This is a genomic window from Paractinoplanes pyxinae, assembly GCF_026626335.1.
In the GTDB taxonomy this organism is placed as follows: Bacteria; Actinomycetota; Actinomycetes; order Mycobacteriales; family Micromonosporaceae; genus Actinoplanes; species Actinoplanes pyxinae.
Genome location: NZ_JAPNTZ010000016.1, coordinates 170,502 through 227,509, shown reverse-complemented (window position 1 = coordinate 227,509; position 57,008 = coordinate 170,502). Strand labels below are relative to the sequence as shown.

Genomic DNA, 57,008 nt, shown 5'->3' with positions numbered 1-57,008 from the left:
GCTGGTCGGCCGCGCCCGGTCTGTGCTCGTCGTGGATACCCCGATCCCCGGTGAATTCTCCGTCGCTGTCATCGGAGCGGGACACGGGGCCGCGGTCTGCGGCCGGGTGGGGCAACAGCCGCAGACGGTGTTTACCGAGGACCTGGCCACGGTCGCCGAGATCAGCCGAGCAATGTTGAGTCAGCTGCTATAGACGACCCTGTGCAGCTGGATTGCGGGCTGCCGCAAAACCCTCCCCCCACAATCCTGCGAACGTCCGATCTCAGTTAAACCATGGAGTATTTCTCTATCCTTCGAGTGCAGATGCACGTGCATGTGCTAGTGCTAGAGCGCGTGAAGGCCGATGCTTGCATGAGGAGAGAAGTGCCTCGTGACTCGGCTGCGGAGACACCATGGAGCAACGCAATCAACCTGAAACCCCGGTGTGGGTTCTCCCGGAGACGGACTACCTGTACGGGACCGGCGACCTTCACCTGTCCGTGGAGAGCGTGGATTGGGCCAAACCTCAGCTGCACAACGGCGAGACATGGTATGAGGTTCGTGGCGTCGAACTCACCGCCGACGGTCGCGTCGTTGGTCCCCGCCGAACCATGATCAGGGCCAGCCGCTTACGCCCGTGACATCCCGCCCATCGAGGCCTCGGCTCACCAGATGACCAGCTTGGACTTACGGCCCTTCGGGCGGCACGAACGCTCATAGCTGGACACAATTCGTGGTGTGTTGAGTTCGGTGCGCAGAGCGATCGTCGTACTGGCAGTGTCCGGTTGTGTCGCCCTGGTGGTCTGGATGTATCCGGACCCCCAGGCCTGGCACAACGCGGACAAGCGCGCGGACGTCGTCGGCGGTCTGGCCGGCGTGGCCACGCTCGCGCTGGCTTTGGTCGCCCGCTGGTCCCGGCGCGCCGCGCCGCCCGTAGGTGACGAGGCCGCACTCTCAGCCGCGGTCGAGTACCTGGCCCGTGAGACGTTGTCGGCATGGCGGGCCCAGGCACCACGGCATCGTTACGCCGAGCATCCGAGCCGCGGTACTCGCCGGGCTGGCGATGGCTTCGGCCGGTGGTCAGCGTCAACAGCAGCACTGCAGTGAGCAGGCCGAGCCGGTGAAGGTTCGTCATGCCCCGACCGTAGGCGGCATTTGATCGACGCGTGTCAGTCTATTGCGGGAGAGAGATCAAGCCGGCGCGGTGCGATCCACCGCGCCGGCTCGACCGTCGGTCAGGGTGCCCAAGGAGCCACGACGTTCCAGACGCTGTCGTTCGGGAACAGGCTGGGCGTGTTCCAGGCCGGGCCGCCCGAGCCCTGGGACCGCCAGACCTCGGCGTTGTAGTGCCGCATGTACGAGCCGGCGTAGTTGTACGACTCGAGCGCCACGCCGGAGCCGGTCAGGCCCTGCCTCGCGCACCAGGTGGCGTCGGCCCGGAACAGGGCGTCGGAGCCGGACCCGATGCGGATGCGGGAGTCGGAGTGCCGCAGGTAGTTGCCCGGCACGTTGACCGCCTCGAGCGAGTAGCAGGACGAGTCGGCCAGGCCCGGGCGCACCCAGAAGGTCGCGTCATTCTTGCTCAGGGCGTCACTGGAGGCGGTGACGGGGTCGGTGCGCAGCAGCGAGTTCTGGTGCCGCAGGTAGCGGCCGGGCACGTTCTGGGCCTGCAGCGAGATGCGGGTGTTCACCGCCAGGCCGACCCGGGGCAGTGGCGTCTGTCCGGCCGCGGCCAGCATGCCCTGGTGGGCCGCTCGCACCCGGGCTAGGTCCATCTTGGCCACTTGCCGGTCGTACGTGTAGAAGCCGTTGACCTCGCCCTCGAGATCCGTGATTTCGGTGTACACGGTGGCGCTGAGTGTGCCGTTGCGAATGAGCTGTGCCGCCGAGTTGGCCAGCTGCACGTAGCGGTCGGTGAGCGCGGCCGGCGAGCCGACCTGCTCGTACGCACCGAACTGGCCGTTCGGGCTGTACTGGTGACCGGGGGTCTGCAGGCTGGTGCCGCCGAACTCGCCCAGGGCCGACCAGCGGCTCGAGGTGGCCCGCGGCGCGTCCGGTCCGGTGTAGTGGTGATGGTCGAGCAGGTCGCCGTTGCCGGGGTCGCCCAGGGACTGGCAGCAGTTGTAGCCGCTGTGCACGTTCATGTAGCGGGTCGGGTCGTAAGCCTTGAGCTCGTTGCCGACGCGGGTGGTGGTAGCCAGGCTGGTCTCGCCCCAGCCTTCGTTGTACGGGGTGTAGAGCACGACCGCGGGCGAGAAGCGGTGCTCGTCGATGATCTCGCGGGCCTCGGTCTCCCACTGGGCTTGCTGGGCGGCGTTGGCGTTGATGCCGGCGTCGGCGGTCATCGACGGGACGTCCTGCCAGACCAGCAGGCCGAGGCGGTCGGCCCAGTAGTACCAGCGGGCGGGTTCGACCTTGATGTGTTTGCGGACCATGGTGAAGCCGAGGTCCTTGATCTTCTGCAGGTCGGAGGCGAGAGCAGCGTCGGTGGGCGCGGTGTAGAGGCCGTCCGGCCAGAAGCCCTGATCGAGCGGGCCGATGTGCGGCACGAACTGGCCGTTGAGGGTGGGCCGCCGGACGCCGTTGATGGTGGCCGTGCCGACCTCGCGCATGCCGAAGTAGTGCGTGGTCTGGTCGACGGTCGCGCCGGACGCGTTACGCAGCGACACGCGCAGGTTGTAGAGGAACGGGTCGCTGGGCGACCAGCGGCGCGCGTTGGGCACCGGCACCGAGAAGTCGGTGAAGCCGCCGGAGGCCGAACCGACGACGGTGGCGCCGTTCAGGGCCTCAGCGAACACGGAGTGGCCGCTGACGTTGCCGCGCGTGAAAACGCGTACCCGCAAGGTGTTGTTGGAAAGGTTGGGGTAGTAGTCGACGCTGTAGATGGAGCTGGTCGGCGTCGGTTCCATCCAGACGGTCTGCCAGATGCCGGACGACGGTGTGTAGAAGATGCCGGACGGGGTCGTGGTCTGTTTGCCGAGGGCCTGCACCATGCCGTTCTGCTCGGTGTCGGTCGGGTCCCAGACCTTCACTACCAGCTCGTTGGTGCCGCCGTTGAGGGCCGGGGTGATGTCGGCCTCGAACCGGTCGTAGCCGCCGCGGTGGGTGGCGACCTGCCGGCCGTTGACCCAGACGGTGCTCTCCCAGTCGACCGCGCCGAAGTGCAGCTGGATGCGGCGGCCGTTCCAGCCGGTCGGGACGGTGAACGTGCGGCGGTAGAACAGGTAGTGGCGGTTGTCGTCGGCCGGGCGCATCACGCCGGACAGGGCCGACTCGACCGGGTACGGCACGTTGACGCGCTCGGGCAGGTTGACGCCGAACTGCGGGGCGTCGTCGGTGGCCGACTGGCGCAGCTGCCACTCGCCGTTCAAGTTCTGCCAGTCGGGGCGGACCATCTGCGGACGCGGGTACTCCGGCAGCGGGTTGGCCGGGTTTACCTGACTGGTCCACGGTGTGGTCAGCGGCGGCGTCTTGATCGGGGCGGCCTGCGCGGGGGCGGCCGTCGCGACCAGACCGGACAGGACACAGAGGACGGCTGTCGTCATCGCGGTAGCGATGCGACCGGATCGGCGGCGGGGTGGATGGGGAAGGGGATGGCGGCTCGGGGACATGCGCCCTCCTTGGGCGTCCACGCACGCGGCCGGTCAGCTGACTGTTGCCGCGGCGTCACCAGCGGATGACAAGTGTCGATAGATTGACATCTATGAACGTGATGTCGCAATAGTTAAACCGAAACGAACATTCAATACAGACGTTTCGAACATGGTCGATCGTTGTGGCGGTCGTGCCACGCCCGCAGAAGCGCATTGCAGTTGCGAAAAAGGTTGCCAAGCCAAATCCGTGCCGGCCGGAGGTCTCCACGGTGATCTCGCCGACGCCGCTGTCCTTCGCGAACTTTCGCGCCTGAGCCTCGGCGCCCGGCTTCGCCGTCACGACGACTCCGTTTGTGGCCGGGTCGATGCACCAGGCCTGGATGGTTTCGCCGGCCCGGGCGCCGCGCTTGTCGAATTTCGCGCGGTCAGCCGCAAGAGTCCTCTCGCCGTGGGGGCCTCGGCGCCCTCGGCGCGGACCTGCTTCGCGGCCGCCTCGGTAGTGACGGCGACGATGAGGCGCTGCCCGCCCTTCTTGATCCAGGCGCCGCCGTACGCCGGGCCCAGCTTGGCCCTCAGGCGCTTCTGCAGAATCGGGCGGCGGCCTCGGTGCGCAGACGCTCGGCGATCTGGGCGTCGGTCAGCTTCAAGTCACGCCACATCGTCGCCGGCGACATCGAGCTCTCCGCCGACGCCATGGCTCGACTGGAAGCGGTACGGCGCCCGGAGGACGGTCCCTCTCGGTGATCGGCCGCGGCCGGCTTGCCGCCAGGCGTCAAACCGTCAGCCGCCGGTTGAGCCGCCAGGCACTGCGGCCGGCGTTCTTGGCCTCGTACATGGCCGCGTCGGCCTGGCGCAACAGCTCGGCCGGCCCGGTCCGGACGTCGTCGACGACGGCGACCCCGATGCTCGCGCCGACCTGAACGACGTGTCCTTCGATCACGACCGGCACCGCCACTGCCTGGACGAGCCGGTCGGCGAGCCGTGCGGCCTCAGACGCCGACCGTTCGGTGAGGATGACGAATTCGTCGCCGCCGAGCCGGCTCACCGTGGCGTCGCCGGCTTCCCGGGTCAGGCGGCCGGCGATCTCGCGCAGCAACTGGTCTCCGGGTTGGTGCCCGTACGTGTCGTTGACGGCCTTGAACCCGTCCAGGTCTACGAGCAGGGCCGCTGTTCTGGCGCCGGTGGTGGCGTACCGGCGGACGGCCCGCTCGGCGGCCTGGTTGAACGCCGCCCGGTTGGGCAGGCCGGTCAGCTCGTCATGAAAAGCCTGGTGCCACAGCCGATCGGTGAGGCTCCGGTTCTCCTCCAGCAGGCGGTGATTCTCCTGCAGCGCCGCGAACTGGCGGACGGTGACCAGGATGAGCAGCCCACCGAGGCGACCAGCACGCCCCAGCGACGCGCGTCCAGGACCGGCCCGATTGCGAACACCAGCAGTCCGAAGGCGGCAACCGACGCGGCGTACGGCAGCGCGCTGAACGGGCGGCGGACCCGGCCAGGCGACTGTGCCGTCCCAGAAGCCGTGATGCGGTATTGGAACAGTGCGCCGGTCAGTGACAACAGTTGCGCCGTGAGGAGCAGGACCGTGGGCGCCAGAGCGGCCACCCCGGGCCGGGCAGGCAGGGCGGTGGCGATCCCGGCCAGCAGCACGCAGGCCGCGAAGCAGATCGCCGTCGGCCGGGCCAGCAGCCGGGTTCCCACCAGCGCGACCCGCAGCACACCGAACCCGGCGACCAGCACCATGACCGGCAACGCCAGCGTCTCGGACAGAGACAACCAGCCACTGCCCGGCGACCACCGGTTGCCGACGGAGAAATACCAGATGAAGGAGGCGGCACCCAGCAGCACGATGCCCGCGTCCAAGCCGATTCGCACCTGTTGCGACCGGTTCCGCGTGGTTGTGGGGTAGCGGAACACCGCGTACAGAGTGAGCAGGCCCGCGATCGGATAGATCAGCTGAGCGCCGAACATCGGCACCTCACGGCCGCGGACGGCAGCCACCACCAGCCCGGTGAGATCAACCGCCATGCCGAGGGCGTACGCCGCGAGCGCCCGGGTCAGGCTCGCCCAGAACCGGGCCGTGGCCGGCGGCGCCCCTGGAAGCCGGGCGGTGCGGTGAAAGACAAGGGTCAGGGCGCTGACGAGGGCCAGATCGACCAGGACGACGAACGGGGCGGCCGCCGAGGCGGGCAGGGACGCGGCCGCGACGACCGCGGCCAGCGCGGACACCGTGGCGACAGCCAGCACAGCAGCACCAGTGCGCACGTGCCGCATACCCACCTCTTCCTCTACGGCTTTCTGCCGGTCGACCCTTCCGATCGGCTTCGCCGCGGAAGATCTGAACAGACGTGTGGGCGCGATCGTCCCCGCTCGTTCGCTGCGCTTGCTGCGCACCTGGATTGTGGGCTCAGCTTCGGCCTCCGGCGGCCGATGGTACGACCAGCCGCAGCTCGCGGTGCCCGGTCGATCCCGAGGGGGTGGCATGACGAGGCGTACGCCGGCCGATGCGGTCACCCTTCCGGATGTCGCCCCGGTGGCGGAGGTGGCGACGATCCTGCGGCACCGGCTCGTGACTCCGGTGTTCCAGCCCATCGTGGACCTCGCCACCGGCGCCGTGGTGGCAGCGGAGGCATTGGCCCGAGGGCCCGCCGGCACCCGGCTAGAACGCCCCGACGAGCTGTTCGCCGCCGCCAACGAGGCCGGGCAGCTCGGTCCGGTCGACATGCTCTGCGCCGAGCGGGCCCTGGAATGCGCGCTCGGCACGGCCGATCCGCCGCCCATGTTGTTCATCAACGCCGAACCGGCCGTGCTGGACCAGCCGCTGTCCCCGCGGATGCTGGAACTGCTGCTGAGCGGTCCGCCGTTCCGGATCGTTCTGGAGTACACCGAGCGAGCCCTCTCCACGGTCCCCGGAGCGCTGCTGCGCATCGCCGGGCACGCGCACCGGCTGGGCAACGCCATCGCCTTGGACGACGTCGGCGCCGACCCCATGTCCCTGGCCTTTCTGCCGTTCATCGAGCCCGATGTGATCAAGCTCGACATGCACCTGCTCCGTCGCCCGTCCGCGCCGGCCACTGCGCAGGTGGCGGCCGTGGTCGCGGCCACCGCGCGGCGTACCGGCGCGACGGTCATCGCTGAGGGCATCGAGACGGCCGCGGACATCGACGTCGCGCTGCGCCTGGGGGCAACCTGGGGACAGGGCTGGCACTTCGGCCGGCCGGGTCCGATCACCGCCCTGGGCCGGGCGCCGGTGGGCCGGACGCCGGCGGTGCGCGCCGCCCGGCCCGGCTTGCACCAGCCGGTCGGGAGCCCGTTCGAGGTTGCCGTGGCCACGAGGGGTTCGGCCGGTCTGGCCGGGGACGCGACGGTCGGGGCGGCCCTGGAGCGGATCAGCGCGGCCGTCGGCGGACAGGAACACGCTGTGGTGCTCGGCTCGTACTGCGTTCCGGGCGATGTGGAGCAGTGGCTGCCGCGCATCGAGCGGGTCACCCGCCAGGCGGTCTACACAGCCGTGCTGGGGCCGGACTGCGGCCGCCAGCCGTTCCCAGGCGAGAGCAGCCTGGTGGTGAGCACACCCGGCTATGCCGCGGCGCTGTGCCGGCGGCCGGGCGCCGGAGTGCTGTTCACCGAGGACCACGAGACGGTCGCGGCGGTCGGCCGGGTCCTGCTGCAACGGCTCTGACCCGGCGCCGGCCCGGGCGGCGAAGCCTAGGCGAAGGGGCCTGACGGCGGCGCCGTGCTGTTGCGGACGACCAGTTCGGTCGCCAGTTCGATGCGAGTGGACTCGAGGCGTTCGCCGTTGATGAGGCGCAACAGGGTGCGGGTGGCGGCCACCCCCATCTCGTGCAGCGGTTGTCGGACGGTGGTCAGTGGGGGAGCGGTCCACTCGGCGAAGTTGAGGCCGTCGAAGCCGACCACGCTGACGTCACCGGGGATGCTCAGGCCGGCTCGGCGCGCGGCCTCGTAGACTCCGGTGGCCTGCTGGTCGCTGCCGGCGAAGACGGCCGTGGGCCGCTCGGGCCGGCCGAGCAGTTCGCCGGCGGCGCGCAGGCCGCCGTCGTGCTGGAAGTTGCTGTAGCGCACCAAGCTTCGGTCGTACGGTTGCCCGAAGCTGTCCAGGGCGGCGCGATAGCCGGCGATGCGGGCCCGGGTGCACTGCAACTGCTCGGGACCGCCGATGGCCGCGATGCGGCGGTGCCCGAGCTGGATCAGGTGCTCGGTCGCGGCGTACCCGCCGGTGAAGTTGGTGGCCCCGATCGACGGGACGTCCGGGGGCGGCTGGCTCACCCCGTCGACGACCACGAACGGCAGGTTCCGGCGTCCGAGGTCGTCGCGTTGCTGGGCGGTGAGCTCGGAGAGCACAAGGATCGCGCCCGCCGAGCCGCGGGCCAGCAGCGACTCCAGCCAGCGGCGGGTCAGCGACTGCCGGTTGTGCACCGATGACACCACCAGGCTCAGCCCGGCCTCCTCGATGACCTCCTCGACACCGGTGAGGATCGACAGGCCCCAGACGCTGTCGAGCTGGTTGATCACCAGGTCGATCAGGTCGGTGCGGCGGCCGGGGCGGCGAGCGCCGCGTGGCCGCTGGTAGCCGCGGTCGGCCAGCAAGCGCTCGATCGTGCGCCGGGTGGACGGGGACACGTCGGTGTGCCCGTTGAGCACTTTGGACACCGTCGAGACGGCCACGTTCGCCTCGCGGGCGATCGCGGTGAGGGTGAGCTTGCCGGTGGACATCGTCTTGCCCCCGAGTTTCGAAAAGTGTTGCTCGATCGATGGCCATGCCATGTGATCGGCACCGTACACCGACTCATAACGACTCCGAAACCAGCGAAAGGTTTCGTAAAATGCAGCGTAGAACGTTCCTCTCCATGGCTACCGCCGCCGCGCTGACCGCCACCGTCACCGCCTGCGGCGGCAGCAGTGGCGCCGACGCCGAGGCCGGCGGCGACACAGCGAAGGTCCAGGTCTGGGCCCTCGAGGACGCCGCGGTCAACCCGATCGCCACCAGCAGCATCGAGGCCTTCAATGCGGCCTCCGGCCGCCAGGTCCAGCTCGTCACCTACGTCAACGACGCGTACAAGCAGAAGCTGCAGGTGTCGATGGGATCCCCGCAGGCGCCCGACGTCTTCTTCAACTGGGGCGGCGGCAACCTCGCCCAGTTCGTCGAGGCCGGCCAGGCCGAGCCGCTCGACGACCTGATCGCGAAGCACCCCGACCTGAGCAGCAAGTTCCTGCCCAGCGTGCTCGAGGTCGGCCAAGTCGACGGCAAGCAGTACGGCCTGCCGATGCTCGGCGTCCTGCCGGTCGTCCTGTTCGTCAACAAGGACGTCTTCGCCCGGGCCGCTGTGGAGCCACCGGCCACCCACGCCGAGCTGCTGACCGTGGTCGATGCGCTGAAGGCCAAGGGCATCACCCCGATCGCGCTGGCCGGCTCGCAGGGCTGGACCGAGCTGATGTGGCTGGAGTATCTGCTCGACCGCATCGGCGGCGCCGGCAAATTCCAGGCGATCGTCGCCGGCCAGGACGGGGCCTGGCAGGACCCGTCCGTGATCAAGTCGCTCGAGGAGATTCAGAACCTGGTGAAGCGAGGGGCGTTCGGCAGCAACTACGCCTCGGTCAACTACGACAACCAGGGCGCCTCGAAGCTGTTCGCCACCGGCAAGGCCGCCATGCACCTGATGGGCACGTGGGACTTCTCGCTGCAGCAGACGGCCAACCCGAAGCTGATCAAGGACGGCAAGCTGGGCTACGTGCCGTTCCCGGCGTACGAGGGTGGCGCCGGTGACCCCAAGGCGGTCGTGGGCAACCCGAGCAACTACTACTCGGTCACCGCGAACTCGACGCACAAGGACGTCGCCGAGCAGTTCCTGGCCGACTCGCTGACCTCGGACGCGTACATCAACGGGCTGATTGACGCGGGGCAGGTGCCGGCGGTCAAGGGCATCGAGGCGACCCTCAAGGCCAAGCCGAACGCCGAGTTCACCACCTTCACCTACGACCTGGTGGCCCAGGCGCCCACCTTCACCCAGTCCTGGGACCAGGCGCTGAGCCCGGCGGTGAGCGCCACGCTGCTGACCAACCTGCAGAAGGTGTTCCTCGACCAGATGGCGCCGGCCGAGTTCGCCGCCGCCATGGCCAAGGCCAAGTGACCACCGCCGCGCACAGGGCGCGGCCCGGATTCGTCTGGGCCGCGCCCGCGGTGCTCTACTTCGCCGCCCTCGGCATCCTGCCGGTCGGCGGTGTCGTCTACTTGAGCTTCACCCGCTGGAACGGGCTGGGCGATCCGCAGTGGATCGGCACCGCCAACTGGTCGGCGCTCGCCGGCGACCCGGAGATCGGCGGCAGCATCGGCCGGACCGTGCTGCTGACCGTTGTCTCGTGGCTGCTGCAGACACCGCTGGCGCTGCTCATCGGCGTGTGGGCGGCCGGGCCGCAGCGCAACCGGGCCGTGCTGTCGACGCTGTTCTTCCTGCCGCTGCTGCTGTCCTCGGCGGCGATCGCGCTGATGTTCGTGTCGCTGCTCGACCCGAACTTCGGGCTCGCGGCCGACTTCGGCCGGTATCTGGGGGCGCCGGACGGCAACTTCCTCGGTGACCCGGACAAGGCGCTGTATGTGATCGCCTCCGTCATCGCCTGGCAGTTCGTGCCTTTCCATACGCTGCTCTACCAGTCGGCGACCCGGCAGATCCCGGCGTCGCTGTACGAGGCGGCCGCGATCGACGGCGCGACGGGCGTACGGCAGTTCTTCGCCATCACGCTGCCGCAGCTGCGCAACACCATTGTCGCCTCGTCGGTGCTCATGCTGGTCGGCTCGCTCACCTACTTCGAGATGATCCTGCTGACAACCAAGGGCGGACCGGGCACGTCCACGCGTGTCCTGCCGCTGCACATGTATCTGAAGGGCTTCGACGGCTTCGAGATGGGATACGCCAGCGCGCTGGCGGTGCTGCTCGTGCTGGTCGGCACCCTGCTGTCGGTCGTGGTCGTGCGGCTCACCGGTTACCACCGGATGGCCAGCGACCGGGAAGGAGCCTGAGATGAGTGCCGACCTGGCGGTCCGCGCAACTGCGAAGCCGTCGCCGGCCCGGCGTGCTCGCCGTCGTCGCGGCCGGAACCTCCCGGCCGGGATCCTGTCCGCGATCTGGCTCGTCATTGTCGCGGTCCCGATCTACTACATCGTCGTCACCGGCTTCCGCAGCCAGGACGCCTACGTCGAGCAGGGCCCGCTCGACCTGCCGAGCAACCCGACGCTCGACAACTTCACCGCTCTGTTCGGCCTGGGATTCCCCACCTATCTCGGGAACAGTCTGCTGGTCACGGCGGGCACGGTGGCTCTGGTTCTGGCGCTGGCGTTGCCGGCCGCGTACGCGATCGTCCGTAACCCGAGCCGGAAGGTAAAGCTCAGCTTCTCCGTCTTCCTGCTCGGCCTGGCCGTGCCGGCGCAGGCGGTCATCGTGCCGATCTATCTGATCATCACCCGGCTCGAGCTGTACGACACGCTGCGCGCGGTCATCCTGCCCACTGCGGCGTTCTCGCTGCCGATCGCGATCGTCGTGCTCACCAGCACGCTGCGCGACATCCCGAACGAGCTGTACGAGGCCATGACCGTCGATGGCGCCGACTCCCGCCGGGTGTTCCGCACGCTGGTGCTGCCGCTGTCCCGGCCGGGGCTGGTCAGCGTCGGCATCTTCGTCGGGCTGAACGCCTGGAACGGCTTCCTGTTCCCGCTCGTGCTCACCCAGAGCGACGAGCGCCGGGTCATGACGCTCGGCCTGTGGAATTTCCAGAGCCAGTTCGGCACCAACGTCCCCGGCCTGATGGCCGCCGTGGTGCTGTCCACCCTGCCGGTGCTCGCCCTCTACCTGTTCGGCCGCCGCCACCTGCTCAGTGGCCTTGCCGCCGGCTTCGGCAAGTGAGGAGACCACTGATGACCGCGGGGACCATCCGCAACCCTGTCCTGCCTGGCTTCCACCCCGACCCGTCGATTCTGCGGGTCGGCGCCGACTTCTACATCGCCACCTCGACCTTCGAATGGCATCCGGGGGTGCGCCTGCACCACTCGCGCGACCTGGTGCACTGGCGGCCGATCGGCGGCGTGCTCACCGACCGGCTCGACCTCAGCGGCGTCCCGGACTCCGGCGGTGTCTGGGCGCCCTGCCTGTCGTACGCCGACGGCACGTTCCATCTCGTCTACACCGACGTGAAGTCGTACGCCGGCGGTTTCTGGGACACGCCGAACCACGTGGTCACCGCCGCGTCGATCGACGGACCGTGGAGCGATCCGGTGCCGCTGCACGCCCGCGGCTTCGACCCCTCGATGTTCCACGACGACGACGGCCGCAGCTGGCTGCTGTCGAACCGCACCGACTGGCGTCCCGGACGGCCGTGGGCCAACGGCATCATCGTCCAGGAGTACGACCGGCGCTCGCGGCGTCTGGTCGGTGAGCCGGTCGACCTGTACGCGGGCAGCGCCGCCGGGATGACCGAGGGCCCGCACCTCTACCGGCGCGACGGCTGGTACTACCTGGTCACCGCCGAGGGCGGCACCGAGTGGTTCCACCAGGTCACCGTGGCACGGTCGCGGAGCCTGCTCGGCCCGTACGAGACCGACCCGGAAACCCCGCTGCTCACCTCGGTGCACCGTCCCGACCTGCGGCTGCAGAAGGCCGGCCACGGCAGCCTGGTCGAGACCCCGGACGGCCGGTGGTACCTCGCGCACCTGGCCGCCCGTCCGCTCGGCCCGCGCGGCCGCTCGATCCTGGGCCGCGAAACCGCCCTGCAGCACATCACGTGGACCGGCGACGGCTGGCCCCGCATCGCCGGTGGTGTGCCGCACGATCTGGTCGACGGACCGCAGCTGCCGGCGTGCCCGTGGCCCGACGAGCCCGAGACCGACGACTTCACCGCCCCACAGCTGGGCCCGCACTGGAACACCCTGCGCCGGTCGGCCACGCCGGCCTGGATCAGCACCGGCGCCGGCCGGCTGCGGGTGCGCGGCGGCCGGTCGCCGGGCTCGCTGTCCGGCGTGAGCCTGGTCGGGCGGCGCGTCCAGCACGCGCAGGCCACCTTCGAGGCGACGGTCGGCTTCGCCCCGTCGGACTACCAGCAGATGGCCGGGATCACCGCCTACTACAACAGCCGCAACTGGTACTTCCTGCGGATCGGCTGGGACGAGGAGAGCGGCCCGGTGGTCGACGTGCTGGCCCGCGACCGCGGGCGGCTGACGATGTACCGGCCGGCGGTGCCGGTAACCGGGCCGGTCCGGCTGCGGCTCGAGCTCACCGGCGGCGCGTTGCGCGGCTCGTACGGCGACGTCGAGTGGGGACCGTTCGACGCGAGCATCCTCTCCGACGAGTACGCCCAGGAGTCCGAGGGCGGCGTCCCCCGCACGTGGGGGTTCACCGGGGCGTTCTTCGGCCTGTGGGCGCAGGACCTGACCGGCGGTGAGCTCGCGGCGGACTTCTCCGCCGTGACCTACAAACCACACCCCTGAGCGAAAGGAGTATCTGATGGTGAACAGACGGCAGTTGCTGGCCGCGGCCGGCGCGGGCTTGGTCGCGGTGGCCACCGGAGCCGGGCCGGCCGCGGCGGCCACGGTCGGCCCGATCCCGCGGTCCGTGATCGACCGGTACGGTCTCGACACCCGCTGGTATGGCAAGTACGTCGACGCGTGGGGACTGCCCGTGCTCGGCCCTGCCTACCTCCAGGACGCCACCCTGCTGCGCGTGCAGGCCCAGCTCGGTACCCTGCTCTGGACCTATCCGTCGTGGCCGGTCACCGAGCTGGCCCGGCGTGACGTGCGGGTGGTTGTCGTCGCCCGGGGTGAGCGGATGAGTGCCGTCCCTGAGGTACGGCAGCGCTTCGGCACGACCATGGACGACCGCTACTGGGCCGGCTTCGGGGCGACCGACGCGTTCCCGCTGTCGGCCTCGACCGAGAGCAACGTGCTGGACGGTCAGGGCGGCGAGAACGTGTTCGTCCACGAGTTCGGGCACACCCTGCACCTGATGGCCCTGCGCCACGTGGACCCGGCCTTCCAGCCCGAGCTGACCCGCGCGTTCGACGCGGCCCGCCGGGCCGGCCTCTGGACCAACACCTACGCGGGCAGCAACGTCGAGGAGTACTTCGCCGAGGGCATCCAGTCGTACTTCGGGGTCAACTACCGGGGTCCGGCCGGCGGCGACGGCGTGCACAACAACGTCAGCACCCGGGCGGCCCTGCTGGCGTACGACCGCCCTCTCTTCGCCCTGCTCGACCGGGTCTACCGTGGCACGAGCCTGCCGGTCGGGTGACGACCGTTCTCCGGTGCCTCTCCCGGGGAGGCGGGGAGGCACCGGAGCCGCTCACCCCGCCCGGCGGTGCTGCCCGGGCGTGAGGTAGTCGATCCACACCACGTCGCCGCTGTCCAAGCGCAGGGTCACCCTCGCGTCGCAGGGGATCGTCACCGGCAGCCTCACGTCGGCCCAGTTGGTGGCCGCGCCCCGGTTGGGCAGCGCGACGGTGTGCCGGGCGACGCCGTTCACCAGGACGGTGAGAAGCACGGCGTCGGTCGTGGTCGCGTAGCGCAGCCCGAGCGTGCGACCGGCAGCGACGTGGTCGAACTCCAGCGACGCGCCGTTGGCGTAGACCAGCGCGGCCCCGTCGTTCGAGGCGGTCGGGTCGGCGATCGCGATGCCGGTGGCGCCGCCCTGTGGCAGGTCGGCGTACTCGCCCTCGGATCGGCCCGGCCCGGAGAAGTCCGGCGCCTCGAACCCGCGGGCCCGGCTCGGCCCGTGCTCGTACATCGGCTTGCCGACCTCGGCCCGGAACCGGGCCGCGATCAGCGGATCGGCCTGGATGCGGCTGTCGCCCCAGTAGCCGTTGGCGCAGGCACCCGGCCGGCAGTGCCACATCGACTGCGACTTCCAGTTCGTGTTGATGTAGGCGAAGCCGCGGACGATGTCGCGGTTGCGCTCGATGAATCGGAAGTACGGTGCGTACCAGATGTCCCAAATCTGCTGGGCGGTGACTTTCACTGCCGGGCGGGGTCCGCCGGTCGTCGGGTCGGCGAAGATGCACCCGGCGGTCTTGTCCCCGATGTCGAAGCCCTGCGGCGCCGACTCGGAGATGAAAACCGGCTTGCGGTGCTTGCGGGCGAAGTCGAGCAGCGACTGCTGCACCTGCAACGGCATGGCGGCGATGTTCTCCGGTGTTTCGCAGCTCCACTGGTAGCGGCCGTACTGCTCGCCGTAGAAGTGCGATAGGCCGGTCCAGTCGACGTACTCGTCTCCGGGGTACCAGCGATCCCAGTGCCCGGCGGCGGTCGCCGCGTACGGCTCCTGCTCGGCGCGCGGCCATGTGGCGCTCTGCCACACGGTGGCGATCCGGCGGGCGCCGAGCTGGTCGATGCGTTGGGCGATGTAGCGGTACGCCTGCTTGTAGAGCTCCGGGTCGTAGGCGTTCCAGGCCCCGTCGAACTCGTAGCCGATGCGCAGGAAGACATCACGGCCGGTCCGGTCGAGATAAGTGAGAAACTCGTCGAGCCACTTGCGGTAGCGGGCCACGGTCGTGGCGTCGGCCGACCCGGCGTACGCCTTCAACGGAGTCTGCGCGGGGTCGGAAAGGTACAGGCCCACGGCCAGCCCGCCGCCGAACTCGTTGATCGTGGCGGGGAAGTCGTTCTCGCCGGCGCCGTAGTCGGTGGGCTGGAACATGCCGCTCATCGGCGAGCCGACCAGGTTGGTGTAGAGCGTGACCCCGGCCGGCCGGGGGAACCGTCGGTCGGTGTCCAGCACGTCGGTCTTCAGATCGGCCAGCGTGGTGCTGTCCTGACCCAGGTAGAACAACACGCGCCCGCCGGCCGGCAGGTTGCGGGCAGTCAGCGGACGGCTCGCTTCGGCGGGCGACGCCACGGCCACGAGGGTGGTGGTGAGCAGGGCAGCGAGCAAGGCCGCACCCCTGCGGCGGATGGGTTCTCTCAGCAAGGGACTCTCCTCGGATGCCGGCGGCGGCCGGCCGCGAGGACCGCAGACCGGCCGTCGGGACTGTGGCGACCGTAGGCGCGTGACCGGCGGCGAGCCAGGAGTTTCGAAACTCCGGGGCGGGCACGGCCATGTGAACGGGATGTTTCGAAAACGCTTCGAAGTTCATCGACGGGTTCGTACCGTACCGGCATGCTTCGCAGATACCTCGCCGGCCTCGCCGCCGTCGTCGCGTTCGCCGCGCTGCTCACCGCCGGCGCCCCGCGCGCTGGCGCCGCGACGTTCGCCCCCACGAACGGCCGGCTGATGTTGCTGGGGCAGTCGACCAAGGCCGCCTGGGACGACTACACGTCCTTCGCCGCCGCGCCCAGCGGCGGCTCCGTCTACTACGAGGTGAAGTCCGGCACCTGGGTCAACGCCGGCCACCGCGACTACGCCACCTTCCTGGCCCAGCAGGGCAAGGCAGTCCAGATCGGCGTCTCCTGGAAGGACAATCCGCCCGGCTACACCGGCGGCGACGAGACCACCAAGGCCGCCCGCTCCCGCGCGGTCACTGCCGAGCTGGCGGCCGGGCAGCACGCCGCGCAGTTCGACAACCTGATCGCCTTCGTCAACGCCTACCCGAACGCCAAGTTCTTCCTGCGCCTCGACTACGAGGTGTCCAGCTTCTACCACTGCACGGACGCCTCCTGCAGCTCGTACAAGAACGCCTTCGCCAAGATCCGCAGTCTGGTCGACGGCCGCAAGAGGCAGGACAACGTCACGTACGTCTTCCACCCGGTCCGCGGTGAGTACGAGCAGATGTACCCGGGCGACGCGGCGACCGACTGGGCCGGCGTGTCGATCTTCGCGCACGAGTTGTGCATGCCGATCCGTGACAACGGCGCGTACCTCTACAACGGCACCCCGCCGCAGAACTACGACACCTCGACCCTGCAGTGCCGCAACGCCTACCTGGGCACCGACAGCGCCGGCAACCCCGCGGCAGTCTGGAAGAACTGGGACTACGACGGCAACGTCCTCAAGATGATGAAATTCGCCCGTGATCACGGCAAGCCGATGATCGTGTCGGAGTCGGGGATGATGAATTTCACCGACGACACCGACACCCGCGGCCTGGAGCCCGTCCGCGGCGACACCTGGGTCAAGCGGTTCTTCGGGCTGATGAACTACTCCGGGCCGATCCCCAACCTGTCCGGCACCTACGACCTGAGCAACGTCATCAAGGCCGCCGTCTACATCAACCTCGATTTCCGGTACGGCTGGGACGGCATCGCCGACGGCAGCTTCGACTTCCCGGTGGGCTCGACGTGGTTCGCCGACGGCCGGCTCTCGCAGTACACGGCCGCTCGCACCTCCTTCTGTCAGGGCTTGGCCGACCGTGGCTTCGCCACCACCTGCGGAACCGCCACCAACCCACCCCCCACCACTCCGACCAACCCGCCGACGACTCCGCCCACCACGCCGCCGGCCAGCGGCCGCGATGCCTTCGCAACAATCGAGGCGGAGTCGCGGAACGCGCAGAGCGGCACGACGGTCACGGCGGGCCGGTTGAGCTCGCTGAACAACGGCGACTGGGCGCGTTACGACGGGCTAGCCTTCGGCGGGCGTACGCCGAACCAGGTCGTCTTCCGGTATTCGTCGGCTCGACCGACCACGCAGGCGTTCACGCTCGAGTTCCGCGCCGGCTCGGCCGCCGGCCCGGTCATCGCGGCGCCCGGCCTGCTCGGCACCGGCTCGGTCACCGCGTACAAGGAAATCGCCTTCAACCTCGGCCGCCTGCCCGCCGGCACCACCAGCGTCACTGTGGTCGCCCGGGCCAACGACTCCGCCGAGGTGCTCGACCTCGACTGGTTCCGGTTCAACTGATCCCCCACCCCTGGAGAAACCGTGCTCCGAAAAATCCTCGCCGGCCTCGCCGCGCTCGCCGTCCCCCTCATCGCGGTGGCCGCCTCACCAGCCGAAGCCGCCCTGCCACCCGGCAAGATCACCTTCTTCGCCGGGCAGACCACCCCCGACCTGACCGCCTACAAGCAGCAAGTGCTCGACCGCGACGCGGCTTTCCCCCGCCCCGGCGGCGTCACCCTCTACACCAACATCTCGCCGAACTCGTGCAACGGCCTGACCGTCACCTGCAACCTGAACGGCAACGTCTTCAACTTCAACCAGACGCTGGCCGAATACCCCGGCGCGGCCGTCGCGGTCGGTCTCTACCTGGCCGACAACCCGGGCTGCGTCAACCAGCCGTTGCGAGCCATCCTCAACCGTAACGATGCCGACATCGCCGGTGCGCTCGGCCAGCAGTATCGGCAGAACCTCGACAACCTGCTCACCTACTTCAAGAACACCGGCCGCCAGGTCTACCTGCGCGTCGGCTACGAGTTCGACGGGCCGTGGAACTGCTACAACACCGACTTCTACAAGCAGGCGTTCCGGGTGGTGAAGCAGCGCATCACCACGCTCGGGGCGACCAACATCAAGACGGTGTGGCAAAGCGCCAGCTACGCCAAGGACGGCGACCCGCAGTACAAGTTCGACTTCAGCAACCCCAACCACCTCGCCGACTGGTACCCCGGTGACGACGTCGTCGACTACGTCGGACTGAGCACCTTCTACTGGGACGCCACCTACCGGCAGTACCAGTGGGCGTGCGACACCCCGACCAGCACGCCGACCGTGCTCTACGACCGGGTGCTCAACTTCGCCCGCGCGCACAGCAAGCCGGCCATGATCGCCGAGTCGACGCCGCAGGCCTACCGCACGGCCAATCTCGACGCCTCGTGCGTCACCGTCAACAACCGCGTCTCGCTCGGCGGCGACTGGACCAAGGTCGGCAGCTGGTACGACCAGTACTTCGCCTACATCAACCGCAACACCGATGTGCTGCGCGCCGTTTCGTACATCAACAGCAACTGGGAAGCGATCAGCCAGTTCAGCTGTCCGCCCGGCGCCACCGCGGGCTCTCCCAACTGCACCGACGGCTATTGGGGTAACAGCCGGATCCAGGACAACGCCGCCATTCTGGCCAACTTCAAGCGTGAGCTGCAGAACTCGATCTTCGTCAACGGAACGCTGACCGGCCGCGGCGCCAACTGGGGCGGCGGCACCCCGACCAACCCGCCGACAACACCGCCCACGACACCCCCGACGACTCCGCCCACCACGCCGCCGGCCAGCGGCCGCGATGCCTTCGCAACAATCGAGGCGGAGTCGCGGAACGCGCAGAGCGGCACGACGGTCACGGCGGGCCGGTTGAGCTCGCTGAACAACGGCGACTGGGCGCGTTACGACGGGCTAGCCTTCGGCGGGCGTACGCCGAACCAGGTCGTCTTCCGGTATTCGTCGGCTCGACCGACCACGCAGGCGTTCACGCTCGAGTTCCGCGCCGGCTCGGCCACCGGGCCCGTCATCGCCGCGCCCGGCCTGCTCGGCACCGGCTCGGTCACCGCGTACAAGGAAATCGCCTTCAACGTCAGCAACGTGCCGGCCGGCACGACCAGCATCACCGTGGTCGCCCGGGCCAACGACTCCGCCGACATCCTCGACCTCGACTGGTTCCGCTTCTCCTGACCGTGGTCGGCCGCCTGCTCAGCACCGGTGGCCGTAGGCGCGATGGGGCATGGCCGGGTGGCTCGGCCGTGCCCCATCGCCGTGCTGTGCCGACCGGCGGACGGTCACCGGGACGTGGTGCTGGCATACACGGACTTCTCGAATCCGCCGGAAGCGCTGACGCAGCGACCCTGGCTGGCTCTCGACGTGACACAGGCCGAGTGCTCAGTGTTCGCAGGTATCCGGACGGGAGTGCGTCCAGCAACGTTCGCAGTCTTGTCGGCGAGACTTTGGCGCGGTTGGCCCTCCTGTCGTTTCTCTGCGGTTTTGGGGGTAGGCGAGCCGCTGTGCCGTCGAAGAGGGGGAGAGATGCCGCGTGGGCACATGGTGATCGTCGGGGCCGGCTTGCAAGCGGCTCCGGGGCATCCGCGGCCGGCAGGTGTACGGCCGCGGCGGCTGCTGCGGCTACCACTCGAGTGCGTTACCGGCGAACCGGCTCCGCGCAGCGGCGGGCTGGCTGTCCCAGCCGCCGGTTCGCGCCCCGCGGTGCAGTTCGGCTTGGCGCCGGGACCGGCAGTGCCGTTGGACACCTACGTTTGGAACTCGTGAACGAAGCCATCGAGCGAACGCTCACCTTGCGCAACGACGTGGGCATGCTGTCCGAGGAGTACCACGTGGGCACCGGACAGCAGCTCGGCAACACCCCACAGGCGTTCAGTTTGGTCGGCCTGGGCAACTCAGCCTGCCTGCTCAGCGGCGCGACAACACGAACGTCGGCGACGTTCGAGGATCAGCACAGCAGCTCACTGCTCCATTGAGACGCTTGGACAGGCTTATGGGCACGGGAGGGTCTCGGCGGTGTCCGTGACTGGCACCCCGCCGATCCGCAAGACCTCGTGGATCAGCGGCCGGGGATTGACTACCTGCAGACGGAGGTGTCGTCGATCGAGATCCTCTGCGTGGATCAGAAGCGCTCGGACGCCCGCGGCACCGAGGAAGTCGACGCCGGCAAGGTCGACCACGACGTCGCCGGGTGTGCCGGCCGTGGCGTGGGCGAACAGATGTGCGAGATGATCGGTGGTGTCGACGTCGATGTCACCGTGCAAACACAGCAGGACGGTCGACCCTTGCGGGACGAGGTTGCCTTGCAGGAATGAGGAAGGGCAGCACGCTGGGGGAGCGATGACGGTCATGGCACCAGGTGTCCTGGGAGACGGCATCGACCTGGTGCCCACATGATCAGGAGGCCCGGGCCGACCGCTCACACAGCATGCCATCATCGGGACTTTTAAGGCAGTGATGCGGGCTGTTATCGATCTCCCGCGGGTTGCCGGAATAGAACTGGACGTGACCGTAGCGGTTAACCGGGCAGTCGGCGAGTTTCTCGGCGTAGCCGTCGAACTACTGGCGCATGGCGGACAGGGTCTGGCTGGCGAAGTGGTCCAGGCCAGCGTGGCATGCCGGGCCGTGACGAGCGCCGAGTCCGCCTCGGAAGAGGTGTCGCGGACGAAACTCGATCAGATGAAGCTATTGGTCTGATTCGTGGGCTGCGATCGGCTGGACCTGGCCGACGGCCTTGCCGGAGGTGGCACAGGCTGTCTGGGGCTTGCTGACGAACACCGCTGCGGTTTCGTCGGGCGGGTAGACGCGGTATCCGCGGACGTGTACGGGCTTGCAGTCGGCTTCGCCGACGTTGCCGGGATCGGCCAGCAGGATGGTGGCGTAGGCCCGGTCGCCAGGTGGCAATGTGACTGACGCGGTGTCGGCGTGCGAGCGGGTGAAGGCGCTGCCGACCTGCTTGCCGGAGTCGCCCGTCACGAACGACACTCCCGGGTAGCCCTGAAGTGAGCAGGCATGCCCGGCGGTGTTCTCGAACACCAGCAACTCACCGTGATGGCCGGCCGCGCCGCCGCCTGCGTCGGGTTTGTCCGACACCTTGAGATCGCCGGTATGGCAGCGTGGTGACGCGTCACCGGACGAGCCGCTGTCGGGCGCTGACGTGGTCGAGGTCGGGGACGCCGACGGTGCGGAAGTGGACGTCACGCTGGGCGCCGGACCGGCGCTCGAAGGGTCTGTGGCGGTCGAACCGCAGGCCGCCGCCGCGATCGCCAGGCCGACCGCCGCGGCGGTCAGCAGAAGGGGACGTGAGGCGTTACGCATCGGATGCTGGTACCCCATTCGGGATCTTTATACCCGATTCGCGTCGTCGGCGACTGCCATGGGTCGGGAGGCGCCGTCGCGGCGTGGTCGGCATGATGGAAAGGCTGCGGTGGTGGAGGTGGTGTCGTCGTACGGCGCTGGACGACGACACCACCTCCGGTCATGGGGCCCGATCGCGCGGTGCGGGTCGTGGCTGTAGCCAGACCGAGGCCGATCATGCCGATGCCCAGGACGAAGTGCAGCCAGTTGTCGGCGGTGTTGACGGGTACGAAGTTCGCGGCGCTGCCGTGGTCAATGACCAGGCCGTAGAGCCATAGCACGAGGTCGATGGCCCCGGCATCCCCCAAAATTGGCCTTCTAATCAATTCCGGTCGGATTCCCAGGCAGGCCGAGCTGGGGACGTACCGGATCGATGCTCAGTTCCTCGTCCGCGTTGCTGGACAGCGCTTCTGTCAGCACCGTGACAATACGAGACGTTCAGCCTCCGTGGTGCGGTTTGTGCGCACACCTGCCGGGTAGGCGGCCGCACCGCCAACCAGCAAGGAGAGGACGGTCATGACCGATCAGCCACGCACGCTGACGAGACTGAGCGACACCAGCAAAGATGTCGCCGACTCCAGCCCCGACATCCGCGGCCGTAAGGTGATCGACCGCGACGGCGACGACCTCGGCAAGGTCGACGACCTGCTCATCGACACCGACGAGGAGAAGGTGCGGTTCCTGCGCGTGGAACACGGCGGCCTCCTGGGCATCGGCGCGACCGCGTCGTTCATCCCAGTCGACGCCGTACGCGACATCACCGACGGCGAGGTCCACGTCGACCTGGCCGCCCAGCAGGTCGCTGACGCCCCGCGTTACGACCCCGATCTGGTTGACCAGAACGATTACTACTCGGACGTATACCGCTACTACGGCTACGCGCCGTACTGGACTCCGGGCTATGCCTATCCGGCTGGTCCGATCATGTACTGACACCCGGCAGCGGTGCGCTGTTCGCCGGCGGGCGGGGCCTCGCCTCCGCCCGCCGGCGCGGTGCCGTGGTCTGCCTCAGTTGACGTCGAGGTGCTGGCGCAGCTTGGCCAGTGCCTGGCCGATCAGCCGGGAGACGTGCATCTGCGAGACGCCGATCTGCGCGGCGATCTGCGTCTGGGTCTGATTGCCGTAGAGCGCAGACTGAGGATGCGCTGCTCGCGTTCGAACAGCTCGGCAATGGCCGGTACCAGGCTGAGTCTCAGCTCGGCCAGCCCGTAGCCGGCCTCCGGCCGCCGATCGGTTTGCCCAGTTCGCCGGTGCCGTCGATGCCGACGGGGCGCCGACAGGGAAGCGGGGCGGTAGGCCTAATCGACCTCCAGTCCTTCGATGACCTGTTCCTCGCTGAGCTCGAGGTAGGCGGCGATGTCGGCGAGGACCGGCCGGCGTCCCAGCACGGTGGTCAGGTGCTGGTCGGCGGCGCCGATGGCGGCGCGCAGGTCGTGCAGCCTGCGAGGGACGCGCAGCGCCCAGGTGCGGTCGCGGAAGTAGCGTTTGAGCTCGCCGAGAATGGTGGGCACGGCAAAGCCGACGAAGTCGCCCCGGTCCGGGTCGTAGCGATCGACGGCGGCGATCAAGCCGAGCACGGCGGTCTGGTGCAGGTCGTCGATCGCTTCGCCGCGGTGGGCGTAACGGCGGGCCAGCCGGTGCGCCATCGGTCGCCAGGCGCAGATCACTTCGTCCCGGCAGGTTGCGCGGCGTGGATCGTCGGCCGGGAGAGCGGCGTAGTGAGCCAGTACTTGTTCGGCGTCGTTGTCGGTGCGGGTTGCAGGGGCGACTACTAGGCCGGGACGGCGCGGCACAGGACGAAGCCGCCGCTGTCCGGCGGCGGATGTATCACTAAGGCAGGTGGCGCACCCTCAGGCCGGTCGTGCTCACGGCTGAATTGATGGGTGGGTCCTGCCGGTGTCGGCACCGTCATGACCGTCGGAACTGACACTATCCGGCCGATCGGTGATCGGCCACTCAAACCGCAGTACATGATCGGCGGACGGTACCTTCGTGGCTGATGTGGGCATACAGTGCCCGTGGGCGGGCGTGCACCGGGCGGGCCGGAACGTTTGATCGCGACGGCGCGTCGGTCAAGACTCCGGGCGGCATGAAGCGTCCGTCCGGAGCCGTCCCGGCGTTGCGATCGGGAGGTCAGCGGTGGGGCAGCACGGTGAGGAGCAGGGCTGGGGCAAACCGTCCGCACAGTACGGCGGCGATATCGACGATGATCACCTGGCGGTGCGACTCAGCGAGCTGGCGCGCAGCTTGCAGGAGCGCGGCAACGTCCAAGACACCCTGCAGGGCATCACCGACGCCGCGGCGGACTCGGTGCCAGGTGCGCAGTGCGCGGCGCTGACGGTGATCACCGGGCGCCGCAAGGTCGAAACCCCGGCCTACAGCGCCGATGTCGCACGGCGGGTGGACGAGATCCAGTACGTGACCGGGCAGGGGCCGTGCCTTGATGCGGTGCTCGAGCGACGCACGATCCGGTTGTCCGATGTGCGCAGTGAGCAGCGCTGGCCGCGCTTCACCGGCGGTCTCGTCGAGCTGGGCATCCGCAGCATGCTCTCTTTACAGCTGTACGTGACCGGCGACAACCTCGGCGCGATGAACCTGTACTCCTCAGAGCCGGACGCGTTCGACGACGAGTCCGAACACGTGGGCCTGCTGTTCGCCACCCACGCCGCCGTGGCCATGGCCGGTGCGCAGCAACGCGAGGACCTGCTGCGGGCGATGTCGTTGCGCGACGTCATCGGCCAGGCCAAGGGCATCCTGATGGAGCGACACAAACTCACCGGCGATCAGGCTTTCGCGTTGCTGGTCAAGGCGAGTCAGACCACAAACACCAAGCTGGTGGAGGTGGCTCGGTCACTGGTCGAGACCGGTGAACTCTCGGTACGCCGCCGGTAGCGAGGAAGAGGGTATAACGACCACTACCTGGCCCGAACTGTCAGCCAGCGCAGCGCTCCGAACGGATCGTATTCTATCAATGGCACGACGTCGGTTTGGCCATGGACGTGAGTGCGACGCCTACGGCGACATGCCATGGCGGGCGACGGAGAGCTGGTCCCCGGTGGCCCCGTCGCTGGCTCGGGCGGGCGGTTCGGTGGCCGGTGAGATCCTCACTGATCCTCCGTCCGACGCTGATCGGCCTGCTGCTTGCGTTCGCGGGCTTCGTTGTCCTTCTTGACTTGTTCGGGAGGTGTTGGCTCGGGCGGTGTCGACGATGCTGCCACCGGCGTGCTGACCGTCGCGGTCCTCGGGCATGGTGCGAACTCCTGTCGGTGTAAAAGGCGTCGGCTGCGTACCCGGCGGCCGGTCGGCTACGCCGGCGCAGCGTGGATTTCTCGCCGGTCACATGGCTTCCTTGATGCCTCGCCGGATCAGCCACGCGTTGACCGGATAGGCGGTCAGGACACCCAGAGCCATCCCGATCTGCATGAGGAACCAGTAGGCGGCCGTGTCGGGCTGCAGGTGCGGGCCGGGGAAGAACACGAAGGCCATCAGGGCCATCCAGCCGAACAAGCCGACCTCGAACGCGGTCAGAGACAGGACGTCGGCCTTCGCGGCTTCGACCAGACCCTTGCCGACGCTCAGGCCGCGCATAGAGGCGATGGCGAAGAACTGGAACGCCACACCCAGCGCCAGGGCGAGCACGTAGTCACCGATAAGCTCGGCCCAGATCGCCTGCCCGGCGATGGTGACGGCGAGCAGGAAGATCGACGTCTCGGCGACGATGTCACCGAGCGTGCAGCCCGCGCCGCAGTGCAGCACACCGACGGTCGTGGTGGCCCACCGCGGTTTGTCCGGCGGGTCACCGTGGGCCTGCTGCCATTTCCTGCTCATCGGCCGGCCGTAGCGGGCGTACAGCCACACGGCCAGCGGTCCGAGGTAGAGGGCGTTGACCGGCCACACTGCCTCCATGATTGGCATCTGCTGCCGGTGACCGGCCAGGTAGGTGTCGGACAGGATGCCGACGGCGCACAGAACGCCGGTGATCAGCGCGATCCACGCGAGAATGGTCAGCCACGTCGGCGACACAGCAACCTTCCTTTTCCTCGGCCGGTGGTGTTCAGTCGTCTTGGGAGTGAAACCAGTCGCAACGGCGAGGGGTGCCCGGCCGCTAGATTGTTGGCTGTCCTGTCGCTGGGCAGCGGAGTGCACCACGTGCTCCTCGGCGCTGTGGTGCGCCGCGATCAGACGAGCTGCTGCAACGCTTTTCGCTTCCGGTCGGAGGAGCCGGCTTCGACGATGGCAAGCGAGCCTCTGATCCGGCGGTGCTGGTCGAGCAACAGCTCAATGACGTCCCGCTCCGGCGTGGGCGTCGTCCTGGCTAACCTCCCTTTCCAGGGGCGAGCCTCCTCTTCCGGTGACGGTCGGCGACGGACTTCGTCACACCGCATCGAGATAGGGGATCACCCCGGCGGCGACGATGTCGCGGCCGAATTGCACCAGCACCGATCTGCTGGTGAGAGCCGCTGTCCGCCAGGGTGCGGGAAGGTGCCGCTGTCCGCGGCTGAACACTAGGGACCGTGGAGCGATCAAGGCCAGACCTGCGGGCGTACGACGTAACAGCCACCCCGGTGCCGGACGCGGTTCGTCGTCCGGCTGCCATCGGAACAGCCCTAGCGCCACGGCTGCCTCCACCTGCAGGTCGCGCTGGCGGCCGGCGCGATCCGCACGGCATATCGAGGCGGCGGGCCGGAACCGCGCCATCGGCAGACGAGCAGCGCAGGCCCCGGCGGCCTCGTAGAACCCCAGACCCACATGAACGTTTGAGGCATAGGCCGCGTCGGCCAGGCACGCCAATGTCGCTGTCCATTCGTGGGGAGTCGCGGAATCGTCCTGAGGCGCGGTCATCGCGAGCGCCTACCGCAGTAGCAGCCGAGTAAACGTCCCGAAGCCGGCGATCGGATTACTCGGCCTTGAACGGCCGTGTCCCTCGGTACGACGACGGACCCGGCGTCACTGCTTTACCACGGTCCAGATCCCTTACGGCGTGCGGCCTCGTTCGTCTGCTCTGTGTCGTTTCGGGATCGGGTACCGGGGTAGGCGTCGCCGCATGCGGACCAAAGAGATTCACGACGCTGGTCGGCGGGTCGTCGTCGCTGTGCTGTCCAACGGCGACGAGCCGCTCGGCGCCAACACTGAAGCGGCCCGTTCTCATCGCCTCGATGCCGCGCAGATCACCGCGGTGGGCGCCTTCGCGCAGGCCGAGGTCGGCTACTTCGACCGCGACCAGGGCAGCTATTCCCCGACCGTGATGCGGTCGGGGAGTGTCAGGTGGGCGCGGTGCGCGTGGTCGATCCCGCTCGTGTTGTCTGCGGGGTTGCTGGCGGCGTGTTCCGGTGGTCCCGACGACTCAGCGGCAGCTCCGGCATCGCCCAGCGCCGGTATCAGCACGAACTCATCAAGGCCGGCGACCGCCGGCCCGAATCTGGACGCGCCGCAAGAACTGGTCACCGGCATAGACGTGCCGTGGGGAGTGGCATTCCTGCCCGGCGGCGACGCTTTGATCAGCGAACGTGACAGCGGCCGGATCCTGCAACTGCCGGCACAGGGCGGCAAGCCCCGCCAGGTGTACCGGGTGCCGGGGGTGGCTGCTCAGGGCGAGGGTGGCCTGCTCGGGCTGGCGGTGTCGCCAGACTACACGCAGGACCGGTACGTGTACGCCTACTTCACCAGTAGATCTGACAACCGCATCGTCCGGTTCCGGCTCGATGACGACAGCGCCCCGGAGGTGATCTTCCAGGGGTTGGCGAAGGCGAACGTGCACAACGGCGGCCGGATCGCGTTCGGGCCCGACGGCATGCTGTACGTGGGCACCGGCGACGCGACCCGCCGCGAACTCGCGCAGGACCCGGACAGCCCGAACGGCAAGATCCTGCGACTGACCCCCAGCGGTGAATCCGCACCAGGCAACCCCACCGATGGTTCCCCGGTCTACAGCTTGGGGCACCGCAACGTGCAAGGGCTGACCTGGGACTCCCAGGACCGGCTGTGGGCGATCGAGTTCGGGCAGGACCGCTACGACGAGGTCAACCTGATCAAGCCCGGCGACAACGATGGCTGGCCGCAGGTGGAAGGAAAAGGCGACACGCAGGGCGGCAAGTTCACCAACCCGCTGGTCGTCTGGGGCACCGACAAGGCATCCCCATCCGGCGCCACGATCATCGGCGACACCCTCTACGTCGCCGCTCTCAAGGGCGAACGGCTGTGGACCGTGCCGCTCGACGGCGAACACACGGGGGAGCCGGCCGCGGAACTCGACGGCAAGTACGGGCGGCTGCGCACCGCAGTGGCGGCGCCCGACGGCAGCCTGTGGCTGACGACCTCGAACACCGACGGCCGGGGCCAGCCCCGTGATGGTGACGACCGCATTCTGCGTTTCCCGGCATCCTGACCTAGCGGCGCCGGTGATACCCGCCGGTCTGCGGGTCTGAAGGCTTGGCACACCCGATGAGGTTTGGCGCGATGCCGCCGGGTACGCGCCCTATATTCATACCGCTCGCTCTCCCTCTGACAAGGAGGCTCGTGATGCAACCCTTCACTTTCGTTCCGTGGACCTGGCGTGACCCGGCAATCCTCGGCGCCTCTACCAGCGACCGCACCGTTGACTCCGGGCGCACGGACAGCATCCGCGCCGACGAGCAGGCGAGCGTGGATCTGGCCGGCTACGACGTCGAGGCCGCCGACGGCGGGATCGGCAAGATCGACGAGGCCACCTACGACGTCGGCCGCGCCTACCTGGTGGTCGACACCGGGCCGTGGATCTTCGGCCGCAAGGTCCTGCTGCCCGCGGGCACAGTCGACCGCGTCGACCATGAGGCCCGCACGGTGTACGTCGACCGGACCAAGGACCAGGTCAAGGATTCGCCGGAGTACGACAAGGACACCTTCAGCACCCCTGAGTACCGCCAGCAGGTCGGCGACTACTACACGGGCAGCTACCGCGACGCACCCTCCCGGTGACCGCCCGTAGGCCCGAGTCCTGACCATCTCCGCCCGCCAGTTTGGAGGCTCTTACGGTGACTGCGACCACTCCCACGGACGGCTTGGACACGGTGGCCGAACTCGCGGCCCAGCTTCGGGTCGATGCGATCCGGTCGTCGACCAGTGCCGGGTCCGGGCATCCGACCTCGAGCATGTCGGCCGCCGACCTGCTGGCCGTGCTGGTCGCCCGGCATCTGCGCTACGACTGGGAGGATCCGGCCGCCGGCAGCAACGACCATCTGATCTTCTCCAAGGGACATGCCTCACCGCTGCTGTACGCCGTCTTCAAGGCCGTCGGGGCCGTCGACGACAAGGAGCTGATCAACGGGTATCGGCGATTCGGTCAGCGTCTGCAAGGCCATCCCACTCCGTTACTGCCGTGGGTCGACGTGGCTACCGGCTCGCTCGGTCAGGGCCTGCCCGACGGCGTCGGGGTTGCCCTGGCCGGCAAGTACTTGGACAACAAGCCCTACCGGGTGTGGGTGTTGTGCGGTGACAGCGAGATGGCCGAAGGCTCGATGTGGGAGGCCCTCGACAAAGCGTCTTACTACCAGCTGTCCAACCTCACCGCGGTCGTCGACGTCAACCGGCTCGGCCAGCGCGGCCCGACCGACCTGGGGTGGAACATCGACGCGTACGCCGCCCGCGCCGAAGCGTTCGGCGCCCGCGTGCTGACCGTCGACGGCCACGACCTGAGCGCCATCGACCAGGCCCTCACCGCCGCCGAGAACACCGGCGACCGGCCCACGGTGATCCTGGCCAAGACCGTCAAGGGTAAAGGCTTCTCCGAGGTCGAGGACAGCGAGGACTGGCACGGCAAACCTTTCAAGGCCGACATGGCCGAGCGGGCGATCGCCGAACTCGGCGGCGAACGCCACCTCACCATTCGCGGACCGCTGCCCGATGTGAACTCCAGCTCCCACCGCGGCGGGCAGACCCCCGCCGCCGGCGAAGCAACGCAGCCCAGCCCCACGCAGCCCACCGAGCCACCTACACCGGCGCGTTACGAGCTCGGCGACAAGGTCGCTACCCGCAAGGCGTACGGCGACGCCCTCGTGGCCCTCGGCCGGCGCGACCAGCGGGTGGTGGCCCTCGACGGTGAGGTCAGTAACTCCACCTACGCGTTTGAGTTCGCCGAGGCGTACCCGGACCGGTACTTCGAGATGTTCATCGCCGAGCAGCAGATGGTCGCCGCCGCCAACGGCCTGGCGGTGCGTGGGTACCGGCCGTTCGCCTCCACGTTCGCCGCGTTCCTGACCCGCGCCCACGACTTCATCCGGATGGCGTCGATCAGCGGCGCCGACCTGAGCCTGGTCGGCTCGCACGCCGGCGTCGAGATCGGGCCGGACGGCCCGTCGCAGATGGCGTTGGAAGACCTCGCCATGATGCGGACCGTGCACGGCTGCACGGTGCTTTACCCGGCCGACGCCACCAGCACCGTAGCCCTGACCGACGCTATGGCGTCGACGCCCGGCATCAGCTACCTGCGCACCACCCGGGGCAGCTACCCGGTCCTCTACCCGCACGGTGAGACCTTCTCGATCGGCGGCTCGAAGACCCTGCGGGACAGCGACCACGATCAGGTCACCCTTCTCGGCGCCGGCGTCACTGTGCATGCCTGCCTGGCGGCCGCCGACCGTCTTGACGAGCAGGGCATCACCGCCCGCGTCATCGACTGCTACTCGGTCAAGCCGGTCGACAGCGCCGCGCTTGCGACGGCTGCCGCTGCTACCGGCGGCCGGTTCGTCATAGCCGAGGACCATCGTCCCGAAGGCGGCCTCGGCTCCGCCGTGGCCGACAGCCTGATCGCCGACGGCGTCACCGACCTGCACCTCACCCGCCTTGCCGTCCGTGACATGCCCGGCTCTGGCACCAGCGACGAATTGCTCGCCTGGGCCGGCATCGACGCCGACCACATCGCTGCCGCCGCGCAGCAACTGCTCAGCGAAAGGTAGGACCGGGGCCTCAGGCCGCTGCCGCACCGCGTCGGGCGGGCGCAGCACCGATAGCCGGCTGGGCTCAGCGTTGCGGGTGGTAGATGAGCCCGAAGGGGTGAGCTGTCCGGCGCGGCGAGGCCGCACAGGTCTGGTCATGGCATCGTTGCGGCCGGTGGGCGCATCTTCTGACCACGAGGGTTGGCTTCCTGCCGGTCGGCTCATCCGGGGGACCGCATGGATCCGCACGGTTCGGCGTACTACCGCCCGGCGATGGAGTTCGATGCCGGGTTCTATCGCGAAGCGGGGTGGGCGCGCGTCAGGGTGCGCGGTGAGATCGACATGGACAATGCCGGCCACCTCGAGCACGTGCTCCGGGGAGCGGACACCGGTGATCACGCCGGTGTCGCAATCGACCTCACCTACGTTGATCTTCTCAGTGCCGCCGGCCTTCGCGCGCTGAGCGGATGCCGGAGACGTCTGGGCGGTCGTGACCGTGGTTTCGTACTACTCGATCCGAAACCCTTCATCGAGCAAGTGCTTCGTGTCGGTGGCTTGGCCGATGCGACCCTCACCGCTACGCTCCTCGGCTGCCGGTGACCTCATCGAGAGCCAACTGACCGTTGGCAGCATCAGCGGAGTACCTGCGGGCCGCGCCCCAGGCATACACGACGCCCTGCCAATGGAGTGTCATGCGGTGGGTGAGAAGAAACGGGGGAATGGAGGTTTGGATCGTCCTCTGGGACGTATACGGAATGCAGTGTTGACGGCCGTGGCGACCTTCGATGGGGCGGGAGCGAGGGGGTTTCCCGTTTGCCCAGGCAAGTAGCCGGGTGAGTGGTCCGTGACGCGAGAGGGAGCATCCGCCGGTCCGATGGGTGCTCCCTCGCCGGTAAGGGCACGCACCCCCCGGCCGGCGACATGGTTGGCGACCGTTGCTGCCTCGAACCGATCGGCACCCGGGCGGCCCGGACCGGTCGGGTACAGCTGATTGACGCTTATTCCACGTCGCCGTCGGGGAGCCGGTGGAAGTCGGCGTAGCACTGCTCGAGGGCGGTGGTGGTGGTATGCGGGCATATCAAGGCGTCGGTGCAGGAAACGAGACGACGGCGGGCCTCCGGTGATGTCACGGGTGTGGCCATCACCAGACGTGCCGGGCGAGCGGCGCGCAGGCGGTGCAGGACCGCGCAGGCGCTGAGCCCGGTGACCAGACCGTCGTCGACCACGACGACCACCCGGCCGGTGATCTCGGTGTTGGGCAGTTCATGGTGGTAGCGGGCCGTCAGTTCGGCGGCCTCGGTGCGCTGCCGGCCCACCGGGACGGTCAGGGCGTCCGCGCTGGTGTGTAGCCGGCGGATGCTGTCGTGGTCGAAGACTGGGGAACCCTCCGCGGTGACCGTGGCCAGGCAGGCCCGCTGCGGGTCGATGGCGGTGACCCGGCGGACCACGACGGCGCGCAGGTCGGCGCCGATCAGCGCCGCGACCCGCGCCGCGACCGGCAGGCCACCGTGGGGTACCGCGATCACCAGGGGACGTCTCGACATGGCGACGATGCCCAGATGCACGGTGACGTGCTTGGCCAGGAGCACGCCGGCGTGCCTGGCCAGGAGCACGCCGGCGTGATCTCAATCGGTGAACAATCGCCGAGGCATGTCGGTGCCCGACCGCGGCGCGATGGTCGAGGACATCATCGAGTGTCTCGGTCGGTGTGGGGGTTTGAGCGTCGTGGGCGGGCTGGTTGACTGTGGGCGTCGGATCGACCCGGCTGCTGATCCTCCGGCCGTTCCGCCGCGTAGGGGCCTCCGCCGGATGACCCGATCTGCTGGTGCCGGCGGGTGGCAGGTTGTCGTGGATCGGCGGCATCCCTCGGTGAACCGTCGGCGCCTTCTCCTATTGGTGGATCATGGCGAACGTTGTCGTCGGGCATCGTTCCTCCTTGGGCATCCGGGGCAGTCAATTACCGGCCGCAATCAGCGGCGTCGCCGGATACCCCAAAGTTCGAAGATCACCCTCTCCGGCAGGCGGGGCCGTGTGCCGTTGTGGGTCCACGGCCCTGGGCCAGGCGCCGCATCATGCGGCTCAGCGAAGCGGTTAGTGAGCGCAGCACGTACGGTGAAACCGATCTCGCCGGACCGGGACGACACCTTGTCGAGACGGGCGGACGGCACCTGGATATCCCGCGGGGCCCAGGTCGACAGGCGACAGGAGTGCCGAGATCTCTACGGTCGGGCGCCGGCTGCCCTGATGACGGAGCACGCCGTCGAGCAGCCGGTGGTCATTGGGCGACAGGCGTGTGGTCGTTGTGGTCGCGCGGCGGGCGGCAGTCTATCCGCGGGCACCCGGCTACGGGGCACGACGGTTACGGTCTGCGGGAGCGGGGTCCCCACCAGGGCAATAGCGGCGGCAGGTGGGTCTCCGCGTTCGACGGCCGTTTCGGCGGCTCAGACTCGCCGTCGTCCCCGTCCCACCGGCGTTCGTACTGGTCGGGGAGATCACCCCAGCCGAAGTACGGCACCGGCCCCGGCGTGACGATCCCGACGGTGTCGAGAGGATCGATGCGCTGTTCGGCGACGGTGCACAGGTGTGTCCAGTCGTCGCCGAAGTCGAACCAGTAGGCGAACTGTTCACCGAGCTCGAGCCGGCTGAGCTTGCTGGTAGAGCTGTCGATGCTGTCGTCAGGGGCGTCGTCCCAGAGGTCCAAGGGCGTGGCCTGGACGCCGCTGGAGAAGGTGAACGAGTGCAGGTGGGACAGGTCCCAGCGGGCGAATGCGACATCGATGGCCCGGGCCAGCTGTTCGAAGGTGTGGGTACGGGCGGCAGCGAAGATGCGACCGGGGCGTGGCCAGAAGTCGACGCCGCGGCCGGAGACGAGATCGACCCGGATGGACAGCCAGCTACGGGCCACGTGAACGTCCCTTGGTCAGATGAGCAACACCGGCAGGCTACGCAACGTCACCGAACCCAGTGAGACGGGGTCGTTCGTTCGGCAGAACCCACCGTCCGCGGCCATGCACGCCTCAGGCGCTGCCTCGACAGGCGCGGCGCCTTACGCCTGCACGCGATCCGTGTAATCGCACGGATACGGCTGGACGTGTAGAGCCACCACGGTGGGGTAGCCGCCGGTCCTATGACGCCCGGCAGGAAGGTGGACCGCGATGCTCGACGACATCGAACGGCGCAGGCTGGCCGACATCGAGGCCGCACTCAGCAGCGAGGATCCTCTGCTGGCACGGCGGCTCGGCGTTACTGCACCGTTGAGCTCGCGCCGTAGGGCGGCGGCGATGGTCGCCTTCGCCGCGGCATTCGCGGTAGCCGTATGGGTGGGTGTGTTGCTCGCTGGAGCCGCTGCGAGTATCGCCGCCGCCCTGACGGTATGTGCGATCGCCGGGGGCCTGCTGTTGCAGCGCCGCAGCCGCACCAAGGCTGATCCACCCGCACAGGCATGACCACTGCGGTTCCCGCGGGTGCCGTGTACCGCATGTCCGACAGGATCGAACAACCGCCGGCGGGCGAGGAGAACAGGCCCAACGATGACCAAAGGGACCCCCGGTTTCAGCTCTGCGGGCGACCGATGGGGCAGTGCCGAGCGGCAAAGAACCGGGTGTGCCACGCTGAGGCGGACGACCCGGCACCTCCGATCATTCCCGCTGGGCTGTGCGGCGCCGACAGTCTGGACGACGCCACTGCGGAAGGCAGACGAGTATGACCGAACGTCGCAGCGACCGCCGAGCCAAGAATCTGACGTCTGTGGCCGACACGGCTTTGGCCTCGAATGTCAACGCCTTGCTCACCGCGGCAGCCCATGGTGAGGAGGCGGCGTTCGGCCGTCTCTACGATGCGGTCGCGCCGCGCGTGTACGGCTTGATCAGGCGGGTGCTGCGCGATGACGGGCAGGCCGAGGAAGTCGCTCAGGAGGTCATGGTGGAGGTGTGGCGTACGGCGGCACGCTTCGACCCAGACCGGGGTTCGGCCATCGCCTGGGTTCTGACGATTGCGCACCGTCGGGCAGTCGACCGGGTGCGATCGGAGCAGGCCACCACGGACCGGACGATGCGGGTCGGCGCGGCGTCGATCGATACCCCCTATGACGTCGTGGCCGACGAGGTCACGATGCGGCTCGAAGTCCGTGAGGTGCGCCGCTGCCTGGACGAGCTGACCGACCTTCAGCGTCAGGCTGTCACGCTCGCCTACTACCAGGGTCATACGTATCCGCAGGTGGCGGAGCTGCTCAAAGCGCCGTTGCCGACGGTGAAGACGCGGATGCGTGACGGATTGATCCGCTTGCGGGATTGCCTGTCGGCGGCGGTGACCGCATGACGACGGACGTTCATTCCCTGGTCGGTCCCTACGCGCTTGACGCGCTCGACGACCTTGAGCGCGCCGCTTTCGAACGGCACCTGCGGGAGTGTCAGAGCTGCCGTAGCGACGCTGACGAGTTGCGTGAGGCGGCGACGCATCTGGCCGACGGCGCCTGGGCGGTACCGCCACCCCGGTTGCGCGACAACGTGCTGGCAGAGATCAGGAACACCCCCCAAGGGGCGCCGTCAAGCCCGCCGCCGCCTCCCGCAAGAACAGGCCGAAGGTCGCACCGGTTCTCTGCTCGACTCGCTGCCGCTGCGGCCGTCACCGTCACAGCGGCGCTGACGGGCACGGTGGTCTATGCGGTTCAGGACCGCCGCGTACGCCATGAACAAGCCGTTGCCGATGCTGCGCAGGCGAACGATGCACGAATCCGTTCGATCTTGGCCGCTCCCGACCTTGCTGTCCGCGAGGAACGCCTGACCAGCGGAGGAAAAGTCACGGTGATGACCTCCCAGCTGCGCGACGCCGGTGTCATCCTGCTGGCCGCGGACGCCGCGCCGGATCCAGGACGAATCTATCAACTGTGGAGCATCCGCTCCGGCACACCTGCATCGGTCAAGGCACTCGGCGAGGGTGAGGCGACCACGGTGCAGATCGTCCAGGGTCTGCCCGGCGCTTCCGAAGTGGGCGTGACTGTCGAGCCCGCACCCGGTTCGACCACGCCGACAACGCCGCTGGACGCCCTGGTAAGTCTGACCTGAGGGCGGCTTTCGCCGCTAAGCCTTGCCGGCGACCAAACTGAGACCCCGCCTGCTCCGAATCACCATCGTGACAGCATTCGCGGTGAGAAACGGTGCGGCGTGGTCTCCGACGGCGAGGTAGGTGCGGCCCGGACGACAGGAACGTTGATGGTGGCCGGCCGATACCGCCTGTCGACGCTGATCGCGTCCGGCGGCATGGGACGGGTCTGGCGGGCGTACGACGAGGTCCTCGACCGCCCGGTCGCCGTTAAAGAGCTTCTGCCGCCCGCCGGGGTGCCGGTCGCTGACCGGCGTACCGCGCAGCTGGCGATCCTGCGCGAGGCACGCGCCGCGGCGCGGCTCGAGCACCCCGGCGTGGTCCGCATCTACGACGCCCTGCACGTCACCGGGCGAACCTGGATCGTGATGGAGTACGTCGAATCACGTTCGCTGCAGCAGCGACTGGCCGATGATGGACCGCTGCCCCACCGGGAAGCCGCCGCCGTCGGCCTGGCCGTCTTGCAAGCCTTACGCGCAGCGCACGACGCCGGTGTCGTGCACCACGACGTCAAACCAGCCAACGTGCTGCTGGCCGCCGACGGCCGCATCATGCTTACCGACTTCGGGCTGGCCACCCTGGACGCCGCACCGACCGGTGACGGCACGTGGACGGCGCCGCTGCTCGGATCGCCGCACTACATCGCCCCGGAACGGCTACGCGGCGATGACACGGCCGGCGTCAGCAGTGATCTGTGGTCATTGGGCGCGACGTTGTACACCGCCGTCGAAGGCCGCCCACCGTTCGACCGCTCCAGCGTCGCAGAATCCCTGGCCGCCACCCTTGTCGACAGTCCGGATCCGCCGCAGCATCCCGGAGCTCTGCATCCCGTCATCGCCGCGCTGATGAACCGGAACCCGGCCGAACGGGCCACCGCAAAGAAGACCCACGACGCCCTGCGTAATGTCACCAACCGGGCGATGGGCGTCTTCGCCGTCCCCGCTCCACGCCGGCCGCCTGACGACAACATCCGATTCCGTCCCGCTGTGGCCGCTGCACCGGTTGCGGCGGCGCCGCCCACCTCACCTCTTGCCGATGAGCCCGAGCAGACAGCTCCAGCCCATCCCAGCGGCAAGCGCATCGCCGCCGCGTCGATCAGCGCCGCCCTGCTTGTCCTCGCCGGCAGCGCCGTCGCGGTCTCCCAGCTGAGCGACAGCCGGCACGACGGCGCCCAGCCCGCCGGGACGGGGCCGCCGACCGGGACGACAGCAGCACGCAGCACCAGCGCATGCGGGTCCGCGACCCGGCAACCGTTGAGCACCGCAGCCGCGCCGTCGGCCGCCGAGACCGTCCCGGCCGGGTGGCGGTCATACCGCGACGTCACCGACTTCGTCGTCTCGGCGCCCTCCGACTGGACCCGATCCCAGACCGGCTCGGTTGTTTGCCTCGACGCACCGGGCGACACCGCCTCTTTCACCGTCAGCGCACGACCCGGTGACCGCGAGGATCCGCTGCGGCACTGGCAGGCCGCCGAACGAGCCGTTATCAGCGCTGCGACGCTCCCCGGATATCAGCGGATAGCTATGGGGGTCTTGCTGGTCACCGGGGGCGGAGCTGACTGGGAATACTCGTGGCAACCGGCGACCGGGCAACGGCTACACACCCGGCGGATCCTGCTCAACGCCGACGGTCCTCGTACCTTCGAATTGTCCTGGACCAGCCGCGACCGCGACTGGACCACCGACATCAGAATCCAGCGCCAGGTCCTGGCCTCCTTGCGCGATCTGTCCGCCAGAACGCCGACCTGGACCGTCCCCGCGCCACAGTAAATCCAAAACACGAGATCTATCTATTTTCTACCCGTCCGGCAGGCGTCTGGCACCGAATCCCTTCTGACACCAACCGAGAAGGAGATCCTCGTGAGACTGCGCCAGATGCTGCTGGTCGGACCGGCTGCCGCCGCGATCCTGCTGGCCGCCCCGACAGCCGCATTCGCTGACGAAAGCGTGCACGTCCAGCTCGACCCGCTGAACAAATCCGGTGCCACCGGCACCGCGACCCTGACCGCGATGGACAACGGCGATCTGAAGATCAGCATCCGCTCCAAAGGCCTGGTCCCGAACTCCCCGCACGCCCAGCACCTGCACGGCTCCACCGACGGGATGGACTTCCACTGCCCGGACATGTCCGCCGACAAGGACGGCGACGGCTACCTGACCACCGAGGAAGGTGTCCCCATGTACGGCGACATCTTCGTCTCGCTGACCACCAAGGGCGACACGACCAAGGCCAGCGGCCTGGCCGTTGACCGGATGCCGACGGCCGACGCCAAGGGCAACCTGTCCTACGACCGCACCATCGCCTCCGCAGATCTGCCCAAGGGCACCGTCGAACACCTCAAGGACCTGCACATCGTCGAGCACGGCATCGACGCCAACAACAACGGCAAGTACGACATAGACGCGCTCGGCGAGTCCACACTGGCCCAGTCGGCCGGTCTGAAGGGCATCCCGGAGGAGGCCACCGACCCAGCCAACTGCGGCATGGTCTCCGGCGCGGCCGCCGGCTCCATCCCGGTCGGCGGGGTCGCCACCGGTGACGGCAGCACCCGCAGCAACACCGCCCCGCTGTACGGCTTCGGTGGCCTCGCCCTGCTGGGTGCGATCGGCGCTTTCGTGATCAGCCGCCGGCGTTCCTTCGTCGCCCCGCGCGAGCTGCGTGATCGGAGCTGATCTGAGATGACCGACGGCGGAACCTCGCCGACGACCGGTGACCGCCGCACGCGCTTCGCGCTGCTGGCGGTCACCGCCGTCCTTGCGATCATCGGCGCGGCGCTCCTCACCACAGCCGCGCTTCGGCATCCCAGCGAGCTACCCAGGGCGGCTGGGGTCCCAACCGCGGCACCCGATGCAACCACCGGCGCACCTCGCCCCGGCGCCGCAGCCGGGGAACTGACCAGCGGACCGTTGATGGCTACTTCGCCGCCCACCCGGATCAGCATCCCGGCCCTGCAGGTCACGGTGCCTGTCATCGGTCTCGGTCAACAATCCGATGGCAGCATGCAGGTCCCGACCGATGCCAAGACCGTCGGCTGGTACACCAAAGCCCCCACCCCTGGCTCGCTCGGTCCCGCCGTCCTGGCCGGACACGTCGACTACAAGAAACAGCCGGGTACGTTCGCTCACCTCGCCGACCTCACCAGCGGCGACACCATCACCATCGCGCGTGAGGACGGCAGCACCGCCTTCTTCACCGTCACCGCGACAGAACGGTACGCCAAGGACCACTTCCCGTCCGATGCCGTCTACGGGCCCATCAACCATGCCGGACTACGCCTGATCACTTGCGGCGGCGACTTCGACACCACCGCCGGGCACTACCGCGACAACATCGTCGTCTACGCCACCCTCAGTCACACCGACCGCAGCTGAACCGCCGTACACCTCCTGGCACACAGTCCCGTCGCAGGCTTCGCGCCGGCAGCGCGGCCGTCGCGGTTCCATCGGCGCGCGAATCACGCCCTGTGCTCTTCGATGACCTGGGCTGCGGCCGCGGTCAACGAGGTTGCGCCATCGGTCGCCCGCGTACACAGCGCCTGGTAGGCCCGGCTGGTGCTGGTCTCGTCGGTGGACGCCAGCACGCTCATGGCCTGTTGCATCATGGTGCGAAGCGCCACGGCCGCGATGAGCCCGGCCGTCAGCTCCCGGCCGCCGGGGTCGAGGGCGTCACGGTCCCAGAACTCGGCGAAGTCAGGGTCGTAGGCTGCCCATACTGCGCCGGTCAGGGTCGACAGGGCCCTTGTTTGCCGGCTGTAGAGGTTGAGTGCGGCGATGGTGGTGCCGGATCCGGTGAACAGCGGGATCGACAGCGACGTGCGCAGACCGAGCCGTGCGGCGGTGTCACGAAAACTCGGCCAGCTGTTCGTGGCGGCTATGTCCGGCACGGCTGCAGGGTAGTTCGCTTCGAGGGCTTCCAGACAGGGACCGGCGTTGTCGTCGTACTGGGCTTGATCGACGGTGACAGCGAGATCGCTACTGGCGGCCACGCTCGCGTAGCCGTCCTCATGTCTGCTGGACACCGACACACAGTCGACTGTGGTGATCAGCCGTGCGGTGAGATGAGCGATGACCAGCAGATCAGTGCTGACCCGGGAGTCGTCGTCTCGGGTGCCGGCCAACTCGATCAGACGATCCTGCAGCAGACCGACTGGTTCACGCTGCTGCGGCGGCTCTCTCACGAAACTCCTATTCGGACGTGCAGGGCCGCCGCAAGACCGGGTGGTGACGCACGTCCCGGACTGCCACCCGGTCTGCGGCCGAAACTGTCCACTACTGGTCTCTGTTTCGGCCTGCCGAGTGGCTGGCCCGGCATGAGCGAGGCACCCATGGACGACTCCCGTAGTGGACCTCGATCCTGGGCTGGTTCGCCCACGGACTGACGCTGCGGACGAACCAGCGAAACGTCGTCGAAGGCTCGGTTCTACGACTTTGTGATGGCGTCCACGAGATCACCGACGGGCCGGTCGGACAAGGCCCGGGAGACATCGGCCAAGGCGACCATGCCGACGAGGTCGTGCCCGTCAATGACGGGCAGCCGCCGCACCTGGTGCGAGCTCATGGTACGCAGGATCTCGGCGTCGTCGTCGGCGCCGATCGTGACCGGCTTGCCCTGAGCCAGCTTCCCGGCGGTGCAGTCAGCCGGGTTGCGGCCCTGAGCGATGGCCTTGATGACGATGTCGCGGTCGGTGAGCATGCCCTTGAGCCGGTTGTCTCGCCCGCAGATCGGCAGGGAACCGACGTCGAGATCGGCCATTTTCTGTGCGGCGTCCGCGAGGGTCTCGTTCTCCCCGACGCAGGGTGACGTCGGACGTCATGATGTCTCGTGCGCTAGCCATGATCTTCCCCTCGGTTCCTGGCGGTGTGATGCCGCGGCGCATACCCCGGAACCGGCGGCGATGCGTCTCTTACGACACCGGGATCGATCCCGTCCGCGGCGATGATGCCGCCCAAGGTGGTCGGGTGTCACCCTGAGCCGGATAGACGGCTTTTACAATGTACGCAGCGTGTTCTTCATCCGCACCGCGCAGTAGCGGAGCAGGAACCGGGATGGCTGCTGAGGCGTGGCCAACTTGGAGTCGCGCTCACCCGGACCTCTACCACGCTCACCGAGCGCGTCGACGACGAGAACGTCCGATCGCGCCGAGGACCAACACGCGCCCAGCCAGAAGCGCTGAAGGGTCGCGGCGCGGCAGAGGTTACTATGTCACAGCTCGACGGTTCGGTTGTCGACGGGGAACTCGTCCGGGTTGTCACGCTGGATCGCGCGGCCCATGCCCAGCAACTGCTTAACCTTGCTGGTCGGGGCGTCCCAGTACTCGGCGCTGTCGGCGTGCACCTTGATCAGTGCCAGGCCGGGAGTCTGCAGACCCTGGGGGAACCAGGTTTCCAGCGGCTTGGACCAGAGCTGCTCGGCCTTGGCCCGGTCGTGGATAATCTCGGCGGTCCCGGCGATCGAGGTCCATTCGCTCTTCTTGTCGTTGGACAGCGACACATTAACCCTCGGTGAGGCCTGGATCTGGCGCACCTTGTCCGAGTCGTCGTAGGCGAAAAACCACAGATCCCCGTCGAATTCGGTCTTCTGCACGGCCATCGGCCGGCTGACGTGATCACCACCGGAAGTCATGGTTGTCAGCATCGCCGATTGTGCCCGCCCTACGAGCTCGATCACCTTGCTGCGGCCGTCTTGGCTGTCCGCCACTGTCTTCTCCCGTCATCTGATGCATCGTTGTCGGTTGCCGTGTGGCGGATACCCACGCCTCTCTGCATCATGCGTCTGTCTGCCGGGTCAGGCCGGCGCCACGGCCGGCGTCCTAAGACAGCTCCATCATTTGCGCCCAGGTTCAGGCGCTCAGCGCACCCAGCCCGCGCAATAGGAAGTTGCTGATCTTCATGCTCTGGATCATCACGAGCTCCGGCACGCCCGAATGCGGCTGACCTGGACATCCCACGTGCCTCAGAAGTCAAGCTGCGTTGGCCATTGGTTGTTTCACGGTGGCTGGCCACGCTGCGGCTTCGCCGTAGGTCGTGGGTGGCGTAGGCAGCCATAGAGGGTGCCGACGAGGCGGTTGGCCAGGGCGCGGAGGGCTTGGTGATGGGTGGCCGCGCTCGCGGTGGGTGTCGTAGTAGGCGCGGGCGCCGGGGGGGCGTGAGAGAGCGGCGAAGGCTTGCAATAGAGCGCCTCGAGTAGGTGTTTGTTGCCGGCGACATGCGCGAGCACTCGAACTCGGCCGCCGCGAGCAGAGTCGGGTCTAGTTACAAGCCGCCGCCCCCTTGCATGCCCGCAGCCGTTCGAGCGTGGCGTGCAGCGAAGCGGCCCGGTCCGCGGGCAGTGCCCCGGCCGTGTTGGCCAGCTCGTCCGGATCGGTGGCGCGGTCGTAATACTCCTTGTCGCCGTTCTGGTACTCGACGTAGGTGAAGCCGAGTGCCCGCAGGGCGCTGTAGGTCGGTGGCATGCCGCTGGCCTTGTCCTGCCGGTCGGGGTCGTCGGTGGCGTGGCCCGGGCCATGGTGCTCGACCAGACCGATCGGTTTCCACCCGTCAGCTCGCCCGTCCCGCATCAGCGGCACCAGACTGCGTCCGTCGACGTCAGGCGACGATGTCACCCCGCCGATCTGCTCGAACGTGGGGCGCAGGTCGATGTTCTGGACCATCGTGTCGACCGTAGCGCCGGGTCGTACGCCGGGACCGGCCATCACCAGCGGCACGTGTACGTCATGGTCGAAGGCGGTTTGTTTGCCTGCGGCCAGCCGGTGCTCACCTAGGTGGAAGCCGTTGTCGGAGCTGAACACCACGAGCGTGCGGTCGGCCACGCCGGCTTTCTCGAGGGTCTGCCGCAGGTTGCCGAGCAGGCGGTCGATCGACAGCACCGACTGGGCCCGCTTGCGGTAGATCCGGTCGATTGTCGTCTTCTGCTGGTCGGTCAGCGCCGGCCGCGACGCCAGCCACGCGGGTGCATCGGCGGAAAGTTTGTCGAAGGAGGGCCCGCGTGGTGCCGTGAGCCCGGGAAACGCTTCGTCGTCCTGCGGCGCCGGCGTGTAGGGCCCGTGCGGAGAGAATGTGGCGACCTCGAGCAGGAACGGATCGCCTGCGGCGGCCGATGCGGTGATGAACGACGACGCCTTGCCGTCGATCACGGTGGTCAGGTAGTCAGCGGGCGTCTTGCCGTAGTGCTTGACCGTGCCGTTCTCGTTGAGGTCGTAGTTGTACTGGCCGTAGCCGTTGCCGGCGACGTCCCACTCGGTCCATCCAGGGCGTACGCCGTCGCGGGCGGGCTGATAGCCGTTGAGATATTTGCCCATCATCGCCGTGCGGTAGCCCTGGGACCGCAGCGTGGTGGCGAAGGTGTCCTTCTCCTGCTCCTCGGCGAATACGGTGAACCCGCCGTCGTCTCCGCTGTTGGTGAAGACCCCGGTGTTGTGCGGGAAGCGGCCGGTGAGGATCGATGACCGCGACGGGCAGCACAGCGAATCGGTCACCGTGTACTGCGAGAAGGTCGTGCCGTAGGCGGCCAGCGCACGCACATTGGGCATGTGTTGCACCAGGTTCATCGACAAGTCGTCGGTGAGCACCATGACCACGTTGATGCGCTCCGCGGCGGCCTGGCCGGGCGTGCCGGAGCAGGCACCGAGCAGCAGCACGGTCGCCGCGAGCGCCGTCCCTGTGCGGAGCAGTGAACGTCTCATTACCCGATCATGGTGCTGCGGGTATTGATGACGGTAGAGCTCACGTACGGGACAGGTAAATGTCCTCCGCGGGGGTGCCGAGCAACGTGGCTCACTATCTGATCGGCGTCATGACGGTGGCCGCCGTGAAATAGTGTTCGAAATCCGTGGCCGGCATGGGCCGTGCGTACAGGTAGCCCTGTGCGTACTGGTAGCCGAACTGGCGCAGGCGGGCGGCTTGCTCGGGTGTCTCGACACCTTCGGCGACCGCTTCGATGGCGAAGTCGCTGGTGAATCCGATGAGGTTTTTGACGATGAGGGCGCCGGCTTGGTCGGCGGCGGCGCCGCTGACGAACGACTTGTCAACTTTGAGCAGGTCGACCGGGCAGTCGAGCAGCAGGCTCAGTGACGAGTGGCCGGTGCCGAAGTCGTCGAGGGCGATGCGGACTCCCAGTGCTTTGAGCCGCTCGAGTTGGTGCACAGCGACAGCGGTGGCGAAGACAGCGGTTTCGGTGACCTCGAGGACGAGCCGGCCCGGATCGGCGCCGGTACGCCGCAGGATCTCCTGCACGCGGTCGACGAAATCGGGCTCGGACAGTTGCCGGGCGGACACATTGACGCTGATCTTGGCGGGGGTGTGGTCGCCGTAGCGGTCCTGCCAGACGGCGGTCTGCCGGAAGGCATTCTCGAGGATCCAGTAGCCGAGGTCGACGATGCAGCCGGTGCGCTCGGCCAGCGGGATGAACAGGTCCGGGCTGATCAGTCCGCGTTCGGGGTGCTGCCAGCGCATGAGGACCTCACCGCCGACGGGGAGGCCGGTGGTCAGGTCGATGATGGGCTGGTACAGCGCGAAGATCTGCCCGTTGGGCAATGCCTGGCGCAGGTCGGCCGACAGCCTTGCGGCATCGTCGGCGGCGTCGTCCATGCTCTGGTCGAACCAGTGCCACCGGTGACCGCCCGCCGTTTTCGCGGTGTACATCGCGACGTCGGCCCGGCGCAGCAGCGCGGACGGGTTGTCGCCGGTACGGCTGGCAGTGACGCCGATGCTGATCGCCGGGACGGTGGTGTGCTCGTCGAGCTCCGCCGGTTGCCGCACGGCGGTCAGAATCCGCTCGAGCAAAGCTTCGACCTGGCCTGCCGGGGCCGGCACGGCGACGGCGAATTCGTCACCGCCGAGCCGGGCCACGAGCCCGAGTTCGCCGACAACGGCGGTCAGCCGGTGGCTGATGACCGTCAGCAGCGCGTCGCCGACATGGTGGCCGAGGCGGTCGTTGACGGCCTTGAAGTCGTCGATGTCGAGCAGAGCCAGGTGCAACGGCTGCCCGTCGGCGAGCAGCGTGTCGATGTGCTGTTCGAGCAGCGCCCGGTTGGCGGTCTCGGTGAGCTTGTCGTGCGTTGCTTGGTGTTCGAGGCGTTCCTGGTAGCGGCGTAGGTCGGACAGCTGGGCGTCGACGGTGTTCAGGAGCCGGCTGTTGTCGCGCAAGGCGATGATCTGCCGGATGACGACGACGCCGGTCAGCGTGACGACAGCGATTTCCATGATCGCGGTCTCGGTCATATCTCTGCGAGAGTTCAGCAGTAGTAGCGCGTCGGTGACCGCGACGGCCAGATACGGCACGATGCTGACGCGTCGGGAAGTCCGCCGCGGTGGTGGGGTACGCGATCCGGCGTGCTGCTGGATCACCGCGGCCACGTGGATGCTCAAGGCCGCGACCGGCACGGCGATCAAGCTGCTGGACAAATAGGGTCGGGTGATGAGAAAAGGTGAGAAGCTACCGAACGCGGCGCTGACCGCGCTGCCGGTGGCGAGGGTATAAACCGCACGGCGGTCGAGGCGGCCGGCTCCGGCGAACGCGACTTTGACGAAGGTGGCCATCGACAGGAATCCGACCACGGTGATGGCCAGCACGGCCCCGCCAGAACCGGTCTGGGTCGTCCACTCGTGGTGGTTTCTCAAAGACAGGTGCCAGACGAGGGCGGCGACGGTAATCACAACCATGATCAGGTCAAGGCCGAACCGGATCCAGTCGTTGCGGGTGCGCTGCCACGACGGCAACTGCAGCAACGCCCACAGGACCACGCCCAGCACCGACAGGTAGAACGCCAGCGAGACCGGTCCGACTCGTTGCGAGGGCGCGCCGTGACCGACCGCGTCGATGGTGTTGGCGACGACACCGGCGGTGAACAGTGTGCAGGCTACGGTCAGATACCGCCAGAAGCGCCGGGTTTCGACGTCCAGCTCGCGGTGGCGGGTTACCTGCCAGCAGGCGTGTCCGGCCAGCAGTGTGGCGAGCGGGAGCGGCAGCCATCCCAGCAGCGGGTGAGACCATGCATGGGTCAGCCCGGCACTCAGCCACACCGCATCGACGATCACCAGGCCGACGGCGAGAAGCAGCAGCGCTTTGCGGCGCAGCAGCGGTACGACCACCAGCACAGTAGGTTCCTCTCACCCGGGACGCCCCGGATGATCGGCCGACTGAGCGTCGACTGAAGCACGCCGAGGCGTGAGATCGGTCGCTGTCCGGACGTCGGTCGAACCGCCCAGCCGACTCGACTGTTCAGAAACAAGGGGAACGCGGGAGGCAAGCGACTTCGATGCAGCGCTTGGACGGGCCGCGGGCCGGCAGTCTTGCGGCGCGCATGGTGATCGTCGACGAGCTGCCCGTTCTCCTATACTTGCCCGTCGGCAACAATTGAGACGCGCACCGAGGATCGCTGGTTCCGGAGGCGCCCGGCACGAGGAGGGTGGTGTAGTGGCGTCACCGAAGCCGCGTACGCTGCGGATCTTCGTCGTCGATGACGACGACGCGGACACCTTGATGATCGAAGAGGCCCTCGCCGCCGCGGCCGTGCCCCCCGAGACACAGCGAGCCCACGATGGGCGCGAAGCCCTCGACCTGCTCCGCGCGGAGTCCGAGGGGCAGCAGAAGGACCTGCCGGACTTGATTCTGCTGGATCTGAACATGCCTCGCATGGGCGGGCTGCAGTTGCTGGAGGAGCTGAAGTCCGATTCGCAGTTGCAGGCGATCCCGGTGGTGGTCCTGACGACCTCGGACGCACACCCGGACATCCTGGCCAGCTACCGGCACCACGCCAGCGCCTTCGTCACCAAGCCCTTGGACCTGGACAGTTTCGAAACGGCCGTCCAGAAGATCAACTCATTCTTCGCCGATACCGCTGAACTTCCGTGACGGCCCGACGGCCGGCCCAGCGATGAGCGGGCCGCTCGACGAACCACAGCGGTTGACCGCGCTGGCCCGGACCGGGCTGGACGCGGCCGCCGACGTCATGTTCGACCAGTTCGCCACCATGGTCCGCGCCGCTGTGCGGGTGCCGGTGGCGCTCGTGTCGCTGGTCGAACCCGGCCGCCAGATCTTCCCCGGTGCGCTAGGGCTGGCCGAGCCGTGGCAGCAGACCCGGCAGACTCCGCTGTCGCACTCCTTCTGCCAGCACGTCGTCACCGACGCTCGCCCGTTGGTCATCAGCGACGCCCGCACCGACTCACGAGTGAAAGACAACCTCGCCATCGATGAGCTGGGGGTCATCGCCTACGCCGGGATGCCGCTGACCGACACCGACGGCAACGTGCTGGGCTCGCTGTGCGCCATCGACACCCAGCCGCGGCAATGGGCAGCAGCCGAGCTGGAACTATTGACGGCGCTCGCCGCCGCCTGTTCGGAAAGCCTGCGGCTGCGGATCGAAACCGTGCATGCCCGCCGCGACGAGCGAGCCGCCCGGGCCGCCGCCGAACGCGGCCGGCTGCTGCTACGCGCCAGCACCATGCTCAGCGCCGCGGTCACCACGGACGACGCCGTCACAGCCGTCACCAGCCTCCTGACCGAGGTCACCGGAGCCAGCCGGGTGAGCCTGGTCCCGATCGCCGGTACCGGGCCAGAGCCCGCCACGGTTATCGCCCACCACGCTCTCAAGACCGGCGAACTCGTCGAACTCCCCGCCGTGTCGGGAAGCCCTGGCCGTGCCGACGTATTCGCCGCCGGCTGGCAGGCCGCGGCCGCCGTGCCGCTTCCGGAGACCGGTGGCCGCTCCCGCACCGCGCTGCTACTTACCTGGAACCGGCCCCGGACGCTCAGCGACGACGAACGAGCGTTGCTGACCGCGCTGGCCGGAGACCTCGGCCATGCCCTGCGGCGCGCGGCTATCCTGGACGACCGGCGCACCGCCGCCGCCACATTGCAATTGGCTCTGCTCACCGAACTCCCGAAGTACGATCATGTACAGATGGCTGCCCGTTACCGGCCGGCTCAGCATGCCGACCACGTCGGCGGGGACTGGTACGACGCGATCGTCGTCGACAGAAACCGCGTAGCCCTGGTGATCGGCGACGCCACCGGCCACAACATTCAGGCAGCCGCCGCGATGAGCCAGCTCCGGGGCATGCTGCGCACCCTGCTCGTGGACCGCCAGGAACAACCCTCGGCTGTACTACGCCGGCTCGAGCTCACCAGCCGCACCCTCGGGACGTCCGGCCTGGCATCTTTGATCGTCGCCTACCTCGACACCCACCCCGGCGGCGGTCACAGGCTAACCTGGTCGAATGCCGGTCACCCGCCACCGGTCATCGCCTACCCGGACGGCACGACCACCGTCCTGCCCGTCGGCGACCCACTGATCGGCGCTGTCCGCCACGCGTCACGCCGCAATCACACCATGGGCCTGCCCGCCGGCTCGACCATGCTGCTCTACACCGACGGGCTGATCGAAACCAGGGGGCAATCAATTGACGACGGTATCGCCGACCTGCGCAACCGCCTGATCGATGCTTTGCCCGGCCCTCCGGACGTCGTCGCCGACGCCCTGATGACAGCTGGTGGCACATACCGCGACGACGTCGCGGTATTGGCCGTCGGCCTGCCTGCCCAGGTTGCGACGGCACCCTCGCACTGATCGATCACAGCGCTCATAGGGACTGCAAGAAAGGAGGAAACCTCTCCGTTGCCGACATCTTGACCGGATTTAAAGGCATCCCGGAAAGGCCACCGAACCGGTGGACTGCGGCATGGTCTCCGGCACGGTCGTTGGCTCCATCCCGGTCGGCGGGGTCGCCACCGGCGACGGCAGCACCCACACCAGCGCCGCCCCGCTGTACGGCTTCGGCGGCCCGATGCGGACCACTATCGCGACAACATCGTTGTTTACGCCACCCCAGCCGGACCGGTCGAACCGGCGTCATCCGGCTGAATCCATGGCGTTACTGACGGCAACGGTGTACCTCGCAGGGACGTACGGCATCGAGATCCGCCCGGTTGAGCATGCGGCTCACTAGCACGGCTACGCAGCGCCGCCCAGTATGACCGCCACCGGAGGCGCCATCGACGGCTGGTCAGCCGGCGGACCGGCGTAAAGGACGCCTCGTAGTAGTAGGGTTCGCCGGCTGCCGATGGCGACATGGGCGGTGGTCGCAGCCGACCGAGTCAATGATCGCCGATCCAGCTCGCTGACGTCTGAGGTCGTCCTGCGCCTGTGCGGACGAGGCGAGGCCGGCGAGCACGGTAGGAAAACGAGGCAGTGAGGCCTGCGGGTTTGTTGCGGGTCATCGAGGGCATCCGCTGGGTCTCGGAGACGACTGGTTCTGGCCAAGGGATCGGCTCAACAGGTCGTCAGCTTGTGACTCCGCACGGGTGCCCAGCGGAGGAGACGACACTATGCCCGCCATTGATGAAGCCCCCCTTGAACTGGCGTCATGACCTGCAGGAGGGGCAGGCGACCTTGACGATGAGCGGAACACCCACCATGGCGGCTGGTGGGCTGCTGTACGTCCTGCTCGGTGACCGTCCGCCGGAGCGGGCCCACCTGCACTTCACCGATCGGCTGTGGGCCGGTTCGCCGGAGGAGGCCGCCATCGTCGTGGAACGTGTCGCCACGCGTACCGCGCTCACCGTCACGCTGCACGACGTCCCGCAGGAGTCGGACGGCCCGCGCAACCGGCCGCGCCGCACCGACTGTTACGCCCGGGTGGCCGCGGTCGCTCGAGGTGTGGTGGTCAACAGCCGGCATGAGGCGGCGCACCTGGCCGAGGCCGGCATCGTGCCCCGGGCGCTCGGCGTCGTGCCCCTGCCCGTCACACCGGCCCCGGCCGGAGCAGCGCCGCAGTCGGGTCCGCCCGACGTTGCCGTGCTCGGCTTCTTCTACCCCGGCAAGGGACACGCCGAGGTCGTCGACGCGCTCGCCCGCTCGACTGTCCGGCCGGCTCGTCTGACGGTGCTCGGGGGACCGTCGGCCGGCCACGAGGCGGACCTGTTGGACTTCACCGCCGCGGCCGGGCAGCGGGGGGTGACGGTCGAGGTCAGCGGGTTCGTGCCGGAGGCCGATCTGATGACGCGGTGCCGGGCGGTCACCGTGCCGGTCGTGGCGCACCGGCACTTCTCCGCCTCCGGTTCGCTGGCCACCTGGATCGCCGCCGGCCGCCGCCCGCTGGTCGTCGAGAGCCGCTACACCCGGGAGATGGCCGCGCTGCGGCCGGGCACCGTTCACCTCGTCGCGGCCGACCGGCTCGCCGAGGCGGTGGCGGGCGCGCTGGCCGACCCCACGTCAACCTGGCTGGCGGCCGACGCGGTCACCCGCCCCCACCTGGACGACACCGCCGGGGCCTACCTGCGCTGGTGGACGGGAGCAATCGCATGGTGAACGGACGGTCCGTCCCCGGCAACCGGTGGGACCTCCTCGACGGGCTTGAACCCGAGCAGCCACCCGGCGTGTCGGTCGTTGTCGTGCACTATCAGCAGCAGTCCGAGCTCGACCGGACTCTGACCGCGTTGCGCCGGCAGACCCACCCCGCCAACCGCACGGAAATCATCGTGGTCGACGACGGATCGCCCGAGCCGCCCCGCGTCCCGGACGGCGTCCGGCTGCTACGCCAGGCCGACGAGGGGTTCCGCGCGGCTGCGGCCCGCAACCTCGGCGCGTCACACGCCACCGGAGAGGTGATCTGCTTCCTGGACGCCGACACGACCCCGGAGCCGGACTACCTCACCCGTATGTCCCGGCTGCCGGCGCTCGCGCCCGAGGCGGTGGTGGCCGGCCGGCGCAAGCACGCCCGCTTCGGCGGAACGCCACCCGACGCCCCGGTGGAGCAGGCCGGCCCGGCGGCCGAACTGCCCGAGCCGCAGTGGCTGCTCGACGCGTACCGGAGCTCGCGCAACCTGCTCGATGCCGACGACCGGTCGTACCGGTACGTCATCGGCGCCGCGATGGCGTGCTCGCGCTGGTTCTTCGAGCGCGTCGGCGGGTTCGACGAGCAGTTCCGCGTCTACGGCGGCGAGGACTGGGAGTGGGTGTACCGCGCGTGGCTCTCCGGGGCGGTCCTCGCGCATGTCCCCGACGCTGTGGCCTGGCACGACGGGCCCGACTGGGCCGGTCGTGACCTCGACGACCCCGACCGCCGGGCACGCAAGGACGCCGAGACGTTGCTGCTGACCAACTACATCCCGGTGGCCGGATCGCGCGGTCGGGCCGTGCGGGGCGCGGCCACGGACGTGCTGATCCGCCTCGCCGGGGCCCCCTCGCCGGCGGCGGCCTACGTCTGCGTCGACTCACTGCTCGCGGTTCTGCCCGAAGCCTCGGTGATGGTGCCGGACGAGTTCGCGGAGCTGTTCGCCGCGGAACAGAGGGTGACGCCGGCGGGCCCGGCGCCACTGTCCCGGGTCCTGATCGACGTGCCGCACGCCGTGCGCGTTGACGGAGTGGCCAAGGAGCTCCGGCATGCGACCGAGACAGTGGGAGCCGGCACCGTCGGGACGGTGTGCATCGGTCCGATCCGCGTCGACTCCGCGCGGGCCCGGGCCCGCCGTGCGGCCTGGGGCACGGAGGTCTTCGACACCGAGCAGGTCGATGTCGAGCTTCCCGCCCTCGGCGCCGACCCGGGCCTCGCCGGCTACCTGGGTGGGTGGAGCTGACCTTGTGTCTGTTCCGCTGGTGCTGGTGCTGGTGCTGGTGCTGGTGCTGGTGCTGGTGCTGGTGCTGGTGCTGGTGCTGGTGGCCGGCCCGCCGGACGCATCGGCTGCCACCAACCAGTTCCGGGGCGTCAACTGGGCCCGAGCCGGCGACGATTTCACCGGCGAACCCCTGATTCTGTACGGGCTGATCAGCGGCGACAGCTACTCCGTCGGACGGGCCAAGGCGGATGCCGTGCTCGCCGGCTTCGAAAGCAATCTCGGCGCGAACACCGTGCGGCTACCGGTCAACACCTCCTCCGTCGGCACCGCGTGGTGGAACTCCTTCACCGGCGTCCTGGACTCGGCCACCGCCCGCGGGATGAAGGTCATCCTTTCGTTCTGGGACGACGGCCGGGCGTCCTCCGGCGGCTGGAGCACCGACACCGCCGCCTACAACGCCATGTGGGACACCGTCGTGGCCAAGTACGGCGCCGACCCGCTGTCCACTTCGAGCCGATGAACGAGCCGGCCGGTTACAGCGCGGCCGAGTGGAAGAAAGTGGCTGCCGCTTGGCTCGCCGCCCGGCCCTCGGTGCCGCGCAACCGCGTGTTCATCAGCGGCTCCGGCCTCAACCAGGACATCAAGACGATGTGCGCGGACAGCCGCTTCGACGGGACCTACTTGTCCCTGCACCACTACACGTTCTTCAGCAGCGCCAAGATGTACGACGGATGGGTGAACCACCTGCGCCGTCTGCACTTGCGCCGACCGCACCGTCATTGACGAGTTCGGCGCCCCGATGGACACCGGGCTCAACTACGACGACGCCGGCCTGCTGCGGCACGCATGGGGACTCACCGGCACCGACCCGCAGCCCGGCACCCCGGCGCCACCACCGCCAACAACACCCAGGTCGCCATCTACGACTGCAACACCGGCGCCAACCAGCATCGTCCCGGCGTGGTGATCGCGACGTTCCATGAAGTCCGGAGCGTCGGCGTACCGGACGGCCGGTCGCGCGCCGGGTATCAGCGTGCTGTGAACTGCGGGGCCGTCTTGCTGAGGGAGGCTTGGACACCGGCGGCGGAAGGTTCCTAGAGCTGCTTCGCGCACTGGGCGATGGCGGAATGATTCCGGCCATGGCCTACAGCCAAGCTCTCTTCCCGGTGTTCGGTGCGGAGGCGGACTTCCCGGCCAGAGCCGTGGCCGCGGCCGCGAACTCCGCATCGGTGGTACGCAATCAGGTGCGGCTGCGCGCGGACGCGCGCAGCCGCATGCTGCGCACGCGTTCCCTCCGGTGAGCCCCGGACGGAGCAGACCCCGACGAGGTCGAGTCCCCCCACTGTTCGCGGAGAGGAAGACCCGCCTGTCTGTCTCGACGGAGGCGGCCGGCGATGGTTCGACACGCCGGCCGCCTCCGTCGATGTCTGTGCGGCCTCAGTAGCCGATCTGGGTGGCAGCCACCTCCCGCATCGACGCGGCCGTGGCGGCACTGAGGTACTGATCGCTCAGCGCACGCGGGGAGTCATGGAACAGGATGCCGTACAGGGTCACCGCGTCCAGGTAGATCGCGGTGTCGTTCGGGTGCTTGCCGTCCGCGACGATCAGGTACGACGGGCCCTTGGTGGCGATCACGTTCTCGAATTCGTCGCTGATCGGGGCGACCACGTTCGGCGTTGCCAGAGCGGCTGACAGGGCGGCGTAGTTGGTGTTGATGGCCGTGACGGCGGCCGCCCGGGACGCGAACGGCGCCGGGTCGCGCAGGGCCCAGTTCTTGAACAGCACCACCTTGCCGCCGGTTTTGAGGGTGCTGGTGAAGGTCGGCGCGTACGTATTGAGTAAGGTCGCCCGGGCCGCGGACGGGTTGGTGGCGACCAGCGTGCTGTACTCCTGGAGCACGATGTAGTCGTACTTGGTGGCGCCGCTCAGGGCCGGGGTGACCTCGCCGCCGTCGTACGTCTGTTGCAGTGTGTTCCCGAAGTGGATCACCTCGGTGGTGCGCACGGTCCGGCCCGCGGCCGAGGCCAGGGTCCGCACCAGGATCGGGGTGTCCTGGCCGGTCGCGCCGGTGGCGGTCCCGATCAGGCTGTTGCCGATGTAGAGCACATCAAGGAGGGTGCGGGCACCGCGGTGGCCGATACGGTGAAGCGGATCGTGGTCGCCGCTCCGATCTCCGCGCCGCCGGCGTCGGGAGCCGCGTGGGCCTGGACCGTGAGCGTGTAGGTGTCCGGGGTCGCCAGCAGCGGGCAATCCACGTAGTCGTTGCAGAGAAAGTACGGCGCCGTGTTCTCCGTACGGGAAAGGGTTGTGCCTTTGGCCCCGGCGAGCTGGAACGTGACGCTGGCGGCACTCCCAGGGTGGCTTGCAGGCTCAGGTTGCGGTTGGCCAGGTCGGTGAGGTCGACCATCGAGCCGTCGACCAGCGGGCTCAGACCCAGGATCGGCTGGTGGGTGACGTTGTTGATCAGAGCGAGGGCTCCGATGCCGGTCCCACCGGCCGACGAGCCGCCACCGAAGACCTGGAATTCCCAGAACGATTACCCGTACGCGGGAAGCGCTCGCGTCGTCAGCAAATTTTCACGTAGCGGGCGGTGCCGGTGACCGGGATGCTCTGCTGACCGCCGGCGCCGGCGCCGGTCGTGGTTGCGTACGCGGACGGTAGTTGGCGCCGTCGGTGGAGAGCTGAATGGTGAAGGCTTTGGCGTACGCCGCCTCCCAGGTGATGGCGATGTGGTCGAGTTCGGCCGGGGCGCCGAGGTCGACCTGGAACCACTGGGACGCGGCGAAGGCGCTCGACCACCGGGTGCCGGTGTTTCCGTCGACGGCCGGCGCGGCCGAGCTTTCGACCGACGACGCGGTGACTGTTCTGTTCTGCGACAGAAGGGTGCCGGCGGCGTTCGCGGGTGGGGAGACGGTCAGTCCGAGAGCGCCGAGCAGCGCGGTGAGGGCAAGGGCGAGCAGCCCTCGGCGAGGGGATGTCATGGGTGCTCCGACGGGAAGGCGGGAAATGGGGGAGGAGAGCGCTCTCTTCCAGGAGATTGGGCCGCTTGATCCGACCGTGTCAAGGACGGCGCCGCGTTCCCCGAGGTCCCTCGGTCATCCCGCTTGGTCGGCGCCGGTTCCGGATTAGTGAACAGAATGAACGAATTTCCGCCGCTTCCCGTGGGTCGGTAACGATCGGGAGGTCAATCTCGTCTGGACACGCAGCCGACGGGTGACCGAGACGGCAGGTGTCGGCGTACGCCTTTGCATTGCTGAGCCTGTACGTCACCAAGTACACCGCAACCATCGACGCCGGTGCGTCTGCGCGGGCAGGCAGCGAGGCGCGAACGACTACGACTAGTTACCGCGTGGGCGGGGTGCTGCATCCGGATCTGCCGAAAGTAGTGCCTTCACGTCGGGGCGAACGGAGCGAAGCCGATCGTTCGAGGCGCTGGTTCGAAACGGATGGTGAGCTCCTCTTCGCATCAGCAGTGGACGACGGCGTTGCTGGGGCAGCCCGCCGATCGAGCAGTCCGGTTCCCATGGGGTGCTCGCCTTCTCCTCGAAGGCGGACGACGGCAGGCGCGACACCTGGCGTGCGCGCCTGCCGCAGCGTGGCCTTCAGTCCTTCGGCGCGACACGGATTCGGTTCCCGTCAGGATCGGCTGCGAGGAAGGTTAGCCCGAACCCCTCATCGTGCGGCTTATGCAGGATCGTGACGCCCTTGGACTGCCACTGCTTGAAGATCGCGTTGATCTGGTCGGGTCGTCCACCGCTGATGGCCAGGCAAACCTCACTGGTACGCGGGACCTCTGGCGACAGACCCTCGAACTGGCCGGACCATAAAGCCAGCTCGGCGCCTGACCCCAGGTTGAAGGTGATGTATTCCGGAGTCTCGAGCGTGGGGCTCAGGCCGAGGAGGTCGTTGTAGAAGCGAGCCGCGGCGGGAGCGTCGTTGACATAGACGATGGACACGACGGAAGCGGTCATTGTTGTTCCTTCTCGCAGGTGGCGGATACGTCCATGAGCCTTGCCGCGATATGCGCCGCATCGTGTCGCAATTTTCTGGAAAGCTTGGTTGGGTGACCCCGGATCGCTTCTTCGCTTTGATGCTGCTGCTCGAACCGAGGGATGGCGCGACCACGCAGGAACTTGCCTCGGCGCTGGGGGTGTCCTTGCGAACCGTCACCCGGGACCTGAACTGGCTCCGCGACGCCGGTCTTCCGGTGTACGTGCACCGGGGTCGTCTCGGCGGCGTGACCATGCTGCCTGGGTCTGGGCTCGACCTCACGCGCCTCACACCCGGCGAGCGTGACCACCTTGCGCTCATCGGACTGGATGACAAGCAACGGGAGGATCTCAACGCCTCGGTTGAAAGCCGGCGCGCGCTCGCGAAGATCGCCTCCACACGGTCACGTCGGGTTCAGGATCTCTTGCCGCTCACCGACGTCGTACACGTGGACAGCCGTCCCTGGCATCAGGGGCGAGCTTCCGGCGCGACACCAGCTTCGCTGATCGGCTCAGTACGGCGAGGTCGCCGGCTACGAATCGAGTATGCGAGCCCACGCGAGTCATGCCCGCGCGACTTGGTCGTGGATCCCTATGGGCTGCTGGCCAAGGCCGGTACTTGGTATCTCGTCGCCGACTGTGCCCGAGTGCCACGGATGTACCGGCTCGAACGGATCACGACGTGGAAGGAAATGCACCGGCCGCGACGGATCCGCGAGGACCAGACCCTGGCCACCGTCGCCGCAGCGCTCATTGATCAGTGGGCAGACAATCACGCGATAGAGGTCAGCGCCACCATCGACCAAACTCAGATCGAGCGAGCGCAACGGATTTTCGGCGCCCGACTCGTCCGGGATGGCCGCGAAGAGTCCGCCAGCGGCCACGAGGTAACGATTCGCTTCCAGCATCTGGAGGACGTGCGAGCATTGCTGCCGTTCGGGAGCGCCGTCACCGTGCACGGCCCCCCCGAAGCCAGGGCCCACCTGGGTGCCCTTGCCGTCGACCTTGCCTGCCACTATGCGTCATCGCCGAAGTCCTGACCAGCGACACGTTGTCCGGGCCTGGTCTTGCCGGCCACCGGCTGCCGATCCGGATTCAGCGGACCACCAGCGGTGAGAGCCTGCGCGGGTGCACGGATTTGCCGCATCCACCGCGCGATGTACGGTACCTCGGCCGGGTGACTTCAGATCTCCCCGAGGAGGCCGATGCGGTCATCAACGAGGTCGACTCTGGTGAGGGCTGACAGTATCTGGTCGTGCGTGCTTCCTTCTTTGTCTCGATTATGTCGGCCGTGACCAGCGCAGTTCTCGGCGCGGTGGGTGTTGTCGCCCCGGCCGCGGCTGGTGATGGCTACCGGGCCTCGATTAAATCCATCGACGTTGCCGAGGCGAGGGCGATGATGGGCGTCTCGTGGCACCGAGGCTGCCCTGTGAAGATCTCGGATCTGCGCCGGGTGAAGCTGACACACTGGGGCTTCGACGGTGTCCGCCACCAAGGTGTGTTGATCGTCCACAAGGAGGTGGCGCGCAGCGTGGTGGATATTTTCCACACGCTGTACTCGATGCGTTTCCCGGTCCGGACGATGCTTCCCGTGGATCACTTCGGCGCCGACGACAACGCGTCGATGGCCGCCGACAACACCTCCGCGTTCAACTGTCGCCCGAAAACCGGGTCGACGAGCGGTTTCTCGGTGCACTCGTACGGCAAGGCCATCGACGTCAACACGCTGGAAAATCCGTACGTCAAGGGCACGGTCGTGCAGCCGCCGGCCGGGAAAGCGTTCACGAACCGTGCCTACGTCCGGCCTGGCATGATCAGGCACGGGGACCGGGTATGGCGGGCCTTCGCGATGCACGGTTTCGCCTGGGGTGGGGACTGGACGTCGCTTAAGGACTACCAGCACTTCGAGGCCGCTATCTGACAGCGCACGCGATATCACGCAATCGCACGGCGAATCCGAATCGCGCGACAGCCGCGGACCGTCATCGCAAGGACGTAGGCCTCAAACTGTGGCAGTACTCAACATGGCGGTCAGGGTGAACTCATTTGTCGCAGATAAGGTGCGGTCGGGTGCGTCGAGCGGGAACGGTTGGTGACGGGCGGCGGTGTGGCTCGGGGAGAACCTCACCAGTGTGACCGATAGATCGACGAGCGGCTATTGACTACAAGAACATGAACGTC

At 68.4% G+C, this 57,008-nt stretch carries 56 protein-coding genes and 2 pseudogenes (1 of these 58 only partly in view); 34 read left to right on the top strand and 24 right to left on the bottom strand.

What is annotated here, in order from left to right; genetic code table 11:
• Positions 1–193, top strand: partial view of an EAL domain-containing protein gene (locus OWR29_RS37675; protein WP_267568289.1) — the 3' end only. The gene continues 989 nt to the left of window position 1, outside the view; 193 of the gene's 1,182 nt are visible here — the last part of the coding sequence; its start codon lies off the left edge, out of view; the stop codon is at positions 191–193.
• A gap of 524 nt (positions 194–717) precedes the next feature.
• Complete coding sequence (locus tag OWR29_RS37670) at positions 718–1,086, top strand: hypothetical protein (RefSeq protein ID WP_267568288.1); 369 nt, start codon at positions 718–720, stop codon at positions 1,084–1,086.
• A gap of 128 nt (positions 1,087–1,214) precedes the next feature.
• Here OWR29_RS37670 and OWR29_RS37665 read toward each other — a convergent pair whose 3' ends face one another.
• From OWR29_RS37665 to OWR29_RS37645, 6 genes and pseudogenes are all read right to left on the bottom strand, one after another.
• Complete coding sequence (locus tag OWR29_RS37665; protein ID WP_267568287.1) at positions 1,215–3,524, bottom strand: AbfB domain-containing protein; 2,310 nt, start codon at positions 3,522–3,524, stop codon at positions 1,215–1,217.
• A 121-nt stretch (positions 3,525–3,645) separates the two neighbouring features.
• On the bottom strand, positions 3,646–4,113 hold the full coding sequence (locus OWR29_RS37660) for a S1 family peptidase (RefSeq protein ID WP_267568316.1): 468 nt from the start codon (positions 4,111–4,113) through the stop codon (positions 3,646–3,648).
• Positions 4,086–4,148, bottom strand: a pseudogene (locus tag OWR29_RS48405) (hypothetical protein); the annotation flags it as partial. The pseudogene OWR29_RS48405 and the gene OWR29_RS37660, both read right to left, overlap by 28 nt.
• Positions 4,145–4,267 carry a hypothetical protein gene (locus tag OWR29_RS37655; protein ID WP_267568286.1) on the bottom strand — a complete coding sequence of 41 codons (123 nt, stop codon included), beginning with the start codon at positions 4,265–4,267 and terminating at the stop codon, positions 4,145–4,147. The pseudogene OWR29_RS48405 and the gene OWR29_RS37655, both read right to left, overlap by 4 nt.
• A 77-nt stretch (positions 4,268–4,344) precedes the next feature.
• Positions 4,345–4,815, bottom strand: a complete 471-nt coding sequence (locus OWR29_RS37650; RefSeq protein ID WP_267568315.1) for a GGDEF domain-containing protein — start codon at positions 4,813–4,815, stop codon at positions 4,345–4,347.
• 5 nt (positions 4,816–4,820) lie between these two features.
• Positions 4,821–5,843: a hypothetical protein gene (locus OWR29_RS37645; RefSeq protein ID WP_267568318.1), complete on the bottom strand. Its 1,023-nt coding sequence runs from the start codon at positions 5,841–5,843 to the stop codon at positions 4,821–4,823.
• Positions 5,844–6,051: 208 nt separating this feature from the next.
• Between OWR29_RS37645 and OWR29_RS37640 the strand changes: the two genes are divergently transcribed.
• Positions 6,052–7,251, top strand: a complete 1,200-nt coding sequence (locus tag OWR29_RS37640) for an EAL domain-containing protein (protein WP_267568285.1) — start codon at positions 6,052–6,054, stop codon at positions 7,249–7,251.
• A 26-nt stretch (positions 7,252–7,277) separates the two neighbouring features.
• Here OWR29_RS37640 and OWR29_RS37635 read toward each other — a convergent pair whose 3' ends face one another.
• Positions 7,278–8,354, bottom strand: a complete 1,077-nt coding sequence (locus OWR29_RS37635) for a LacI family DNA-binding transcriptional regulator (RefSeq protein ID WP_267568284.1) — start codon at positions 8,352–8,354, stop codon at positions 7,278–7,280.
• 59 nt (positions 8,355–8,413) lie between these two features.
• Here OWR29_RS37635 and OWR29_RS37630 point away from each other — a divergent pair, with 59 nt between their 5' ends.
• Genes OWR29_RS37630 through OWR29_RS37610 form a run of 5 tightly spaced genes read left to right on the top strand, consistent with a single transcriptional unit; the run spans position 8,414 to position 13,861 of the window.
• Positions 8,414–9,718 carry an ABC transporter substrate-binding protein gene (locus OWR29_RS37630; RefSeq protein WP_267568283.1) on the top strand — a complete coding sequence of 435 codons (1,305 nt, stop codon included), beginning with the start codon at positions 8,414–8,416 and terminating at the stop codon, positions 9,716–9,718.
• Entirely contained in the window at positions 9,715–10,605 is an 891-nt protein-coding gene (locus OWR29_RS37625; RefSeq protein ID WP_267568282.1) for a carbohydrate ABC transporter permease, read from the top strand. The genes OWR29_RS37630 and OWR29_RS37625 overlap by 4 nt, the downstream gene beginning before the upstream one ends.
• Before the next feature lies 1 nt (position 10,606).
• The gene (locus OWR29_RS37620) at positions 10,607–11,485 is read left to right on the top strand and encodes a carbohydrate ABC transporter permease (RefSeq protein WP_267568281.1); all 879 of its coding nucleotides are present in this window, start codon (positions 10,607–10,609) and stop codon (positions 11,483–11,485) included.
• Positions 11,486–11,496: 11 nt separating this feature from the next.
• A complete protein-coding gene (locus OWR29_RS37615) occupies positions 11,497–13,062 on the top strand; it encodes a glycoside hydrolase family 43 protein (protein ID WP_267568280.1) in 1,566 nt (521 codons plus the stop codon).
• A gap of 16 nt (positions 13,063–13,078) precedes the next feature.
• Positions 13,079–13,861, top strand: coding sequence for a hypothetical protein (locus tag OWR29_RS37610; RefSeq protein ID WP_267568279.1), 783 nt, complete (start codon positions 13,079–13,081; stop codon positions 13,859–13,861).
• 51 nt (positions 13,862–13,912) lie between these two features.
• Here the strand turns inward: OWR29_RS37610 and OWR29_RS37605 are convergent, their stop codons facing one another.
• Positions 13,913–15,532 (bottom strand): carbohydrate-binding domain-containing protein, encoded by a 1,620-nt coding sequence (locus tag OWR29_RS37605; protein WP_267568278.1) that lies wholly within the window; start codon positions 15,530–15,532, stop codon positions 13,913–13,915.
• 189 nt (positions 15,533–15,721) lie between these two features.
• On the opposite strand from OWR29_RS37605, the gene OWR29_RS37600 reads away from it, so the two are divergent.
• From OWR29_RS37600 to OWR29_RS37590, 3 genes are all read left to right on the top strand, one after another.
• The gene (locus OWR29_RS37600) at positions 15,722–17,398 is read left to right on the top strand and encodes a carbohydrate-binding protein (protein ID WP_267568277.1); all 1,677 of its coding nucleotides are present in this window, start codon (positions 15,722–15,724) and stop codon (positions 17,396–17,398) included.
• Between the two features lie 21 nt (positions 17,399–17,419).
• Positions 17,420–19,099: a carbohydrate-binding protein gene (locus OWR29_RS37595; protein ID WP_267568276.1), complete on the top strand. Its 1,680-nt coding sequence runs from the start codon at positions 17,420–17,422 to the stop codon at positions 19,097–19,099.
• Between the two features lie 584 nt (positions 19,100–19,683).
• On the top strand, positions 19,684–19,896 hold the full coding sequence (locus OWR29_RS37590; RefSeq protein WP_267568275.1) for a glycoside hydrolase family 15 protein: 213 nt from the start codon (positions 19,684–19,686) through the stop codon (positions 19,894–19,896).
• Positions 19,897–19,911: 15 nt separating this feature from the next.
• Here the strand turns inward: OWR29_RS37590 and OWR29_RS48175 are convergent, their stop codons facing one another.
• Positions 19,912–20,271: an STAS domain-containing protein gene (locus OWR29_RS48175; protein ID WP_369077360.1), complete on the bottom strand. Its 360-nt coding sequence runs from the start codon at positions 20,269–20,271 to the stop codon at positions 19,912–19,914.
• Between the two features lie 154 nt (positions 20,272–20,425).
• Here OWR29_RS48175 and OWR29_RS37580 point away from each other — a divergent pair, with 154 nt between their 5' ends.
• A complete protein-coding gene (locus OWR29_RS37580; protein WP_267568273.1) occupies positions 20,426–20,617 on the top strand; it encodes a hypothetical protein in 192 nt (63 codons plus the stop codon).
• Here OWR29_RS37580 and OWR29_RS37575 read toward each other — a convergent pair.
• The gene (locus tag OWR29_RS37575) at positions 20,606–21,238 is read right to left on the bottom strand and encodes a DUF4232 domain-containing protein (protein WP_267568272.1); all 633 of its coding nucleotides are present in this window, start codon (positions 21,236–21,238) and stop codon (positions 20,606–20,608) included. The two genes, OWR29_RS37580 and OWR29_RS37575, sit on opposite strands and share 12 nt — an antisense overlap.
• Positions 21,208–21,585, bottom strand: coding sequence for a DUF4383 domain-containing protein (locus OWR29_RS48340; protein ID WP_438872705.1), 378 nt, complete (start codon positions 21,583–21,585; stop codon positions 21,208–21,210). Before OWR29_RS48340 ends, OWR29_RS37575 begins: the two co-directional genes overlap by 31 nt.
• A gap of 208 nt (positions 21,586–21,793) precedes the next feature.
• On the opposite strand from OWR29_RS48340, the gene OWR29_RS37565 reads away from it, so the two are divergent.
• On the top strand, positions 21,794–22,210 hold the full coding sequence (locus tag OWR29_RS37565) for a PRC-barrel domain-containing protein (RefSeq protein ID WP_267568271.1): 417 nt from the start codon (positions 21,794–21,796) through the stop codon (positions 22,208–22,210).
• Positions 22,211–22,285: 75 nt separating this feature from the next.
• Here the strand turns inward: OWR29_RS37565 and OWR29_RS37560 are convergent.
• A pseudogene (locus OWR29_RS37560) lies at positions 22,286–23,070 on the bottom strand (sigma-70 family RNA polymerase sigma factor).
• Between the two features lie 346 nt (positions 23,071–23,416).
• Here OWR29_RS37560 and OWR29_RS37555 point away from each other — a divergent pair.
• Positions 23,417–24,169: a GAF and ANTAR domain-containing protein gene (locus tag OWR29_RS37555; RefSeq protein WP_267568270.1), complete on the top strand. Its 753-nt coding sequence runs from the start codon at positions 23,417–23,419 to the stop codon at positions 24,167–24,169.
• Between the two features lie 444 nt (positions 24,170–24,613).
• Here the strand turns inward: OWR29_RS37555 and OWR29_RS37550 are convergent, their stop codons facing one another.
• A complete protein-coding gene (locus tag OWR29_RS37550) occupies positions 24,614–25,300 on the bottom strand; it encodes a DUF4396 domain-containing protein (RefSeq protein ID WP_267568269.1) in 687 nt (228 codons plus the stop codon).
• Positions 25,301–25,651: 351 nt separating this feature from the next.
• Complete coding sequence (locus OWR29_RS37545) at positions 25,652–26,119, bottom strand: hypothetical protein (RefSeq protein WP_267568268.1); 468 nt, start codon at positions 26,117–26,119, stop codon at positions 25,652–25,654.
• Positions 26,120–26,369: 250 nt separating this feature from the next.
• Between OWR29_RS37545 and OWR29_RS37540 the strand changes: the two genes are divergently transcribed.
• The 4 genes from OWR29_RS37540 to OWR29_RS37525 all read left to right on the top strand — a co-directional run bounded on the left by OWR29_RS37540 (position 26,370) and on the right by OWR29_RS37525 (position 30,786).
• On the top strand, positions 26,370–27,662 hold the full coding sequence (locus OWR29_RS37540; RefSeq protein ID WP_267568267.1) for a PQQ-dependent sugar dehydrogenase: 1,293 nt from the start codon (positions 26,370–26,372) through the stop codon (positions 27,660–27,662).
• A 134-nt stretch (positions 27,663–27,796) separates the two neighbouring features.
• A complete protein-coding gene (locus tag OWR29_RS37535) occupies positions 27,797–28,231 on the top strand; it encodes a PRC-barrel domain-containing protein (RefSeq protein ID WP_267568266.1) in 435 nt (144 codons plus the stop codon).
• 56 nt (positions 28,232–28,287) lie between these two features.
• A complete protein-coding gene (locus OWR29_RS37530) occupies positions 28,288–30,207 on the top strand; it encodes a transketolase (RefSeq protein ID WP_267568265.1) in 1,920 nt (639 codons plus the stop codon).
• A 216-nt stretch (positions 30,208–30,423) separates the two neighbouring features.
• Positions 30,424–30,786, top strand: coding sequence for an STAS domain-containing protein (locus tag OWR29_RS37525; protein WP_267568264.1), 363 nt, complete (start codon positions 30,424–30,426; stop codon positions 30,784–30,786).
• A gap of 398 nt (positions 30,787–31,184) precedes the next feature.
• On the opposite strand, the gene OWR29_RS37520 is transcribed toward OWR29_RS37525, so the two are convergent.
• Positions 31,185–31,799 carry a phosphoribosyltransferase family protein gene (locus OWR29_RS37520; RefSeq protein ID WP_267568263.1) on the bottom strand — a complete coding sequence of 205 codons (615 nt, stop codon included), beginning with the start codon at positions 31,797–31,799 and terminating at the stop codon, positions 31,185–31,187.
• 746 nt (positions 31,800–32,545) lie between these two features.
• Positions 32,546–33,091: an IS1096 element passenger TnpR family protein gene (locus OWR29_RS37515; protein WP_267568262.1), complete on the bottom strand. Its 546-nt coding sequence runs from the start codon at positions 33,089–33,091 to the stop codon at positions 32,546–32,548.
• Positions 33,092–33,341: 250 nt separating this feature from the next.
• Here OWR29_RS37515 and OWR29_RS37510 point away from each other — a divergent pair, with 250 nt between their 5' ends.
• The 6 genes from OWR29_RS37510 to OWR29_RS37485 all read left to right on the top strand — a co-directional run bounded on the left by OWR29_RS37510 (position 33,342) and on the right by OWR29_RS37485 (position 38,657).
• Positions 33,342–33,632, top strand: coding sequence for a DUF3040 domain-containing protein (locus OWR29_RS37510; protein WP_267568261.1), 291 nt, complete (start codon positions 33,342–33,344; stop codon positions 33,630–33,632).
• Positions 33,633–33,888: 256 nt separating this feature from the next.
• Complete coding sequence (sigK, locus tag OWR29_RS37505; protein ID WP_267568260.1) at positions 33,889–34,503, top strand: ECF RNA polymerase sigma factor SigK; 615 nt, start codon at positions 33,889–33,891, stop codon at positions 34,501–34,503.
• Positions 34,500–35,249, top strand: a complete 750-nt coding sequence (locus tag OWR29_RS37500; protein ID WP_267568259.1) for an anti-sigma factor — start codon at positions 34,500–34,502, stop codon at positions 35,247–35,249. Before sigK ends, OWR29_RS37500 begins: the two co-directional genes overlap by 4 nt.
• Positions 35,250–35,396: 147 nt before the next feature.
• Positions 35,397–37,055, top strand: coding sequence for a serine/threonine-protein kinase (locus tag OWR29_RS37495; RefSeq protein WP_267568258.1), 1,659 nt, complete (start codon positions 35,397–35,399; stop codon positions 37,053–37,055).
• A 90-nt stretch (positions 37,056–37,145) separates the two neighbouring features.
• On the top strand, positions 37,146–37,958 hold the full coding sequence (locus OWR29_RS37490; RefSeq protein ID WP_267568257.1) for a GVDTG sorting domain-containing protein: 813 nt from the start codon (positions 37,146–37,148) through the stop codon (positions 37,956–37,958).
• A 6-nt stretch (positions 37,959–37,964) separates the two neighbouring features.
• Positions 37,965–38,657: a class F sortase gene (locus OWR29_RS37485; protein WP_267568256.1), complete on the top strand. Its 693-nt coding sequence runs from the start codon at positions 37,965–37,967 to the stop codon at positions 38,655–38,657.
• An 83-nt stretch (positions 38,658–38,740) separates the two neighbouring features.
• Here the strand turns inward: OWR29_RS37485 and OWR29_RS37480 are convergent, their stop codons facing one another.
• The 5 genes from OWR29_RS37480 to OWR29_RS37460 form a co-directional block, all read right to left on the bottom strand.
• Entirely contained in the window at positions 38,741–39,463 is a 723-nt protein-coding gene (locus tag OWR29_RS37480) for a GAF domain-containing protein (RefSeq protein ID WP_324291297.1), read from the bottom strand.
• 242 nt (positions 39,464–39,705) lie between these two features.
• On the bottom strand, positions 39,706–40,038 hold the full coding sequence (locus OWR29_RS37475) for a CBS domain-containing protein (RefSeq protein ID WP_324291296.1): 333 nt from the start codon (positions 40,036–40,038) through the stop codon (positions 39,706–39,708).
• Positions 40,039–40,488: 450 nt separating this feature from the next.
• On the bottom strand, positions 40,489–40,983 hold the full coding sequence (locus tag OWR29_RS37470; RefSeq protein WP_267568254.1) for a pyridoxamine 5'-phosphate oxidase family protein: 495 nt from the start codon (positions 40,981–40,983) through the stop codon (positions 40,489–40,491).
• A 550-nt stretch (positions 40,984–41,533) separates the two neighbouring features.
• The gene (locus tag OWR29_RS37465; RefSeq protein ID WP_267568253.1) at positions 41,534–42,967 is read right to left on the bottom strand and encodes a sulfatase family protein; all 1,434 of its coding nucleotides are present in this window, start codon (positions 42,965–42,967) and stop codon (positions 41,534–41,536) included.
• A gap of 94 nt (positions 42,968–43,061) precedes the next feature.
• Complete coding sequence (locus tag OWR29_RS37460; protein ID WP_267568252.1) at positions 43,062–45,380, bottom strand: putative bifunctional diguanylate cyclase/phosphodiesterase; 2,319 nt, start codon at positions 45,378–45,380, stop codon at positions 43,062–43,064.
• A 319-nt stretch (positions 45,381–45,699) separates the two neighbouring features.
• Between OWR29_RS37460 and OWR29_RS37455 the strand changes: the two genes are divergently transcribed.
• From OWR29_RS37455 to OWR29_RS37420, 8 genes are all read left to right on the top strand, one after another.
• Positions 45,700–46,137: a response regulator gene (locus OWR29_RS37455; RefSeq protein ID WP_267568251.1), complete on the top strand. Its 438-nt coding sequence runs from the start codon at positions 45,700–45,702 to the stop codon at positions 46,135–46,137.
• A gap of 22 nt (positions 46,138–46,159) precedes the next feature.
• Entirely contained in the window at positions 46,160–47,851 is a 1,692-nt protein-coding gene (locus OWR29_RS37450) for a GAF domain-containing SpoIIE family protein phosphatase (protein ID WP_324291295.1), read from the top strand.
• A 112-nt stretch (positions 47,852–47,963) separates the two neighbouring features.
• Positions 47,964–48,230 carry a hypothetical protein gene (locus tag OWR29_RS37445; protein WP_267568250.1) on the top strand — a complete coding sequence of 89 codons (267 nt, stop codon included), beginning with the start codon at positions 47,964–47,966 and terminating at the stop codon, positions 48,228–48,230.
• A gap of 404 nt (positions 48,231–48,634) precedes the next feature.
• A complete protein-coding gene (locus OWR29_RS37440; protein ID WP_267568249.1) occupies positions 48,635–49,591 on the top strand; it encodes a glycosyltransferase family protein in 957 nt (318 codons plus the stop codon).
• Positions 49,585–50,859: a glycosyltransferase family 2 protein gene (locus OWR29_RS37435; RefSeq protein ID WP_267568248.1), complete on the top strand. Its 1,275-nt coding sequence runs from the start codon at positions 49,585–49,587 to the stop codon at positions 50,857–50,859. The genes OWR29_RS37440 and OWR29_RS37435 overlap by 7 nt, the downstream gene beginning before the upstream one ends.
• 4 nt (positions 50,860–50,863) lie before the next feature.
• Positions 50,864–51,358 (top strand): cellulase family glycosylhydrolase, encoded by a 495-nt coding sequence (locus OWR29_RS37430; protein WP_267568247.1) that lies wholly within the window; start codon positions 50,864–50,866, stop codon positions 51,356–51,358.
• Positions 51,355–51,621: a hypothetical protein gene (locus OWR29_RS37425; protein WP_267568246.1), complete on the top strand. Its 267-nt coding sequence runs from the start codon at positions 51,355–51,357 to the stop codon at positions 51,619–51,621. The genes OWR29_RS37430 and OWR29_RS37425 overlap by 4 nt, the downstream gene beginning before the upstream one ends.
• Positions 51,622–51,965: 344 nt before the next feature.
• A complete protein-coding gene (locus OWR29_RS37420) occupies positions 51,966–52,139 on the top strand; it encodes a hypothetical protein (protein WP_267568245.1) in 174 nt (57 codons plus the stop codon).
• A gap of 136 nt (positions 52,140–52,275) precedes the next feature.
• Here OWR29_RS37420 and OWR29_RS37415 read toward each other — a convergent pair whose 3' ends face one another.
• The 3 genes from OWR29_RS37415 to OWR29_RS37405 all read right to left on the bottom strand — a co-directional run bounded on the left by OWR29_RS37415 (position 52,276) and on the right by OWR29_RS37405 (position 54,809).
• The gene (locus OWR29_RS37415; protein ID WP_267568244.1) at positions 52,276–52,944 is read right to left on the bottom strand and encodes a hypothetical protein; all 669 of its coding nucleotides are present in this window, start codon (positions 52,942–52,944) and stop codon (positions 52,276–52,278) included.
• A 470-nt stretch (positions 52,945–53,414) separates the two neighbouring features.
• Complete coding sequence (locus OWR29_RS37410) at positions 53,415–53,819, bottom strand: discoidin domain-containing protein (RefSeq protein WP_267568243.1); 405 nt, start codon at positions 53,817–53,819, stop codon at positions 53,415–53,417.
• A gap of 621 nt (positions 53,820–54,440) precedes the next feature.
• The gene (locus OWR29_RS37405; RefSeq protein WP_267568242.1) at positions 54,441–54,809 is read right to left on the bottom strand and encodes a VOC family protein; all 369 of its coding nucleotides are present in this window, start codon (positions 54,807–54,809) and stop codon (positions 54,441–54,443) included.
• Between the two features lie 50 nt (positions 54,810–54,859).
• Between OWR29_RS37405 and OWR29_RS37400 the strand changes: the two genes are divergently transcribed.
• Together OWR29_RS37400 and OWR29_RS37395 are read left to right on the top strand one after the other, a co-directional pair.
• On the top strand, positions 54,860–55,867 hold the full coding sequence (locus OWR29_RS37400) for a helix-turn-helix transcriptional regulator (protein WP_267568241.1): 1,008 nt from the start codon (positions 54,860–54,862) through the stop codon (positions 55,865–55,867).
• 215 nt (positions 55,868–56,082) lie between these two features.
• On the top strand, positions 56,083–56,748 hold the full coding sequence (locus tag OWR29_RS37395; RefSeq protein ID WP_267568240.1) for a M15 family metallopeptidase: 666 nt from the start codon (positions 56,083–56,085) through the stop codon (positions 56,746–56,748).
• Positions 56,749–57,008 lie beyond the last annotated feature (260 nt).

Bases quoted from the DNA above. Each gene is read 5' to 3' on its own strand.
- OWR29_RS37435 (WP_267568248.1), top strand. From the start codon at position 49,585: ATGGTGAACGGACGGTCCGTCCCCGGCAACCGGTGGGACCTCCTCGAC.
- OWR29_RS37500 (WP_267568259.1), top strand. From the start codon at position 34,500: ATGACGACGGACGTTCATTCCCTGGTCGGTCCCTACGCGCTTGACGCG.
- OWR29_RS37510 (WP_267568261.1), top strand. From the start codon at position 33,342: ATGCTCGACGACATCGAACGGCGCAGGCTGGCCGACATCGAGGCCGCA.
- OWR29_RS37485 (WP_267568256.1), top strand. From the start codon at position 37,965: ATGACCGACGGCGGAACCTCGCCGACGACCGGTGACCGCCGCACGCGC.
- OWR29_RS37475 (WP_324291296.1), bottom strand. From the start codon at position 40,038: ATGGCCGATCTCGACGTCGGTTCCCTGCCGATCTGCGGGCGAGACAAC.
- OWR29_RS37640 (WP_267568285.1), top strand. From the start codon at position 6,052: ATGACGAGGCGTACGCCGGCCGATGCGGTCACCCTTCCGGATGTCGCC.
- OWR29_RS37565 (WP_267568271.1), top strand. From the start codon at position 21,794: ATGACCGATCAGCCACGCACGCTGACGAGACTGAGCGACACCAGCAAA.
- OWR29_RS48175 (WP_369077360.1), bottom strand. From the start codon at position 20,271: ATGACCGTCATCGCTCCCCCAGCGTGCTGCCCTTCCTCATTCCTGCAA.
- OWR29_RS37630 (WP_267568283.1), top strand. From the start codon at position 8,414: ATGCAGCGTAGAACGTTCCTCTCCATGGCTACCGCCGCCGCGCTGACC.
- OWR29_RS37665 (WP_267568287.1), bottom strand. From the start codon at position 3,524: ATGACGACAGCCGTCCTCTGTGTCCTGTCCGGTCTGGTCGCGACGGCC.
- OWR29_RS37465 (WP_267568253.1), bottom strand. From the start codon at position 42,967: ATGAGACGTTCACTGCTCCGCACAGGGACGGCGCTCGCGGCGACCGTG.
- OWR29_RS37575 (WP_267568272.1), bottom strand. From the start codon at position 21,238: ATGCGTAACGCCTCACGTCCCCTTCTGCTGACCGCCGCGGCGGTCGGC.
- OWR29_RS37610 (WP_267568279.1), top strand. From the start codon at position 13,079: ATGGTGAACAGACGGCAGTTGCTGGCCGCGGCCGGCGCGGGCTTGGTC.
- OWR29_RS37620 (WP_267568281.1), top strand. From the start codon at position 10,607: ATGAGTGCCGACCTGGCGGTCCGCGCAACTGCGAAGCCGTCGCCGGCC.
- OWR29_RS37600 (WP_267568277.1), top strand. From the start codon at position 15,722: ATGCTTCGCAGATACCTCGCCGGCCTCGCCGCCGTCGTCGCGTTCGCC.
- OWR29_RS37425 (WP_267568246.1), top strand. From the start codon at position 51,355: ATGAACGAGCCGGCCGGTTACAGCGCGGCCGAGTGGAAGAAAGTGGCT.
- sigK (WP_267568260.1), top strand. From the start codon at position 33,889: ATGACCGAACGTCGCAGCGACCGCCGAGCCAAGAATCTGACGTCTGTG.
- OWR29_RS37615 (WP_267568280.1), top strand. From the start codon at position 11,497: ATGACCGCGGGGACCATCCGCAACCCTGTCCTGCCTGGCTTCCACCCC.
- OWR29_RS37495 (WP_267568258.1), top strand. From the start codon at position 35,397: ATGGTGGCCGGCCGATACCGCCTGTCGACGCTGATCGCGTCCGGCGGC.
- OWR29_RS37410 (WP_267568243.1), bottom strand. From the start codon at position 53,819: ATGACATCCCCTCGCCGAGGGCTGCTCGCCCTTGCCCTCACCGCGCTG.
- OWR29_RS37420 (WP_267568245.1), top strand. From the start codon at position 51,966: ATGATTCCGGCCATGGCCTACAGCCAAGCTCTCTTCCCGGTGTTCGGT.
- OWR29_RS37400 (WP_267568241.1), top strand. From the start codon at position 54,860: ATGCGCCGCATCGTGTCGCAATTTTCTGGAAAGCTTGGTTGGGTGACC.
- OWR29_RS37645 (WP_267568318.1), bottom strand. From the start codon at position 5,843: ATGCGGCACGTGCGCACTGGTGCTGCTGTGCTGGCTGTCGCCACGGTG.
- OWR29_RS37655 (WP_267568286.1), bottom strand. From the start codon at position 4,267: ATGGCGTCGGCGGAGAGCTCGATGTCGCCGGCGACGATGTGGCGTGAC.
- OWR29_RS37445 (WP_267568250.1), top strand. From the start codon at position 47,964: ATGGTCTCCGGCACGGTCGTTGGCTCCATCCCGGTCGGCGGGGTCGCC.
- OWR29_RS37545 (WP_267568268.1), bottom strand. From the start codon at position 26,119: ATGACCGCGCCTCAGGACGATTCCGCGACTCCCCACGAATGGACAGCG.
- OWR29_RS37635 (WP_267568284.1), bottom strand. From the start codon at position 8,354: ATGGCATGGCCATCGATCGAGCAACACTTTTCGAAACTCGGGGGCAAG.
- OWR29_RS37450 (WP_324291295.1), top strand. From the start codon at position 46,160: ATGAGCGGGCCGCTCGACGAACCACAGCGGTTGACCGCGCTGGCCCGG.
- OWR29_RS37535 (WP_267568266.1), top strand. From the start codon at position 27,797: ATGCAACCCTTCACTTTCGTTCCGTGGACCTGGCGTGACCCGGCAATC.
- OWR29_RS37405 (WP_267568242.1), bottom strand. From the start codon at position 54,809: ATGACCGCTTCCGTCGTGTCCATCGTCTATGTCAACGACGCTCCCGCC.
- OWR29_RS37525 (WP_267568264.1), top strand. From the start codon at position 30,424: ATGGATCCGCACGGTTCGGCGTACTACCGCCCGGCGATGGAGTTCGAT.